57 protein-coding genes (1 of these 57 running past the window's edge) are annotated in these 57671 nt (G+C 53.2%); 33 read left to right on the top strand and 24 right to left on the bottom strand.

Annotation, left to right across the window (positions count from 1 at the left end; all coding sequences use genetic code 11):
* Positions 1-502 carry the 5' portion of an alpha/beta fold hydrolase gene (locus PJE062_RS25105; protein ID WP_008552942.1) on the bottom strand. Its footprint begins 323 nt before the window's first position, so the window shows 502 of its 825 coding nt (coding positions 1-502); it begins with the start codon at positions 500-502; its stop codon lies off the left edge, out of view.
* 48 nt (positions 503-550) lie between these two features.
* Here PJE062_RS25105 and PJE062_RS25100 point away from each other — a divergent pair, with 48 nt between their 5' ends.
* A complete protein-coding gene (locus tag PJE062_RS25100) occupies positions 551-862 on the top strand; it encodes a helix-turn-helix transcriptional regulator (RefSeq protein WP_037038229.1) in 312 nt (103 codons plus the stop codon).
* Positions 863-1067: 205 nt separating this feature from the next.
* Positions 1068-1757, top strand: coding sequence for an HAD family phosphatase (locus tag PJE062_RS25095; RefSeq protein ID WP_008552968.1), 690 nt, complete (start codon positions 1068-1070; stop codon positions 1755-1757).
* 106 nt (positions 1758-1863) lie between these two features.
* Here PJE062_RS25095 and PJE062_RS25090 read toward each other — a convergent pair whose 3' ends face one another.
* From PJE062_RS25090 to PJE062_RS25080, 3 genes are all read right to left on the bottom strand, one after another.
* Complete coding sequence (locus PJE062_RS25090; RefSeq protein ID WP_008552927.1) at positions 1864-3387, bottom strand: multicopper oxidase family protein; 1524 nt, start codon at positions 3385-3387, stop codon at positions 1864-1866.
* A gap of 93 nt (positions 3388-3480) precedes the next feature.
* Entirely contained in the window at positions 3481-4695 is a 1215-nt protein-coding gene (locus PJE062_RS25085; RefSeq protein ID WP_008553016.1) for an NAD(P)/FAD-dependent oxidoreductase, read from the bottom strand.
* A 353-nt stretch (positions 4696-5048) separates the two neighbouring features.
* A complete protein-coding gene (locus tag PJE062_RS25080; protein WP_008552933.1) occupies positions 5049-5726 on the bottom strand; it encodes a cysteine hydrolase family protein in 678 nt (225 codons plus the stop codon).
* A 193-nt stretch (positions 5727-5919) separates the two neighbouring features.
* Here PJE062_RS25080 and PJE062_RS25075 point away from each other — a divergent pair, with 193 nt between their 5' ends.
* Together PJE062_RS25075 and PJE062_RS25070 are read left to right on the top strand one after the other, a co-directional pair.
* A complete protein-coding gene (locus tag PJE062_RS25075) occupies positions 5920-7224 on the top strand; it encodes an SDR family oxidoreductase (protein ID WP_008552930.1) in 1305 nt (434 codons plus the stop codon).
* Complete coding sequence (locus PJE062_RS25070) at positions 7221-7688, top strand: DUF2269 domain-containing protein (RefSeq protein ID WP_008553014.1); 468 nt, start codon at positions 7221-7223, stop codon at positions 7686-7688. The genes PJE062_RS25075 and PJE062_RS25070 overlap by 4 nt, the downstream gene beginning before the upstream one ends.
* Before the next feature lie 709 nt (positions 7689-8397).
* On the opposite strand, the gene gatA is transcribed toward PJE062_RS25070, so the two are convergent.
* From gatA to PJE062_RS25055, 3 genes are all read right to left on the bottom strand, one after another.
* Positions 8398-9879, bottom strand: coding sequence for an Asp-tRNA(Asn)/Glu-tRNA(Gln) amidotransferase subunit GatA (gene gatA / locus PJE062_RS25065; protein ID WP_086003622.1), 1482 nt, complete (start codon positions 9877-9879; stop codon positions 8398-8400).
* A gap of 27 nt (positions 9880-9906) precedes the next feature.
* On the bottom strand, positions 9907-10194 hold the full coding sequence (gene gatC / locus PJE062_RS25060) for an Asp-tRNA(Asn)/Glu-tRNA(Gln) amidotransferase subunit GatC (protein ID WP_008552959.1): 288 nt from the start codon (positions 10192-10194) through the stop codon (positions 9907-9909).
* Between the two features lie 147 nt (positions 10195-10341).
* A complete protein-coding gene (locus tag PJE062_RS25055) occupies positions 10342-11559 on the bottom strand; it encodes an MFS transporter (protein WP_008552929.1) in 1218 nt (405 codons plus the stop codon).
* Positions 11560-11640: 81 nt separating this feature from the next.
* Here PJE062_RS25055 and PJE062_RS25050 point away from each other — a divergent pair, with 81 nt between their 5' ends.
* The 4 genes from PJE062_RS25050 to PJE062_RS25030 all read left to right on the top strand — a co-directional run bounded on the left by PJE062_RS25050 (position 11641) and on the right by PJE062_RS25030 (position 14688).
* Positions 11641-12606, top strand: a complete 966-nt coding sequence (locus tag PJE062_RS25050) for a GlxA family transcriptional regulator (protein WP_037038228.1) — start codon at positions 11641-11643, stop codon at positions 12604-12606.
* Positions 12606-13151, top strand: a complete 546-nt coding sequence (locus PJE062_RS25045) for a TetR/AcrR family transcriptional regulator (RefSeq protein ID WP_008553012.1) — start codon at positions 12606-12608, stop codon at positions 13149-13151. The genes PJE062_RS25050 and PJE062_RS25045 overlap by 1 nt, the downstream gene beginning before the upstream one ends.
* 195 nt (positions 13152-13346) lie before the next feature.
* Positions 13347-13820: a YHS domain-containing (seleno)protein gene (locus PJE062_RS25040; RefSeq protein ID WP_008552995.1), complete on the top strand. Its 474-nt coding sequence runs from the start codon at positions 13347-13349 to the stop codon at positions 13818-13820.
* Positions 13821-14214: 394 nt separating this feature from the next.
* Complete coding sequence (locus PJE062_RS25030) at positions 14215-14688, top strand: YHS domain-containing (seleno)protein (RefSeq protein ID WP_008552977.1); 474 nt, start codon at positions 14215-14217, stop codon at positions 14686-14688.
* A 165-nt stretch (positions 14689-14853) separates the two neighbouring features.
* Here PJE062_RS25030 and PJE062_RS25025 read toward each other — a convergent pair whose 3' ends face one another.
* The gene (locus PJE062_RS25025; RefSeq protein ID WP_008552931.1) at positions 14854-15591 is read right to left on the bottom strand and encodes a metal-dependent hydrolase; all 738 of its coding nucleotides are present in this window, start codon (positions 15589-15591) and stop codon (positions 14854-14856) included.
* 136 nt (positions 15592-15727) lie between these two features.
* Positions 15728-16396 (bottom strand): uracil-DNA glycosylase, encoded by a 669-nt coding sequence (gene ung / locus PJE062_RS25020; protein WP_037038231.1) that lies wholly within the window; start codon positions 16394-16396, stop codon positions 15728-15730.
* A 152-nt stretch (positions 16397-16548) separates the two neighbouring features.
* Here ung and ruvX point away from each other — a divergent pair, with 152 nt between their 5' ends.
* Positions 16549-17046 (top strand): Holliday junction resolvase RuvX, encoded by a 498-nt coding sequence (ruvX, locus tag PJE062_RS25015; RefSeq protein ID WP_008552975.1) that lies wholly within the window; start codon positions 16549-16551, stop codon positions 17044-17046.
* Between the two features lie 163 nt (positions 17047-17209).
* On the top strand, positions 17210-18148 hold the full coding sequence (locus PJE062_RS25010; RefSeq protein WP_008552979.1) for an AEC family transporter: 939 nt from the start codon (positions 17210-17212) through the stop codon (positions 18146-18148).
* Here PJE062_RS25010 and PJE062_RS25005 read toward each other — a convergent pair.
* The gene (locus PJE062_RS25005; RefSeq protein ID WP_008552928.1) at positions 18133-19788 is read right to left on the bottom strand and encodes an acyl-CoA dehydrogenase family protein; all 1656 of its coding nucleotides are present in this window, start codon (positions 19786-19788) and stop codon (positions 18133-18135) included. The two genes, PJE062_RS25010 and PJE062_RS25005, sit on opposite strands and share 16 nt — an antisense overlap.
* Before the next feature lie 134 nt (positions 19789-19922).
* Here PJE062_RS25005 and PJE062_RS25000 point away from each other — a divergent pair, with 134 nt between their 5' ends.
* From PJE062_RS25000 to dprA, 4 genes are all read left to right on the top strand, one after another.
* On the top strand, positions 19923-20882 hold the full coding sequence (locus PJE062_RS25000) for an aspartate carbamoyltransferase catalytic subunit (RefSeq protein WP_037038224.1): 960 nt from the start codon (positions 19923-19925) through the stop codon (positions 20880-20882).
* A gap of 13 nt (positions 20883-20895) precedes the next feature.
* Positions 20896-22200, top strand: a complete 1305-nt coding sequence (locus PJE062_RS24995; RefSeq protein ID WP_008552935.1) for a dihydroorotase — start codon at positions 20896-20898, stop codon at positions 22198-22200.
* Between the two features lie 123 nt (positions 22201-22323).
* Positions 22324-22941 (top strand): glycerol-3-phosphate 1-O-acyltransferase PlsY, encoded by a 618-nt coding sequence (gene plsY, locus PJE062_RS24990; RefSeq protein ID WP_008553005.1) that lies wholly within the window; start codon positions 22324-22326, stop codon positions 22939-22941.
* A gap of 5 nt (positions 22942-22946) precedes the next feature.
* Positions 22947-24140 carry a DNA-processing protein DprA gene (gene dprA, locus PJE062_RS24985; RefSeq protein ID WP_008553003.1) on the top strand — a complete coding sequence of 398 codons (1194 nt, stop codon included), beginning with the start codon at positions 22947-22949 and terminating at the stop codon, positions 24138-24140.
* 12 nt (positions 24141-24152) lie between these two features.
* Here the strand turns inward: dprA and PJE062_RS24980 are convergent, their stop codons facing one another.
* Entirely contained in the window at positions 24153-24383 is a 231-nt protein-coding gene (locus tag PJE062_RS24980; RefSeq protein ID WP_008552926.1) for a hypothetical protein, read from the bottom strand.
* Positions 24384-24675: 292 nt separating this feature from the next.
* On the opposite strand from PJE062_RS24980, the gene topA reads away from it, so the two are divergent.
* The 6 genes from topA (at position 24676) to rpmG (ending at position 32848) form a co-directional block, all read left to right on the top strand.
* Positions 24676-27471, top strand: a complete 2796-nt coding sequence (topA, locus tag PJE062_RS24975; protein WP_008552945.1) for a type I DNA topoisomerase — start codon at positions 24676-24678, stop codon at positions 27469-27471.
* A 143-nt stretch (positions 27472-27614) separates the two neighbouring features.
* Complete coding sequence (gene rnr / locus PJE062_RS24970; RefSeq protein ID WP_050773983.1) at positions 27615-29882, top strand: ribonuclease R; 2268 nt, start codon at positions 27615-27617, stop codon at positions 29880-29882.
* 47 nt (positions 29883-29929) lie between these two features.
* Positions 29930-30346 carry a DUF983 domain-containing protein gene (locus tag PJE062_RS24965; protein WP_008552989.1) on the top strand — a complete coding sequence of 139 codons (417 nt, stop codon included), beginning with the start codon at positions 29930-29932 and terminating at the stop codon, positions 30344-30346.
* Positions 30347-30349: 3 nt separating this feature from the next.
* On the top strand, positions 30350-31111 hold the full coding sequence (locus PJE062_RS24960) for an NUDIX hydrolase (RefSeq protein WP_008552965.1): 762 nt from the start codon (positions 30350-30352) through the stop codon (positions 31109-31111).
* Positions 31112-31336: 225 nt separating this feature from the next.
* Positions 31337-32518, top strand: coding sequence for an MFS transporter (locus PJE062_RS24955; RefSeq protein ID WP_008552980.1), 1182 nt, complete (start codon positions 31337-31339; stop codon positions 32516-32518).
* Positions 32519-32680: 162 nt separating this feature from the next.
* Positions 32681-32848, top strand: a complete 168-nt coding sequence (rpmG, locus tag PJE062_RS24950) for a 50S ribosomal protein L33 (RefSeq protein WP_008552972.1) — start codon at positions 32681-32683, stop codon at positions 32846-32848.
* A 976-nt stretch (positions 32849-33824) separates the two neighbouring features.
* Here the strand turns inward: rpmG and PJE062_RS24945 are convergent.
* The gene (locus tag PJE062_RS24945; RefSeq protein WP_008552987.1) at positions 33825-34196 is read right to left on the bottom strand and encodes a response regulator; all 372 of its coding nucleotides are present in this window, start codon (positions 34194-34196) and stop codon (positions 33825-33827) included.
* 153 nt (positions 34197-34349) lie between these two features.
* On the opposite strand from PJE062_RS24945, the gene PJE062_RS24940 reads away from it, so the two are divergent.
* The 4 genes from PJE062_RS24940 (at position 34350) to PJE062_RS24925 (ending at position 37143) form a co-directional block, all read left to right on the top strand.
* Positions 34350-34655 (top strand): DUF3572 domain-containing protein, encoded by a 306-nt coding sequence (locus tag PJE062_RS24940; RefSeq protein ID WP_014286240.1) that lies wholly within the window; start codon positions 34350-34352, stop codon positions 34653-34655.
* Entirely contained in the window at positions 34642-35322 is a 681-nt protein-coding gene (locus PJE062_RS24935) for a hypothetical protein (protein ID WP_008552953.1), read from the top strand. The genes PJE062_RS24940 and PJE062_RS24935 overlap by 14 nt, the downstream gene beginning before the upstream one ends.
* Positions 35323-35438: 116 nt before the next feature.
* Complete coding sequence (locus PJE062_RS24930) at positions 35439-35789, top strand: hypothetical protein (protein WP_157039342.1); 351 nt, start codon at positions 35439-35441, stop codon at positions 35787-35789.
* 55 nt (positions 35790-35844) lie between these two features.
* On the top strand, positions 35845-37143 hold the full coding sequence (locus PJE062_RS24925; RefSeq protein ID WP_008552963.1) for a DNA polymerase IV: 1299 nt from the start codon (positions 35845-35847) through the stop codon (positions 37141-37143).
* Positions 37144-37145: 2 nt separating this feature from the next.
* On the opposite strand, the gene PJE062_RS24920 is transcribed toward PJE062_RS24925, so the two are convergent.
* Entirely contained in the window at positions 37146-38090 is a 945-nt protein-coding gene (locus PJE062_RS24920; protein ID WP_083793310.1) for an EipB family protein, read from the bottom strand.
* A gap of 308 nt (positions 38091-38398) precedes the next feature.
* Here PJE062_RS24920 and PJE062_RS24915 point away from each other — a divergent pair, with 308 nt between their 5' ends.
* The 4 genes from PJE062_RS24915 (at position 38399) to PJE062_RS24900 (ending at position 41733) form a co-directional block, all read left to right on the top strand.
* On the top strand, positions 38399-38866 hold the full coding sequence (locus tag PJE062_RS24915; RefSeq protein WP_008552961.1) for a RidA family protein: 468 nt from the start codon (positions 38399-38401) through the stop codon (positions 38864-38866).
* A 57-nt stretch (positions 38867-38923) separates the two neighbouring features.
* The gene (locus tag PJE062_RS24910) at positions 38924-39691 is read left to right on the top strand and encodes a glycerophosphodiester phosphodiesterase family protein (RefSeq protein WP_008552974.1); all 768 of its coding nucleotides are present in this window, start codon (positions 38924-38926) and stop codon (positions 39689-39691) included.
* 71 nt (positions 39692-39762) lie between these two features.
* Complete coding sequence (locus PJE062_RS24905) at positions 39763-40965, top strand: GNAT family N-acetyltransferase (protein ID WP_008552970.1); 1203 nt, start codon at positions 39763-39765, stop codon at positions 40963-40965.
* Positions 40966-41295: 330 nt separating this feature from the next.
* Positions 41296-41733, top strand: coding sequence for an HIT family protein (locus PJE062_RS24900; RefSeq protein WP_008552973.1), 438 nt, complete (start codon positions 41296-41298; stop codon positions 41731-41733).
* A 174-nt stretch (positions 41734-41907) separates the two neighbouring features.
* Here PJE062_RS24900 and PJE062_RS24895 read toward each other — a convergent pair whose 3' ends face one another.
* From PJE062_RS24895 to PJE062_RS24870, 6 genes are all read right to left on the bottom strand, one after another.
* A complete protein-coding gene (locus tag PJE062_RS24895) occupies positions 41908-42702 on the bottom strand; it encodes an N-acetyltransferase (RefSeq protein WP_008553011.1) in 795 nt (264 codons plus the stop codon).
* An 81-nt stretch (positions 42703-42783) separates the two neighbouring features.
* The gene (locus PJE062_RS24890; protein ID WP_008552924.1) at positions 42784-43131 is read right to left on the bottom strand and encodes an AzlD domain-containing protein; all 348 of its coding nucleotides are present in this window, start codon (positions 43129-43131) and stop codon (positions 42784-42786) included.
* Positions 43128-43892, bottom strand: a complete 765-nt coding sequence (locus tag PJE062_RS24885) for an AzlC family ABC transporter permease (protein ID WP_008552998.1) — start codon at positions 43890-43892, stop codon at positions 43128-43130. Before PJE062_RS24885 ends, PJE062_RS24890 begins: the two co-directional genes overlap by 4 nt.
* Before the next feature lie 154 nt (positions 43893-44046).
* Complete coding sequence (gene clpA, locus PJE062_RS24880) at positions 44047-46497, bottom strand: ATP-dependent Clp protease ATP-binding subunit ClpA (RefSeq protein ID WP_008553006.1); 2451 nt, start codon at positions 46495-46497, stop codon at positions 44047-44049.
* A 12-nt stretch (positions 46498-46509) separates the two neighbouring features.
* Positions 46510-46839, bottom strand: coding sequence for an ATP-dependent Clp protease adapter ClpS (clpS, locus tag PJE062_RS24875; protein WP_008553008.1), 330 nt, complete (start codon positions 46837-46839; stop codon positions 46510-46512).
* 674 nt (positions 46840-47513) lie between these two features.
* Positions 47514-47846 (bottom strand): phasin family protein, encoded by a 333-nt coding sequence (locus tag PJE062_RS24870; protein WP_008552981.1) that lies wholly within the window; start codon positions 47844-47846, stop codon positions 47514-47516.
* Between the two features lie 393 nt (positions 47847-48239).
* On the opposite strand from PJE062_RS24870, the gene PJE062_RS24865 reads away from it, so the two are divergent.
* Positions 48240-49697 carry a serine hydrolase gene (locus PJE062_RS24865; RefSeq protein ID WP_008552964.1) on the top strand — a complete coding sequence of 486 codons (1458 nt, stop codon included), beginning with the start codon at positions 48240-48242 and terminating at the stop codon, positions 49695-49697.
* 21 nt (positions 49698-49718) lie between these two features.
* Here PJE062_RS24865 and PJE062_RS24860 read toward each other — a convergent pair whose 3' ends face one another.
* Positions 49719-50423, bottom strand: coding sequence for a DnaJ domain-containing protein (locus PJE062_RS24860; protein ID WP_008552932.1), 705 nt, complete (start codon positions 50421-50423; stop codon positions 49719-49721).
* 30 nt (positions 50424-50453) lie between these two features.
* A complete protein-coding gene (locus PJE062_RS24855) occupies positions 50454-51176 on the bottom strand; it encodes a hypothetical protein (RefSeq protein ID WP_008552960.1) in 723 nt (240 codons plus the stop codon).
* A 272-nt stretch (positions 51177-51448) separates the two neighbouring features.
* On the opposite strand from PJE062_RS24855, the gene panC reads away from it, so the two are divergent.
* Positions 51449-52291, top strand: coding sequence for a pantoate--beta-alanine ligase (gene panC, locus PJE062_RS24850; RefSeq protein WP_037038210.1), 843 nt, complete (start codon positions 51449-51451; stop codon positions 52289-52291).
* An 82-nt stretch (positions 52292-52373) separates the two neighbouring features.
* Here panC and PJE062_RS24845 read toward each other — a convergent pair whose 3' ends face one another.
* Positions 52374-52814, bottom strand: coding sequence for a hypothetical protein (locus tag PJE062_RS24845; protein ID WP_008552996.1), 441 nt, complete (start codon positions 52812-52814; stop codon positions 52374-52376).
* Positions 52815-52938: 124 nt separating this feature from the next.
* Positions 52939-53385 (bottom strand): DUF1489 family protein, encoded by a 447-nt coding sequence (locus PJE062_RS24840; RefSeq protein ID WP_008553001.1) that lies wholly within the window; start codon positions 53383-53385, stop codon positions 52939-52941.
* A gap of 138 nt (positions 53386-53523) precedes the next feature.
* On the opposite strand from PJE062_RS24840, the gene PJE062_RS24835 reads away from it, so the two are divergent.
* The 3 genes from PJE062_RS24835 to PJE062_RS24820 all read left to right on the top strand — a co-directional run bounded on the left by PJE062_RS24835 (position 53524) and on the right by PJE062_RS24820 (position 56583).
* Positions 53524-54051 (top strand): TetR/AcrR family transcriptional regulator, encoded by a 528-nt coding sequence (locus PJE062_RS24835; RefSeq protein WP_008553015.1) that lies wholly within the window; start codon positions 53524-53526, stop codon positions 54049-54051.
* Between the two features lie 163 nt (positions 54052-54214).
* A complete protein-coding gene (locus PJE062_RS24830) occupies positions 54215-55096 on the top strand; it encodes a zinc-binding dehydrogenase (RefSeq protein WP_008552949.1) in 882 nt (293 codons plus the stop codon).
* Positions 55097-55866: 770 nt separating this feature from the next.
* On the top strand, positions 55867-56583 hold the full coding sequence (locus PJE062_RS24820; RefSeq protein ID WP_037038204.1) for a DUF599 domain-containing protein: 717 nt from the start codon (positions 55867-55869) through the stop codon (positions 56581-56583).
* Here PJE062_RS24820 and PJE062_RS24815 read toward each other — a convergent pair.
* The coding region (locus tag PJE062_RS24815) for an adenylate/guanylate cyclase domain-containing protein (protein WP_008552936.1) at positions 56508-57671 on the bottom strand (1164 nt) is incomplete at its 5' end. The genes PJE062_RS24820 and PJE062_RS24815 overlap by 76 nt on opposite strands.

Genomic DNA, 57671 nt, shown 5'->3' with positions numbered 1-57671 from the left:
GCTCATTATGTGCGGCAGTTTGCAAGTAAGCGCGCAACATCGCCTTATGCATATACTCCGGCATCTCGGCGAAGGCAGCTGTGTGCTTGCGAACATGCTGAACCAATGGCGAGCCCCAGGGAGCCAGCGCAACAGCATCGAAAATTGTCAAAGACCCATAACGCAAGCCCTCCAGATAATAGGCTCGCAAAACCGTTGCACCGCCAAAATCGTGTGCCAGCACATCAGGACGCGTCAGCCCCCACTCGTCAAACAGGGCTGCCAACACCTTGTTCTGCACACCCAGCGAAACATCCTGCCCTTCGCGCATTTCAGAAAGACCATAACCGACCAGATCAAAATAGTAGACCGTTCTGCGGTCCATGATATGGGGCACAATCCTGCGCCAGACCTGAGAAGAAAATGGTGTTCCGTGAACAGCCACCAACGGCGGCCCGTCGCCCACCTTGCCCCAGCGCACCGCATTCCCATGAATGTTGGAGGTATATGGAAGTTCAAGCATAACACGACTCACATTGACATTTGGCTAAATGACTATATGAATATTCAAATGGAAAGAGCAATACAAATAAAGGCCATCTCCAGCGAGCCGAGACTGAAAGTTCTGCGCCTCCTCACAGAGCCGCAAAAACACTTCAGCCATCAGCAATCCGCTGATCCGGTTGAGTTTGGCGTGTGCATGACATTGATTGCCGAAGCTCTAGGCGTTGCCCAACCCACAGCCAGCAGGCATCTGGATATCCTTAAACAAGCTGGTTTCATCACAGCCCAGAAGCACCTGAAATGGTCCTACTGCAAACGCGATGAAGCAGCGATAAAAGACTTCCTGCAGTGGCTGGGAGATGAAATCTCGCCTGCCTAGAGCAGGTGCGAGAGTTCAAAGACTCGGCATTTCATCCGGGCCGCAGTCCCACCATTACCAGTGATGTAACAAAGAAATCCTCCATGCCTGTGAGTTCTTAAACATTCTGTGGCGGCTTCCCCTGGCAATTGTACCGAGTTAGATTACCGCTCCACTGTGAAATGAAGTTCCAACCTAAAATGCCTAAACGATGAAGGAGCCGTGGATGTTTCCTGTTCCGCTGGACGCTGTAATTTTTGATATGGATGGGCTACTGCTTGACACAGAAAGACTTTATCGGGCGGCAATCTTCGGAGCATGCAAGGACCTTGGTCATACCATGCATGATCTTCTTCATCTCAGCTTGATCGGCACTCCTAAAGAAATAGGAGATGCGAAACTGAAGGCACACTTCGGCGATGGCTTCGCGATTGATAAGTACCATGAAAGATGTCGAGATCGGTTTCGCGCCTTGTGCGCGACGAGTATTCCATTGCGTCCGGGTGCGAGCGAAATACTTGATTGGTTGAAGGAGCTTAACATTCCAAGGGCCGTAGCCACCTCTACCCCTAGAATGCTGGCTCTGGATCATCTGGACAAAGCAGGGGTCATTGATCGAGTTGATGCTGTCGTAACTCGAACAGATGTCGAGTTCGGCAAGCCGCATCCTGAGACATTCTTAAAGGCTGCTGCTGCAGTGGGCGGTCGTCCTTCACAATGTCTTGCTTTGGAAGATTCCCATACCGGTATCCGTGCGGCCACCGCCGCAGGCATGGTCACGGTCATGGTGCCAGATTTATTAGAACCAACTGAGGAAATCCGAGATTTGGGTGTTTCTGTCGTTCCGAGCCTTGATTGCCTGCTTTCAAAATTGCGGTCCAGCATCGACCAGTCAGAGCAGCATTGCCCTCTATGAACCCACCTAGGATTTGTTTTCATCCACCAGCGGCAAGGTACGCCCTTTAAGCTTTATCACCCTGTCAAATCGGGTTTTCGGCAAACCTTTTCACAAGCACCACAGGCTATTGCCTCAGCAACTCACGCTCATCCACCACGTAGCGTACCGGCTGCATCATGCCGACGGCAAGGTGCCAGATGTTGTGGCAGTGGTACGCCCACATGCCGGGATTATTGGCCAGAAACTCAATGGTTACCGTTTCGCCCTTCGGCACCCAGACCGTATCCATAATCGGCGCAAAATCATCATCTGCGCTGCCAAGCACACGGAAGGTATGGCCATGCAAATGCATAGGGTGAGACATTGGCGAGCGGTTGATCATGCGCAACTGCACCACCTCTCCCTGCTGAATGTCCAGATATGTCTTTTCAGGATGAGGACCAGCAAAAGGCTCCGGCCAGTAGTGATTGTTCATCATCCACTCGTATTTCTTCATCTCACCGGAAAGAAGCACATCATAAACCCGGTCCACCTTACGCCCGAAACCGGATGGATTGAGCGATTGCAAACTCCTGAAATCAACCGTCACCCCATCGAATGTAGGGCGTTTGTCATTCACAGTTACCTGCACATCATCAGTGTGAATGACGCCAAGGCACTGCTTATCATCACCTAAGGCTGCAGCGTGGATCGTGTAGCTGCCACTCTCTGGCACATCAACCAGCACATCGTAGCGCGCAGAAGTCGGCACAATCACATTCTGCCCTTCAACCGGCTTTACCCGGTTACCATCCACCTCGATGACAGAAAACTTCAAACCATCAATGGAAATGCGGAAGAACGTGCTGCCGGAAGAGTTGATCAATCGCAGCCGCAACCGCGAGCCTTTTTTGACAGTGAGCGTCCACGGCTTGGAATTTGGCTGCCCATTCAAGGTGTAGCCAACATTTACAACATCAATATCAAAGTCTTTGCTGTTCGGCGGCTCATACGCATCCTTGATCTCAGGTCGATGTCGTCCGCTTCTGAGCTTTTCAATGATCTCCTTCCCTTCTGCCGGAGGGATATCGCTGAACATCAATGCTTCATCATAATCATAGGAATATGGATTGTCCTTGGGATCAATGATAAGCGGACCCAAAAGCCCATACTGCTCCTGCACACCAAGGTGAGAGTGATAGTAGTAGCTGCCTTGCTGAACCAACGGGAACTCATAGTACTGAGAAGTCCCAGCCTCAATCGGCAACTGAGCAATCTCCGGCACACCATCCTGAAGGGATGGCAACAAAATCCCGTGCCAATGAATGCAGGTTGGCTGGGTCAATCTGTTATTGATGAGCACCCGGAACATATCCCCTTCCGTATAACGGATAGGAGTTCCCGGCCATGTACCACCAACCAGCAGGCCCTGCAAATCAACCCCATATTGCGAATAGGGCTTCTCATCCACGACCAGCGTATAATCTGGCTTGGCAACACCCGCGCCGAGCAGGGATTGAGCACAACCGGTTTCTGGAGGAACTGAAGCTGGAGGGAGAACGGGCTGCGTTTGCTGAGCCCCGGCTTTTCCCGCAATGAATGTCGCCGCTCCTGCCGCGAGCCCGCCGCTCGCGCTGGTTTTCACAAAGTCTCGACGGCTCAGCTTCATGGGGCACCTGCTCTTCCACACACCAAAAGAGCAGCTTAAGATAGAGAACGCCTACATTTCCCTAGCATTTTCGAGAGGATTATAAGGAATGGATTACGCGCCGATCAGACGATCAGCGCCCATGGAACCCAGAGCCAGAGAACTGGTCAGGCCCGGACTTTCAATGCCCATATAGGCCAGCAGACCCGGAATACCGTGGGTCTCTTCACCCCAGATCGCAAAGTCAGCCGCTTCCACACCCGCAGGCACCAGCTTCGGGCGAATGCCGGAATAATCTGCCTGCAAACTGCCATCTGCCAGATCCGGATAGTACTTGCGGATTTCAGAGTAGAACCGCTCACTGCGCGCTTCGTTCACTTCGTAGTCGATCTCGTCGATCCACTCCACATCAGGGCCAAACCGTGCCTGATTACCCATATCGAGCGTTAAGTGAACTCCAAGTCCGCCCGGTTCAGGCACTGGGTAGATTAGATGAGAGAACGGCGCATCACCCGGAAGACTGAAGTAATTGCCTTTGGCGTAGTAGAGCTTCGGCACTTCACGGCGCATGTGCCCCGCCAGCTTGGAGAGCATCTTGTTAGAATGCAGGCCCGCCGCAATAACCAGCTCGTGGCAGGTGATCGCATAGCCATCCTTCATGACAACGGTAAAGCCGTCGCCTTTGAAGTTCTTGGCCGCAAACTCCTCGTGCTCTTCATCATCCATATGCTCATCAGCCGCTTCCAGATCTTCTTCCACCAGAATGTCGGCGCCCATCAACTCACTTGGACGCATTCCGGTTTCAATCTGAGTGACTTCTGTCCCAACAACAACAAGCCCGCCATGCGCTTCTAATCCACCCTGAAGGGCCATCATGTACGCATGACTATCCACAATGCCTGTGGAAGGAGAAAACAGGGCGCCCTTACACGCAAGATGCGGCTCAAAGCCCCGCGCCTGCGCTTCATTGAGCATCAAAAGATCTTCAACACCGTTGGCAGCAGCGCGTGCGCGAATGCCATCCAACATGGAAACCTGACTTTCATCAGTCGCCACAATCAGCTTGCCAACACGCTTATAAGGCACACCATATTCCTCACAGAAGGAATAGAGCATCTCCTTACCTTGCACACAAGCCTTTGATTTCAATGAATCTTTTGGATAGTAAATCCCGGCATGGACAACCTCGGAGTTACGGGCACTGATTTCGGAGCCGATGATCTCATGCTGTTCCAGCACAATAACTTCTCGTCCCCTGCGCGCCAGTTCATATGCCGCGCTCAAGCCTACAACTCCTGCACCGATTACGATGCACTCAACGTCTGCCATGCTATTCCTGTTTGCTCTTTTATTGTTGGGAGACAGACCCATAGCACATTACGCAGCAATCTAAACAATATACCCACAGCCTTTCCCGCATTAATCCCCAAGGCAAATGTGTATATTTTGAGGCACTATGTCTTGAAACGGCAAAACACCCAATATCTAGTAGGCAGCATAATATACCAGCATTCTGCCCATCCGCATTCATCCACAACCGGACTTACCGCTTGGACAGGCAAACAAAAAAGCCTGCGCAGGACGCAGACTTTTCCAGAGCACATGTAGTGCGCATGTTAATAATGTGCAACAGGCACACTAAAGATAAATCAGAGACCTACAGCATATCTAGGAAAACTGCATCAGTGGATCTCGGCAAGCTCCGCAGGCTTCACCAGCTGTACCCCCTTCTCAGCCAGCTCTGTCCGGCAACCTTCCCAGGCCTTCGGATCAATGGAGAGCACAGCATCTTCCACCAGCTCCACCTCATAACCTCGTCCCAATGCCCCAAGTGCTGTGCTCTTCACGCAGTAACACCCATCAAGCCCGGCAATCTTCAGTCTCCCCACATTGTGCTGCTTTAGAAACACCACCAGCTCCTCACTGGCAAACGCATCTCCCACACTCTTCACAATATTCGCATCCGGCTGAAAACTAAGTCGCTTATCCAATGCCAATCCATCAGAGCCTTTAGTGCCTAACCCTTCGCCAAGCAAACCAATCAGGAAGTTGGTGTAGCTCCCATCATAAATAAGCCGCGTGGTGATCACAGCCTCACCCCGTGCCTGCGCCTCTGCCGCCAACCTGTTAATCCGCTCAATCCGTTCATCAACAAACGACATCGGCCACTGCCGCGCCTTGGTGTTCTGAGTGAAGTCTTCCTGCATATCCAGCACCAACAAGGCTGCCTGATCCCGCTGCACCTTATCAATCACCTCACCCTGGATCGGCCCCTGCAGACGCATCAAACGCTGCGCAGTGTAGCCAAGCCCCACCACAAGCATCAAAACCACAAGCCCAACCGCACTCCAAACACTCATTCACGCCTCCAAGTTACGTTTGAGCCAGCCCAGAACGCTTCTTCAACTCTCGCTCATCCATATCCTCACCAAACCACCCAACACTGATTCTGTCAACTCAGTTGACAAATTAGATGTAAGCGCGCTGCAAATGCTCGTGCTAGGTTGACCATGTAGTGTGTGAGTCTCTTTTTCGTTTACTTAAAGTTCTTTCATGACCACCCGAAAATCAGCAGTCGTCCTCGGCGCATACGGCTTCATCGGCGCAGCCTGCGTCAAACACCTTCAAGCAGCGGGATTTCACGTCACTGGCGTTGGCCGTTCACAATCTGCAGCACACCAAACTTTCCCGGAGATCCCTTGGCATATCCTCGACATCGCCAAAGCCACCACCGAACAGTGGCAAGGGATTTTCCGGAGCGCAGATGTCATCATAAACGCCTCCGGCGCTCTTCAGGATTCTGCGAAAGACAATCTGGAGGCAATCCATGTGCAGGCGATCGAACGGATCTGCGAGGCGTTAAAAGACACGGATAAACGCTTCATCCAAATCTCCGCTGCGGGTGTAAGTCTTGAGGCCTCTACCCATTTCTTTCGCACCAAAGCAAAAGGAGATACTCTGATCCAGAAGCATCTCCCCCACGCATTCATTCTGCGCCCTGCCCTCGTCATCGGCCCACAAGCTTATGGCGGCACGGCTCTCCTGCGAGCAGCAAGTGCAATGCCACTGATTGGCTTTAAAGTGTTTCCCGATAGCCAGATCCAATGCATGTCATTGGATGACCTGGCCAATGCCGTCACCCAGTGTGCCCTTGGCAACATACCCGAAGGCACAACCGCAGATCTCGCAGAAGAAATACCGCAAAGCTTCTGGCACCTCACAAAAGCAATAAGAAGCTGGCAAGGTTTGCCAGAATGGCGCTACGCCATAACAACGCCAAACTGGCTTTTGACAGCGACAAGCAAACTGGCAGACATGCTCGGCCATCTCGGCTGGCGCTCTCCACTGCGCAGTACCTCCATTGAAACACTACGAGAAGGCATTCTCGCCGACACGTCAAACTGGAAAAATGCTGGCGGCTTCACCTGTAAAACACTTCAGGAAACACTTGCCAATCTACCCGGCTCTACACAGGAGCGTTGGTTCGCAAGACTCTATCTCCTGCTCCCTCTGACCATCACTTGCCTCTCTTTGTTCTGGCTAGCCTCCGGCATCATCGGAGCCATCCAACTCAATGAGGCACAAAGCGTCCTGCTTGAAAGAAGTTTCCCACCAGCGCTCAGCCTACTCTTTGTCTTAGGCGGCAGTCTGGCTGATATCACCCTCGGCACCTTGATCCTGTTTCGCAAGCACACCCGCCTCGCCTGCCTGGGTATGATCGCTGTAACGCTCAGCTATCTGGGGGCCGGAACAATATGGGCAACTGACCTCTGGGCTGATCCGCTTGGCCCCTATGTCAAAACGATCCCCGCCATGATCCTTGCCCTCTTTCCCATTCTGCTGCTGGAGGAAAGATGACCTACGAGTTCCTCAAATTCCTGCACATCATCGGCGCGTGTGTCCTCATTGGAACTGGGGCAGGCATTGCGTTCTTCATGGTAATCGCCGCCAGAACGCTAGACGCCACCGCAATCGCCCACACGGCAGGAACTGTCGTTATTGCCGACACGCTCTTCACGGCCACAGCTGTGATCGTTCAACCCATCACCGGATATCTGCTGGCAAAAGACGTTGGCTGGCCACTAACCGAGGGCTGGATCCTGCTCTCACTGGCACTTTACGTGCTTATTGGCGCATTCTGGCTGCCAGTGGTCTGGATACAAATCCAACTCCGAAACCTCGCCGCAACAGCAGTCGAGACCAACACACCCTTACCACCCCGCTATCACACCCTCTACCGCATCTGGTTCGCCTGTGGTTTTCCCGCTTTCATAGCAATTCTTGGGATTGTCTGGCTCATGATTGTGAGGCCAACATTCTAAATATGAGGCTACAGATGCAGTACAACGCATTGATGAGCAATTAAGAGCTCGCCAGTCAGAAATAAGCATCTCCAATTATCTATTTATCTAGCAAAAATCATATCGCTAATAAATTAGTTACCAGAGAAAGAAACATCAATGAAACGTTATGTTTATGCCCTATCTCTCCTATGCTCATGCATTTTGCTGGCGAGCTGTAACTCAACAACAGGCACATCTAAATCCGCACTGGCAGATATTGTGAATGGACCGAAGATAATTGACGGAAAAGAGAGAATAAATGGATTCACAGTTGTGTACTCGCGACCGACAAAGAACGGAAACTTTCTAATATCTGCACGTCCAATAAAGTCAGAAGACGATAGGAAAAAAGCCCGCTCAGCAGTTGAAATAGCACTCAAAAGGATTGAGACCCAAAGACGAGCAAAAACCAGTCAACAGAACTCTTGTTCCATAAATAACATCGGTCTCACAGTTGAGCGCAATCCTAATGTCCTCGCTTTAATTGCCAACTGCTCAGCAACGCAAAAAACGAACTAGACTAAATTCAACAACGTTCAAACACCGTTTGCCCAAAGCAGCTGAGCACCCGTCATAAATTCAGCAGAGCTACAAAACCGGGCAACCTTTAACTAGTCATATCATCAACAAAAAGGCCCCGGATCTCGCTCCGAGGCCTTCGTCATTTCTTAGCAGCGTGCGCTGAGGCTTATTTGCTCCACCAGTTGGCGGAAGGCTCGAAGCGGCCGGCGGCCTGTTCGATGACTTCACCAACCTGGAACAGGGTGCCTTCGTCGAATGGTTTACCAATCAGCTGCAGGCCCAGTGGCAGGCCATCTTTGTTGAGGCCAGCTGGGATGGACATGCCTGGAACACCAGCCATGTTCGCAGTCACGGTGAACACGTCATTCATGTACATGGTCACTGGATCAGTGATCTCACCCGGCGCAAACGCTGCATCTGGGGTGGTTGGTGTCAGGATTGCATCCACACCGTCTGCCCATGCATTGTCAAAGTCCTGCTTGATCAGAGTACGAACCTTCTGCGCTTTCAGGTAGTACGCATCGTAGTAACCTGCGGACAGAACGTAGGTGCCGATCATCACGCGGCGCTTCACTTCATCACCGAAGCCAGCTGCACGAGTGTTCTCATACATCTCTACAATGTCGTTGCCCGGCACACGCAGACCGTAGCGAACACCATCGTAACGCGCCAGGTTGGAAGAAGCTTCCGCTGGAGCCACGATGTAGTAAGCAGGCAGAGCGTACTTGGTGTGCGGCAGAGAAATCTCAACGATCTCAGCGCCAGCTTCCTTCAGCCATGCAATGCCCTGCTGCCAGAGCGCCTCAATCTCCGCTGGAATACCATCCATGTGGTACTCTTTAGGGATACCGATCTTCATGCCCTTAATGGACTTGCCAACGAACTCTTCGTAGTTCGGCACAGGTGCATCAACAGAGGTGGTGTCTTTTGCATCAACAGAAGCCATGGACTTCAGCAGGATCGCGTTGTCGCGCACAGTACGGCCAATCGGACCAGCCTGATCCAGAGAAGACGCAAACGCAACCATACCCCAGCGAGAACAACGGCCATAGGTTGGCTTGATGCCAACAGTACCGGTCAGCGCTGCAGGCTGACGAATGGAACCACCAGTGTCAGAAGCTGTTGCCGCTGCACAAAGGTGCGCAGCAACCGCAGAAGCGGAACCACCAGAAGAACCACCAGGAACCAGAGCAGTCTCAGTGCCATTGCGACGCCAAGGGTTCACAACATTGCCGTAAAAGGAAGTCTCGTTGGAAGAGCCCATCGCGAACTCATCCATGTTCAGCTTACCCAGCATCACAGCACCGTCGTCAAACAGGTTCTGCGTAACAGTGGACTCATACTCAGGCTTGAAGCCATCAAGGATATGAGAACACGCCTGAGTGTGAACACCTTTGGTCGCGTAAAGGTCTTTAATGCCGAGAGGAATACCTTCCAGCGGACGCGCTTCGCCAGCAGCGATTTTCGCGTCAGACGCTTTGGCCTGCTCACGGGCAATATCGCCAGTCACAGCAACATACGCATTGAGCGCCTCATTGCCGGATTCGATAGCGCCGAGATAGCTCTCAGTCAGTTCAGTTGCGGTAAAATCGCGGGCAGCAAGCTTGTCGCGCGCCTCTGCGATGGTCAGTTTGGTAAGATCAGTCACAGTCATTATCCTTGTGAAATCGGGCGCTTATTCAACAACTTTAGGCACGGTGAAGAAGTTGTCTTCATGTACCGGAGCGTTGGAAACAACCTTGTCCGCATAACCGCCATCGGTCTGGCCATCTGCGCGCTTTTTCATGGACTGCTCAACAACAGAGGTCATTGGCTCAACGCCCTCAATGTTCACTTCGTCCAGCTGCTCAACAAAACCAAGGATCGCGTTCAGCTCACCAGTCATTTTCTCTGCCTGCTCGTCATCAACCTTGATGCGAGCCAGCCCGGCAACACGTTTTACGGTGTTCAGATCAACCGACATGTTTCACTCCGAAATTATGGGGGCAAAAGACTGCCCTCCTCGAACTCTTGAGGAAGAGCTATAAACACAAAAAAACAGCAGAACAATCACTGCCCTGCTGTTCATCCCTCATATTCTCATTATTACGGAACCATATGGTACCGATTATCAGGAGGCATACTCCGGTTGCCTACCACGAACACCAGCCACCACCAGCCACAACGCCAGTGCCAACAACAGCGGAAGGGCTGAGAGTGAAAGCCCTGCCCAGCCAACCGTGCTGTACAAGATACCCGTTGAAAGAGCAGAGATCGCGGAAACCAAAGCCACCACAGAGTCATTGGCGCCTTGCGCAAGAGGCGCATCTTCCGGGGCCACAACTTCAACCAAGCGGGACGTTGCCCCAATAAACCCGAAGTTCCAGCCAATACCGAGCAAGATCAAGGCCACATAGAACGCCCACAGTTCAACACTCAGCGCCCCAATCACGCCAGCTGCCGCCAACATCAGCAGACCCAGCACCATCACGGAGGTCGTTCCGATCCGGCGGATGATATAGCCAGTCACAAAGCTCGGCCCGAACATGGCCACCAGATGCCAGCGGATCACATCACTGGATTGCCCAACGGAGAAACCGCAGTACTCCATGGCAAGCGGTGTAGGAGACATCTGCATGGTCATAAAGCCAAAGGATAGCCCAGCGCAGGCCGTAGCACTCCAAACTGCAGGCCTCCGCAACACTTTCAGGGACTCCACAAACCCTTTGCTTTGCCCGGGGTTCTTCAAGACCGGCGGCAAACGCAAACCCAAAACGGGCAGAGCACCAATCACGGCAACACCTGCCAAGGCCAGATAGCTGCCAACAAACGGAATAACACCGCCGACATCCTTCACAACACCAACAAGGCTTGGCCCCAGCAAAGCAGAAAGCAGCCCCATGGACATGCTCAGGGAAATCGCCATGGGCTTCCACTTTTCGCTCGCGCTGTCAGACGCAGCAAAACGCATGAAGGTATAAGCCGCGGTAGCAATACCCAGCAGAACATGCCCAGCCAGCAAAACAACGAACTGATTGGTATAGAGCGCATAAACACACAGCAACGATCCAACAATGCTTAAGCCTACGCCCAGTAAGATGCCTTTCTGCCGACCATAGCGCCCCATAAACAGCGAGATCGGTGTGGCAAACAGGAAGTTGCCAAACATCTGCAGCGCCAGTGGCACAGTCGCCATGGTAGGATGCGGAGCAAGATACGACCCAGCAAGCGCGCTGATCGCAATCAGAATTGGCATCTGCATGGAAAGGATTGCCGTTGCAATCAAAATGAGCGGAAAGTTGCGGGCTCTATACGTTGCCCCCTGCTCCGCCACCTCTGAAAGTCCCATAGTAATTCCTCGAAGAAACTTTGACGGCCTTGAAAATACCGCCTACAACAATTGGCAGTTAGGACATTCAAGCTTCAAATCATGCCAAACACGCAACTTGAGCAACATCGTCACATTGATGCACTCGTGTATCACGGTATCAACCTTCTGGATCTGGCGGGCCCTATGCAGGCTTTCTGGACGGCGGACAGTTATCGACCCAATTATAAACTCAGGATTCTTTCCGCTGACGGACAGCCTATAGAAACACAGCCCGGGATCAAGATTGCAGTTGATGGAACGTTTGCCGATTGGAACCCAGACGCAGACCTCCTCATCCCCGGTGGCCGCATTGATAAAGAGCTGGGCAGCGGCACCCTCCGCCCACTGCTTAAAGAAGCTGCAGCAAGAACAAATGGAGAGCGCATCATCTCTATCTGTTCGGGCGCACTTATACTGGCAGACTCCGGCATTCTGGAAGGCAAGCAAGCCAGCACCCATTGGAGCCGCGCATCCACGGCACAATCTGAGTTTCCTGATGTGGACTGGCAGCTCAATCAGCTCTTCGTCAACTCCGGCAACATCTATACCTCAGCAGGTGTCACAGCAGGCATCGACCTGACTCTGCACCTTATAGAGAAAGACCTAGGCTCAGCCATCTCACTGAAAACGGCGCAAGAACTGGTGGTCTATCTGCGCCGCAATGGTGGACAAGCTCAGTTCTCCTCCGCTCTCTCCCTGCAAGCCGCCGGACAGTCCAACATCGCCAAACTCTCAGAAATCATCCTGTCCGAGCCGGAAGCAGATTGGACCATCGAGAAAATGGCACAATCCGCCGGTGTTTCAACCCGCACACTGCATCGCCGTCTGAAAGAAGATATTGGCGCCACACCAGCCCAGTTCGTGGAACGCTTGCGACTGGACCTTGCCAGAACCGCCTTACTCAAACGCAGCTCTATCAAACAGGCAGCTCATCTTTCTGGTTTCGGTCACATTCAAAACCTTCGCCGCGCCTTCCAACGCAACTTCGGCATCACGCCCTCTGAGTACGTGGAAAGGTTCTCCTGATGCCAGAGCAAACCACCAAGCGAGGTCGGCCGCAAAACACAGAGCTCACACGCCAGATCCTCAGCACAACCCTCAACACTCTGGCAAAAAACGGCTATCACGGCACCTCTACCCAGCAGATTGCAGAGCTGACTGGCACATCCAAGCAGGCCCTCTACCGCCGCTGGCCCAACAAGGCAGCACTGGCGCTTGAAGCCTTGCGCTACGGGTTTCGGCAGGTGCCACCAGTCTATCCGGGCATGTCTTCGTTTCAGAACGATCTACTGGAAGCAGTCACTAGCAATCTGACAGCCCTTCACGACACACCTTTGGGTACCGCATGGCTCACCTTGCTGGCAGAACCTTCGTTATCGGAGGAACTTACCCTGATTGAAGGCGAACAACGTACCCACTTCAGACAGATATTTGTCTACTGGAACACCACTGCAACCATGGAGACAAGCATCGACCAACTTCTCGGTTTTGTGTTTTTCACCAGCCTCGTCCGTGGAAGAAAACCGTCACTAGGTGAAATTACAGAGTTAATTCAGAGCGTTACAAGCTGATCATAAAAAGTAAAAGCCGCTCTCCTCTTGGTGAAGACACTTGATTGGCACTTGTACACCCTCCTGAGGCAATAAGATTGCACCTCGCAAGAACGGGCAATTTCCGCGGGCCGAGGTTGTCGAGCAAACACAGCATTCTTCCTGACCTAGCTTTGTTTGTGCGGCGAAATTCATTGTTTCATTGAGGGTAATATAATGAAAATCAAATCCATCGCTGTTGCAGCAGCCATTGCAGGTGCAGCCCTGTCCGCAAGTACATTCGGCGCATTCGCTGATGAAATCTCCACTTACACCTCTGGTGGCTACGCAATTGGCGGCACCGATCCAGTTGCATATTTCACTGAAAACAAGCCTGTTCAGGGTAAAGCAGAATTCACCGCGCAGTACGACGGCGTAACCTGGAAATTCTCCAGTGCTGAAAACCGCGACAAGTTCGTTGCAGACCCAGTCAAATTCGCTCCTCAGTACGGTGGCTGGTGTGCAGTTGGCGCGTCCTTCGGCAGCAAGCTCGAAACCAAGCCAGAGCTCTGGGACATCGTTGACGGCAAGCTCTACCTCAACGCTCACGATGGTGCAGTAAAGCGCATGCAGTCCCGCACAATCGAAACCATCACCAATGCAGATGCGAACTGGGTTGATATCCGCGACGTTCCTGCAGACAAACTCTAAGTTTCCATCAGCGCATATGCTGCAGGTAGGCGATGCCTAGCGCCTATTCCGATATCTCCCCAATTCTCATGGCAGCATATGCGTTGAGCCCTAGAGAAAGCCGCAGATCTTCTGTGGCTTTCTTTTGTTTGGGGAGCTGTTCCTCGAAGAAACCAGCCTCACAAAATTGCTCAGCACCTTCAGCAAGTTACCCCGTTCCGCACATGCCTTACAGCGAGTAATCCACGGTCTCACAACCAGTTCGCAAAACGGTGATGAAGCGTTATTGGCCTTCCTCCCGCCATTCCCGCATATTGAATTCAAGACATAGATAAAAACAGGTGCCTCCCCATAAGCACCTGGTAAACCAAACAGGCCAGACTTGGCTTTACATATCAGCCCGAAGGAGTTGCCCATGCCGATCAAATCTTCAGTTCTTGCAGTTGGACTTGCCCTGTCAGCAATTGTAACTGTTCCGATGACGGCAATGGCCGATGAAATTACCAACTTCGTCGAAGAAGGTTATGCAATCAAGGGAACAGACCCTGTTGCTTACTTCACTGAAGGCAAGCCAGTTGCAGGCAAAAAAGAGTACTCCACACAGTACCAGGATGTGACCTGGCTGTTCTCATCTGCAGAAAACCTCGACAAGTTTAAAAAGGATCCGGCTAAGTACGCGCCTCAGTACGGTGGCTGGTGTGCAACTGGTGTGAGCTTCGGCGTGAAAATTCCGATCCAGCCAGAGCAGTGGAAGATCGTTGACGGCAAACTTTACCTGAATGCCCATGCAGGTGCCCAGCGTCACTTCCTCAAAGACCCGAACGCTTCCATCGCCCGGGCAAATGAAAACTGGCCAACGATCATTCACACGCCAGAAGCTGACCTTTAAGCGAACCCAACCCAAGCTCCCTTGAAGGCCCATTCCAGTCACGCGTGCCCCCAACAAAGCGTGACCCCGCGGTGAAAGCAAAAAAACGCGGAATGTGTCCCTTTCAAACTCAAAAGGCCTCAGTTCATGCTGAGGCCTTTTCTTGTTTAAGCAGTGCGTATCCGGTCAGGACGCTGCCACATTGTTGTTCACCGTTACTGTTTCACCCGGCTTCAGCTCAGCCACACGAAACGCATCATCTCCCATGCATTCGGTAAACTGATCCGCACTCTGATCTAGGATTGGGAAAGTACCATAGTGGCAAGGAATAATAGTCTGGAACTCAAAGTAACGCTGACAGGCCATAGAAGCTGTCCGCCCTCCCATCGTGAAGCGATCGCCAATCGGCACGATACCGATTTGAGGCCGGTAAATCTCGTTGATCAGCTCCATATCGGAGAAGATATCCGTATCCCCCATATGTAACAGTGTTGGCTCATCCTCAGCCATCACCACCACACCTGCCGGATTGCCCAGATACACATCCGCAACGCTGCCTTCAGTGTCGAAAGAACAAGCCGAACTGTGCACCGCATTGGTCAGCGCAACACCAAAAGGCCCCATATTCACGCAGCCGCCGTGGTTCATGGGATTGATCTTCTCAATCCCCTTATCCTGCGCCCACATGCAAATTTCCCAGTTTGCAGTCAGCGTCGCACCGGTGGCTTTCAGAATATCGATGGTATCGCCCACATGGTCATCATGGCCGTGGGTCAAAAGAACGTGGTCTACACCTTCACTTGCCTGCTCAACGCTCATCCCTTCAGGAAAGCTCGGATTACCAGACAAGAACGGGTCAATCAGCAATGTTGCCCCGGGAATGTGAACCTTGAAAGCAGAATGGCCCAGAAACTGTAAATCCATACTACCAATCCCCCCAATGCGGCACGCCAAAAACCGGCGTCCTCCATCATACCTAAAATATTATCTAGACTAGTAGGGATTTGGTTACACAACCCTTAAATGTAACTGATCAAAGGCAAAACACCGACCAATGCCTCTAAGAGATCTGCCAGTCGATCTCTTTAAGACCATGCTCTCGCAAATATGCGTTGGTTTTAGAGAAAGGTGCTGAACCAAAGAAGCCGCGCCGGGCAGAAAGTGGAGACGGATGCGCACTCATCAAAACCAGATGCTTGCTCTCGTCAATCAGCTCCAGCTTCTTCTGCGCATGTGCGCCCCACAGGATAAACACCAGATGCTCCCGTATATCTGAAAGGCCCTTGATCGCAGCATCTGTGAACGGCGCCCATCCTTTCTTGGCATGAGATCCAGCCTTCGCCTCCTCCACGCTCAAAGACGTGTTCAACAACAACACACCTTGCTCTGCCCAATGGGTCAGACAGCCATGAGAGGCCGGAGCAAATCCAAGATCACTCTCCAGCTCTTTGTAGATGTTGCGAAGAGATGGAGGCAGCTTGACACCTTTGCGAACCGAAAAGGAAAGCCCATGCGCCTGCCCTTCTCCGTGATAAGGATCTTGCCCAAGGATAACGACGCGCACATCACGCAGCGCAGCCGCCTCAAAGGCTGCATAACAGTCCGCAGCAGGAGGATAGATCGTTTTGCCTGCGGCAGCTTCCGCATCCAGAAAGGCCTGAAGCTTCTGAAAGTATGGCTTCTCCATCTCAGGAGCCAAAATACCCTGCCATCCCGCTTCAAACTGCATCTGTGTCACACCTGTCTCCACCTGCTCTATGTTCTTATGTCCATACCTTTACCAGAACAGCTGCCCATCAGTTCTTCTGGAAACAGCATGTCCCCGAGAAAAATATGGATTACCCGCTTGGCGTTGCTCGCAAGCCGTGCTAACCCGCCGCCATGGCAAATGATCCTTCACTATCTCTCGAAGATTTCTGCGACGCGCTTTACGACGATGATCGCCTGATCGGTATTGACCTTGGCACCAAAACCATTGGTCTTGCTCTCACCGATTCCGGCCGTCAGATCGCATCACCGCTGGAAACCATCAAGCGCAAGAAGTTCACGCAAGACGTGGAGCGTCTGCTCGATCTTTGTCATGAGCACGGTGTATTCGGCCTTGTCATCGGCCTCCCCCTCAACATGGATGGCACCGAAGGCCCACGCTGTCAGGCAACCCGTGCCTTCGTTCGCAACCTCGCCCAGAAGACGGAAATCCCAATCACATACTGGGACGAACGCCTCTCAACAGCAGCCGTGACTCGCACACTCATCGAAGCCGACCGCTCCCGTGCCCGTCGCGCCGAGCTCGTCGACAAGATGGCTGCCACATATATCCTGCAAGGCTTCCTCGACCGCGTAAACTACGGCGGCACCTCGCTCTTCGACGAAGAGTAAACACCCGTGCCAACAACACTTGAGAAAATTTAAGGCACCCTGCGCTTTACCACTCTGCTTTTTTCAGGCTACGTGAATAGACGGATACGCGCGTCAACGCGCTCTTCCTCCATCCACTTGCAAGGACTGTTTTCGTCCGAGCAACAGCCTGAAAAGCACACGCATGTTTTCTGCCCTGTCAGCCATCATCTCTGTCCTGCTCCTCACAGCCACGGGATGGTTCCTCCGCCACCGCAATCTCATTCCGAGAGAACGCTGGAGCGGTATGGAAGATCTGGCTTACTGGGTTCTGTTCCCCGCCATCATCCTGATCAACGTGGGAACCTCTGACTTTTCAGCGATGCCGGTCATCGAGATCACCATCTCGGTACTGGGAACCTTCTCAATACTGGCAGTGCTCTGCCTCGTGCTTCAACCAGTCCTCAAACAGAAGTTCGAGATCTCTGGCCCTCGCTTCACCTCAATCTTTCAGGGTGTCGTGCGCTGGAACGGGTTCGTCGCTATGGCGATTGCGGCCAACAGCTTTGGGGATGAAGGTGTGGCACTGGTCGCTGTGATCATGGCGATTATGATCCCGGCTGCAAACCTACTTTGCGTGCTGATCCTATCCATCTATGCAGGTGGCTCTGCACCCTCCCCCAAATTGCTGGCAAGAGAGCTGATCAAGAATCCCTTCATCATCAGCGTGGCAGCGGGTGGATTGATCAACGCCTCGGGCGGCCAGATCCCTGAAGTGATCGCCAACTACCTGACATTTCTGGGAAGTGCTGCTCTACCGATTGCAGTGCTATGTGTCGGCGCTGCGTTGGATCTAGGCGCTCTGCGTCGTCCCGGCCCAGCGCTCACATCTGCGCTCTTGCTGCGCAACGTACTTGCCCCCGGCATTGCCTTAAGCTTTGCGCTCACACTTGGACTGGACGAAATCTCAGCAACCATCGTTACACTGGTCTTCTCGGTTCCAGCGGCTGGTGCGAGTTATGTTCTGGCAAAAAAAATGGGCGGCGACGCTAAACTGATGGCCGAAATTCTGACCCTTCAGACAGTCGCCGCCGCAATCACTATTCCAGCGTGGTTATTGGTCGTGGCTTACTTGATTGGGTAAAGCCACTCCAGAATGCCCATCGCATCATAACGCGCATCCAGCATGCCATAGCTTGAACGCCACTGGCCAGCCATACGGGTTTCGATAAACGCATTGGCAATCGCCGCAGGAGCAACTTCCTTCAGCGCTGCAGCAGCAGCCGTAATCGCCAGCTGTTCAGTCAGCAAACGTGCACCGCCCTCGTCTTCCAGACAAGTACGCGCAGCAGCCTGCAGCACTTCAACCGAAACCTTACCAGCAGGTCCGAGATCCGCTTCCAGCATACCAAGAACGTTCATGAAGCTGTCGGGTGTACGGTGCATGGCCCGCAGCAGATCCAGCGCCATGATGTTGCCGGAGCCTTCCCAGATGCTGTTCACAGGAGCTTCACGGTAGATACGGGCCATATCGTGGTCTTCCACGTAGCCATTACCACCCAGACATTCCATCGCTTCAGCCGCTACGTTCTCTGCACTCTTACAGATCCAGTACTTGGCCGCTGGTGTGATGATCCGCAGGAAGTCAGCTGCCTGACTGTCCTCACCTTCCTGATCCATGCAATGCGCCAGCTTAAGCGCAAGTGCTTCACTGGCCGCCATATCCAGAGACATGTCTGCCAGAACACGCTGCATCAAAGGCTTCTCGATCAGACGAGCACCAAATGCACTGCGATTGGAGGTGTGATGAACCGCTCTGGAAATCGCCGCACGCATAAGCGCAGCTGAACCAATGCAGCAGTCAACACGAGTCGGCGTAACCATCTTCAAAATGGTCTTGATGCCCTTACCCGCTTCACCAACAAGGAAGCCAACAGCATTATTGAACTCAACCTCAGAAGACGCATTGGACTTGTTACCCAGCTTGTTCTTCAGACGCTGGAAGTCCAGCCCATTCACTTCACCGCTTTCAAGAATACGCGGTACGAGGAAACAGGTCGGCCCTTCTTCCAGCTTCGCCAGCACGAGGAACGCATCACACATCGGTGCAGAGAAGAACCATTTGTGGCCGTTGATCACGTAAGTATCGTCGGAAACTTTTTCCGCACGGGTGATGATCTGGCGCAGGTCAGAACCACCCTGCTTCTCGGTCATACCCATACCAAGGCTGACGCCCATCTTTTGGCTCGCAGGACGGAAGCGCTGGTCATACTTGCGGCTTAAAATGCGTTCGTTCCAGACTTTGGCAAGCTCAGGAGCCTGTGTCAGAGCCATGGCAGACGCATTGGTCATGGTCACCGGACAAAGATGCCCGCCTTCCACCTGGCTCATCACGAAATACTTGCGGGCGCGGTTATAAAACGCACGGTCTCCACCCGGCTCCATGGACTCGACGGACGCACTGTGCAGGCCAGCTTCAAACGAGCGGCGCATCAGCGCATGGTAGGATGGGTGGAACTCGACAACATCTAGGCGGCGACCATATGGATCGTGGGTTTTAAGCACCGGTTCATTAACATTTGCCAATCTGCCCAGATCCAGTGCATCTGCGGCTCCACACTGCTCACCAAACTTGATAAGCTCTTCGCGTGCAGAATCGTTGGACCCTGTACCACCCAAATCAGCAAGGAGAATTGGATCACTCTCGGCAAGGTTGTACCCACAATATGGCGGGGCCTGATTGATCACCCCTGTCGTCATAGTGGCTTGTGAAACTTTATCCATTTTTCCTCCCGCGAGTTGCCCCAGCGATTTTGATAGGTTACCGCGCACGTTGCAACTGCGATTTGCACAATAAAAACTATACATCCGTTGAGCTCTTTACGAACTCGGTGTTTCTGCCTATAGAAGGGTCTTCGATGAGCAAGAATATCACACATCGATCCTCAGCGTTCCCGCATCGCCATCTCCTCGGTATCGAGGGATTGCAGCCTCCCCACATTAATTACCTGTTGGACCTTGCCGACGAAGCCGTCGAAGTCTCCAGACAGGTAGAAAAGCAGAAAGCTGTTCTGCGTGGGCGAACGCAAATCAACCTCTTCTTTGAGGCTTCCACCCGCACCCAATCTTCTTTTGAGCTTGCAGGCAAGCGTCTGGGCGCGGATGTGATGAACATGTCGGTCTCCACCTCATCGGTGAAGAAAGGGGAAACCCTGATCGACACAGCTGCAACCCTGAACGCAATGCGTCCTGACTTGCTGGTTGTTCGCCACCACGCCGCAGGTGCAGTTCACCTGCTGGCTCGCAAAGTCGGTTGCGCGGTCGTCAACGCCGGTGACGGCCCTCACGAACACCCAACTCAGGCTCTGCTGGATGCCTTGACCATCCGCCGCCACAAAGGAACCCTCGGTGGTCTGACAGTAGCCATTTGCGGCGACATCCGCCATTCCCGCGTCGCGCGCTCCAACATCATCCTTCTCTCCAATATGGGAGCCCGCGTGCGTGTCATAGCTCCCTCTACACTACTGCCCTCTGGTATTCATAGTATGGGCGTAGAAGTATTCACAGACATGCGCGAAGGACTTAAGGGCTGCGACATCGTCATGATGCTGCGTTTGCAACGCGAACGTATGAGCGGCGCCTTTGTACCATCCGTTCGTGAGTATTTCCGCTACCACGGTCTGGACGCAGAAAAACTCTCCTATGCAAAACCTGATGCTCTGGTCATGCACCCCGGTCCAATGAACCGCGGGGTGGAGATCGCCGCAGAAATCGCAGATGGCCCACAAAGCCTGATCCGCGAGCAGGTGGAGATGGGTGTTGCAATTCGCATGGCAGTGCTTGAAGCGCTCGCTCAAAACCTCCCTGACAACGTGTAAGAAGGACAAGCGCATGATCAAGAATGTGAACCCGCTGGTCCTGACAAACGCCCGCATCATTGACCCCGCCAACGGTGTTGACGAAGCCGGTGCAGTGTTCGTTCAGGACGGAAACATCGTCGCCGCCGGCGCAGATGCCCTCAATCAGGGCGCTCCAGAAGGCACAAAAACCATTGACTGCAACGGCGCCGTCGTCGCTCCAGGCCTCATCGACATGGGCGTTAGTGTTGGCGAACCCGGCGCAGAACACCGCGAAACGCTGGAAAGCGCCAGCCGTGCAGCAGCCATCGGCGGCGTAACCACCATCCTCACCAGCCCAAACACGGACCCGGTGATCGATGACCCGGCTCTGGTGGACTTCATGCTCCGCCGCGCCCGCGACACAGCCATCGTCAACGTCCACCCAATGGCCGCCCTCACAAAGGGACTGGCTGGCAAGGACATGAGTGAGATCGGCCTGCTCAAGGAAGCTGGGGCTATCGCCTTTTCCAACGACAGACTGCCAATCACCAACTCCTCTGTTCTGGTCCGCCTGTTGACCTACGCCCGCGACTTCGACGCGCTGGTGGTGCATCAGGCGCAGGACAAGGATCTGGCAGGCTCTGGTGTCATGAACGCAGGCTTGCGCGCTTCATGGCTGGGTCTCGGAGGTATCCCACGCGAGGCCGAGTTCGTCGCAATCGAGCGCGACATGCGCCTCGTTGCCATGGCAAAGGGCAAGTATCACGCCCGCCTGATCTCCTGTCCACAAAGTGCAGAAGCTATACAGAAAGCCAAGAACGAAGGCCTGAACGTGACGTCAGGCATCTCCATCAACCACCTGACGCTTAATGAAAACGACATCGGGCCATACCGGACTTTCCATAAAATGTCGCCGCCGCTGCGCACGGAAGATGATCGTCAGGCTATGGTCAAGGCACTGGCAGATGGCACAATCGACATCATTATGTCCGATCACAACCCACAAGATGTGGAAACTAAGCGTCACCCCTTTGCAGAAGCCGAAGATGGTGCTTTAGGGCTGGAAACAATGCTTGGAGCTGGAATGCGCCTCGTTCTGAATGAGGACATCTCACTTTCCAAACTGCTTGCAACAATGACCTGCAATCCAGCGGACCGTCTTGGTCTTCCTGCCGGTCGCCTTTCCAAAGGCGCACCAGCGGACCTGATCATCTTCGATCCGCAAAAGCCATGGATTGTAGAAAAAGAGAAAATTCGGTCCCGTTCAAAGAACACGCCTTTCGAGGATGAAACTTTAACAGGCCGGGTTTTGACAACCATTGTTGCAGGCGGCATCCTAGATCATGACGCAATTTAACGCACTCTTCTGAACAGCCTCAAAAGCTCAGAACAGATCCCGCGTTACGCAAGAAAGTTTAAAGCAGTGTGCTCAGCCCAACGGCAAGGCACACTGCTTTAATGCAACAACTGGAGAACACCCGTGCCTGATCCAATCAGCTGGTCCCTTGATTTACCCTACTATCTGGCTGCATTGGCCTTTGGCTATTTACTTGGCTCCATTCCGTTTGGCCTGCTCTTCACAAAAATGGCAGGTCACGGCGATATCCGGAACATCGGTTCTGGCAACATCGGCACCACCAACGTACTGCGCACTGGCAGCAAAAAACTTGCTGCCCTCACCCTGCTTTGCGACGCCCTCAAAGGCACGGTCGCCGTTATTCTCATCAGCCTCTACATGGGCAATGACGCAGCCCTGATCGCAGGTCTCGGTGCTTTTCTCGGCCATCTCTTCCCGGTCTGGCTGAAGTTCAAAGGCGGCAAAGGCGTTGCAACGTATATCGGCATTCTGCTTGGCATTTTCTGGCCGGTGGGCGTCATCTTCATCGCCATTTGGATCGCCACCGCCTACATCACCAAGTTCTCATCCCTGTCAGCACTGGTGGCAAGCCTTGTCACTCCCTTTATTCTGCTGGCTTTCGATCAATGGCAAATTGCGCAAATGATGGGAATACTCAGCATATTGCTATGGGCAAAACATCACGAGAACATTGCCCGCCTGCTGAAAGGCAAGGAAAGCAAGATCGGTTCCAAGGGATGAGTTGAATGGAGACAGCCACCAAAAGCCGGGCACCACACCTAAGTGACACCCAACGGCTCGCGTGGCTTCGTCTCATACGCTCCGAAAATGTAGGTCCAAGAACCTTTCGTGAGCTCCTCAATCATTTCGGCTCAGCACAGGCAGCACTCGATGCCCTGCCAGAACTCTCAAGAAGAGGCGGTAAGAAATCTTATCGCCTTTTTTCACAGGACAAAGCCGAAGCAGAACTGGCTGCTCTTTATAAGATAGGCGCTCGCCTCATTGCTTTAGGCGAGCCAGCCTACCCACCTCTCCTCAGACATATAGACGCGCCGCCGCCTTTGTTGGCTGTTCGGGCCAGAGACCCGCTCCAGCAGGAGCTCACCGGTACGCAGAAAACTCTGGCCATCATCGGCGCCCGCAACTGCTCCGCGGCTGGAGCCAAGTTTGCTACCCAGCTGGCAGGTGAACTATCAACTCAAGGCTTCACGATCATCTCCGGCCTCGCCCGAGGCATAGACAGCGCCGCACACCATGCCGCATTGTCATCCGGCACCATCGCAGCCTTCGCTGGCGGCATCGACACAGTCTATCCCAAAGAAAATCTGGAACTTTTTTCATCCATGATTGCCACCAATGGTGCCGCAATTTCCGAAATGCCCATCAGCTGGCAGCCGCGAGCACGGGATTTCCCCCGCCGCAATCGCCTTATCTCGGGAATGTCATTGGGTGTCATCTTAATTGAAGCCGCAGAAAAATCCGGCTCTCTCTACACCGCCCGCTACGCCTTGGAGCAAAACCGCGAAATCCTGGCAGTCCCCGGTTCACCTTTGGATCCGCGCTCTGTAGGCGCAAATAAACTGATCCAGCAAGGCGCCGCCCTAGTTCAGTCTGTTGATGATGTACTGGATATCATGGAGCCAAAGATCTCCATGTCTCTGCCCTTACATCAGGGCATTGAAGAGCCCACAAGCAACTGGCCCAAGCTGGACAGCCCTGACACCAACAGCCCGTCTCCCCCGCTCAACGCCAACGAACAGGACAGGCTAGCAGTCATCGATGCCTTAAGCGAAACACCCATAGATCAGGACGAACTGCTGCGTTTCACAGGCGTTTCCTTGCAAACGCTTCAGCTCATCCTGTTGGAAATAGAACTAGCTGGGCGACTAGAACGGCACAAGCCCAACAAGCTTTCCATGATCCACACAGGCACCACATAATAATGTGGGTGATCACTCCGCTTCTAAAGCTGCATCGGCCAGCTCGGGGGGCTCTTCTTCCTCTGAAGCTTTGCCAGACCGCGCTTCCGCTTCCTTCTGCGCAAGCAGCAATAAGTACCCAAGCAGATCCAACCTGTGTGTTCGCGCCATGTCACTCAATTCACGACACATTTTGGCGCAGTACTCGGCCACATCGTGAGTTTCGATTGTTCTGTCATTTTTCGGCAACGGGTATTTACGCAAGCTTTTTAACCTTCTTATGCAACCATGACACAAGCCTCACATGGCAAAAAGCGCTTTGCAATCTGAGGGTTATAGCAACTAATGCAATTACCTTAGGTTGTATATTTTATCAAGCACAACCAAAATATGACCCAAGGAAAATTAAGGGAGTGGCTTTTCCGCTCTTGACCAATTGATCTGAAAAGGCCATTTGACAGCCGCGAAGTCATCCGAGATTGTGTCGGTTCGACTCATAAAACGGTTTTTGATTTATCAATTCCAAGACGAGATTTACGCGAAAGCCAGGAAATCAATGAACGTAGTCATTGTGGAATCACCGGCGAAAGCCAAGACCATCAACAAATATCTGGGCAAGGACTATACAGTTCTGGCGTCCTACGGCCATGTGCGCGACCTGCCTCCGAAGGACGGCTCCGTATTGCCGGACGACGACTTTGCCATGTCCTGGTCTGTGGATTCCAAATCTCAAAAGCGCCTGTCGGAAATCGCCAGCGCGGTGAAGGAGGCTGACCGCCTTATTCTCGCAACTGACCCCGATCGCGAAGGGGAAGCCATTTCCTGGCACGTCTTGGAAGTTCTGAAAAAGAAACGCGTCCTGAAGGACAAGAAGATTGAGCGCGTGGTCTTCAATGCGATCACCAAAAGTTCCATTCTGGAAGCGATGAAAAATCCGCGCGAACTGGATGAGCCGCTTGTCGATGCTTATTTGGCCCGCCGCGCACTGGATTATCTGGTAGGTTTCACCCTCTCTCCTGTTCTGTGGCGCAAGCTACCGGGCGCTCGCTCCGCAGGTCGCGTGCAATCTGTTGCACTGCGCCTTGTGTGCCAGCGCGAGAACGAGATTGAAACATTCCAGTCACAGGAATACTGGTCCATTCTGGCAAACCTGAACACACCGGAAAACGCTCCGGTACAGGCACGCCTGACAGGCTTTGACGGCCAGAAGATCACACGTCTCGACATTAAGAACGAGCAGGAAGCCACTACAATCAAGCAGATGCTTGATGGAGCAAGCTTCCAGGTTTCTAACGTTGAGAGCAAGCCACAGCGCCGCAATCCATACGCGCCGTTCACCACCTCCACCCTTCAGCAGGAAGCTTCCCGTAAGCTCGGCTTTGCAGCAGCGCGCACCATGCAGGTTGCGCAGAAGCTTTATGAAGGTGCCAACATTGGCGGTGAAACAACCGGCTTGATCACCTATATGCGTACAGATGGTGTGCAGATCGCTCAGGAAGCTATTACAAGCGCCCGTGGTGTTATCGCATCCCGTTATGGCGATGAGTACGTGCCTGAAAAGCCGCGTATGTACTCTTCCAAAGCGAAAAACGCTCAGGAAGCGCACGAAGCGATCCGCCCGACTGATCTGACCCGTCACCCACGTGACATGGCAAAGTTCCTCGACGAAGACGGCGCACGCCTTTACGAGCTGATCTGGAAGCGTACCATCGCCTCCCAGATGGAATCTGCCGTTCTGGAACGCACCACAGTAGACATTGATGCTGTAAACGGCGCTAAGAAAGCTGCCCTGCGCGCATCTGGCTCTGTTGTTCGCTTCGACGGCTTCCTCACCCTTTATCAGGAAGGTAAAGATGATGAGGAAGACGAGGAAAGCAAGCGCCTACCACCAATGACACGAGGCGACAGCCTTGGTCGCAAAGGCATTGAAGCCAACCAGCACTTCACTGAACCTCCACCACGCTTCACCGAAGCAACATTGGTGAAGAAGATGGAAGAGCTCGGCATTGGCCGTCCGTCCACATATGCTGCAACACTGCAGACCCTGCGTGATCGCGGTTATGTAGAACTAGACAAAAAGCGCCTGATCCCACAGGACAAAGGCCGTCTGGTAACGGCATTCCTTGAGGACTTCTTCAACCGCTATGTGGAGTACGACTTCACAGCGAGCCTTGAAGACCAGCTCGACAAGATTTCAGCCGGTGATCTGGAGTGGAAAGCCGTTTTGCGTGACTTCTGGAACCCGTTCCACGAAATTTGTGATGAGGTGATCAAGCGCTCTAACACAGAAGTGCTGGATGCTCTGAACGAAACCCTCAAAGCACACGTCTTCCCGGATAAGGAAGATGGTTCGGATCCACGCAAGTGTCCGAAGTGTGATACCGGTCGCCTGTCTTTGAAAGTCTCCCGCTTCGGCGCGTTTGTTGGCTGCTCCAACTACAACAAAGACAAAAAAGACGGCAAAGAGCCAAACGAGAACCCACCACACTGCGATTACACCCGTCAGCTCACCTCTGGTGGAGATTCTGATGCAGGTGCAGCAGCGGATGGACCACAGGTTCTGGGTATCGATCCGGAAACTGGTTTGGAAGTCTCCTTGCGTACTGGCCGTTTTGGTCCATATGTACAGTTGGGCGAAGAAGCAAAACCAAAGCGCTCTTCCCTGCCACGCGGCTGGAGCGTTGCCGATCTGGATCTGGAAAAAGCTCTTCAGCTTCTTTCCCTGCCACGCGAAGTCGGCACACACCCGGAAGATGGCAAGACCATTTCCGCAGGTCTGGGCCGTTTCGGTCCGTTCGTCCTGCACGATGGCACCTACGCCAACCTGGATAGCCCGGACGAAGTCTTCTCTGTCGGCATCAACCGCGCCGTAACCCTGCTTGCTGAAAAGCGCGCGAAGGGTGGAGGCCGCGGAGCTGCTGCAAAACCACTCAAAGAGCTGGGCGACCACCCGGATGGCGGCGCCATCAACGTATACAGCGGTCGTTACGGCCCATACGTGAAGTGGGAGAAGATCAACGCAACCCTGCCAAAGGACGTTGCACCGGAAGCTGTCACGCTGGAACAGGCCATTGAGCTTGTGAACACAAAAGCAGCAACCAAAGGAAAGAAAAAAGCACCTGCTAAGAAGGCAGCTGCAAAGAAAACAACTGCCAAGAAAGCAGCGCCTAAAGGGGCACTGAAAGAATTTGGCGACCATCCGGATGGTGGAGCGATGGAGCTGCGTGACAGTGGCCGCCTCGGTGTCCGGATCAAATGGGGCAAGGAGTTCGTCTCCCTGCCAAAAGGAACAGACCCGGAGACGGTAACCCGCGAACAGGCAATTGAGCTGATCAACGCGAAGAAGGGTTAAGATCCCCCCGTTACTCTCCGGATAACGAAACACGAGGGCTTCCGATCATCGGGAGCCCCTTTTCGCAGCCAATAAGCTGCACTGGATGAGATACATTGAGCCGAAAAAAGGCCGCTGAAAAAAGACACAAGGGACCGGCAGAGATGCCATCCCGCGAAGACATTCTGAAGTTTATTGCCGACAACCCCGGCAAAGCTGGCAAACGCGAAATCGCCCGCCATTTTGGCATCGTCGGCGCAGCGCGCATCCCCCTCAAGCGAATGCTGAAAGATCTGGCCGAAAGCGGCCACATCGAGAAACGCCGGAAGCGCATGCTGCGTCCGGGCGACCTTCCTCCTGTCTTCGTAGTAAAAGTAACTGGCAGAACTGGCGACGGTGAGCTCCTCGGCATTCCGATGAACTGGGATGAAGAGCATGGTGAGCCGCCGAACGTCCTCGTCTTGCCGCAAAAGAACAAAAATAAATTCAACCCGGTTCCGGGTATTGGTGACCGCGCCCTCGTAAAGCTGATGGATGATCTGGATGGATCACCAGAAGCCGAGCACGTCGTGCGCGTGATGAAGCGCCTTGAAAACCACGACACCGACATCCTCGGCATCCTGCGCATCAACAAGGCAACCAAAGCCGCAACGCTGGAACCAGTCGACCGTAAGCAGCGCGAGATCGACGTGGATCCGCGTGAATTGCTGGATTCTGAAGACGGTGACCTCGTCAAAGTGGAGGTCCACAAAGTTGGCAGATACGGCACACCGCGTGGCCGCATCGTCAAACGCTTTGGCTCCACCACCTCAGAAATGGCTGTCTCCGAAATCGCGCTCCACACCCACGGCATTCGCAATGAGTTCCCGGGTGCGGTGATCGCAGAATCTGAGAACATCAAGCCTGTCGGCAGCAAAGGTCGTGAAGACTGGCGCGCGATCCCTCTGATCACCATCGACCCGGCAACAGCAAAAGACCACGACGATGCGGTCTACGCGCAGCTGGACGACAATCCAGAGAACGAAGGCGGCTGTATCGTCTACGTCGCCATTGCAGACGTGGCAGCTTACGTGACGCCCGGTTCCCCGATGGACAAGGAAGCACTGCTGCGTGGCAACTCAGTCTATTTCCCGGACCGCGTTATCCCGATGCTGCCAGAGCGCATCTCCAACAACCTGTGCTCCCTGCGCGAAAAAGAAGACCGCCCATCCATGGCGACACGGATGGTCTTCGACAAGAACGGTAAGAAGATCTCTCACTCGTTCCACCGCGTCATCATGCGCAGCGCAGCCAAGCTGTCCTATCAGCAGGCTCAAAAAGCCATTGATGGCGTCACAGACGATGTCACCGGACCGCTTCTGGAACCGGTTCTCCAACCGCTCTGGGCAGCTTATGAGATCCTGAAGCGTGGTCGTGACAAGCGCCAGCCGCTGGAACTGGACATCCCGGAACGCCGCATTCTGCTCAAAGAGGACGGCACCGTGGACCAGATCGTCGTCCCGGATCGTCTGGATGCGCACAAACTCATCGAAGAGTGCATGATTCAAGCCAACGTGGCGGCCGCTGAAGAACTGGAGAAGCGCAAATCTGCCCTGCTCTACCGTGTGCATGACGCGTCAACGCCGGAAAAACTGGAGAACCTGCGGGACTTCCTCTCCACCTTGGACGTCAAGCTACCCCACATTGGCGGCCTGCGCGCATCCGTGTTCAACAACATCCTCGACAAGTTCAAGGACACGGCCAGCGCGACCATGGTGTCCGAGGTCGTGCTACGTTCACAGGCACAGGCAGAGTACAACGCCGACAACATCGGCCACTTCGGCCTGAACCTTCGACGTTATGCACACTTCACATCTCCAATTCGTCGTTATGCAGATTTGATAGTGCACCGCGCTCTCATCCGCGCCCTCGGCCTTGGAGATGACGGCCTGCCCTACGGTATCGAAGAGAAGCTCCCAGCCATCGCAGCTGAGATTTCTGCCGCAGAACGCCGGGCAATGCTGGCCGAACGCGAGACTATAGATCGCCTGATTGCTCTCTATCTGTGCGAACGGATTGGTGCGGAATTCTCCGGGCGAATTGCCGGAGTGACCAAATCAGGCATGTTCGTCAAGCTGCTACAAAATGGCGCAGACGGGTTCATTCCTGCATCTACCATTGGTATGGATTACTACGAATATGTAGAATCAGCTCATGCCCTTGTGGGCAGAGCAACTGGTGAAACCTACCAACTTGGTGATGCTGTGCAGGTCAAACTGGTAGAAGCCGCCCCATTTGCGGGGGCTTTGCGGTTTGAAATGTTGTCGAAAGGCAAATCCAAGGGCGAGGCAGCGGGACGGGTTGCTAAGCACAAGGGTTGGCAAGCAAGAAACAAAAGCAAGCCAAAAGGTTTACGCCGGTCAAAAGACGGAAATAAGCGGAAGCGTAGGTAACTTACGTGCGCTCCCCTGCATTTACGGGACGGGAAAGGCAGGTATAAATGAATACCCATCAAGATCGGAATACCGGAGAAGCGGTGCTGCGCGGTATGCGCTGCAAATGCCCTTCTTGCGGCGTTGGCTCCATCTTCAACGGCTACCTGAGCGTGAAGCAATCCTGCGACAACTGTGGTGAAGAGCTTCACCACCACCGCGCGGATGATGCCCCGCCCTATTTCACAATCTTTATCGTTGGCCACGTCGTTGTTGCGCTGGCCATGTGGGTAGAGATGGCCTACGTGCCGCCAATGTGGCTTCACATGGCTGTCTGGCTGCCTTTGACCCTCATCATGTCTCTCGCCTTCTTACGCCCCATCAAGGGCGCTCTGGTTGGTTTGCAATGGGCGCTACGTATGGATGGCTTTGCAACTGCAGGCAAAGCACCTAGTTTTGGCCCGACACGCGCCAATCAGAGGTAAGGAATGTCCACGGAAGACCTGACGAAAGAAGTCAAAGTTGAGCGAGCGGAAGAAAACAACGATCCGAGCGCTCAACCATTGAGGCCGAAAGACGCCTCCACACTGCTTATTCTGGATCGCAAGGAAGATGGTTCCCTGCACCTGCTCATGGGCAAACGCCATATGGCGCACAAGTTCATGCCGGGTAAGTTCGTGTTCCCAGGCGGCCGCGTTGATTCCGAAGACAGCCGCGTAAAATATGTTCGCGACTATCATCCGGACGTACTGGCCAAACTGAACTACGACAAAAAGCAGATCAAAACGGAAAGCCGCCTGCGCGCACTGGCAATTGCCGCCATCCGCGAAACCTATGAGGAAGCAGGCCTTTTCGTTGGCACCAAAACTGAGAGCAACAGCGAACCTGTTGGTCCGGGTTTTGAAGCATTTGACGAACTGGGCATCCAGCCAGATCTTGAGCCACTGCGCTTCGTAGCACGTGCAATCACTCCTCCAGGCAGAACACGTCGCTTTGACGCGCGCTTCTTTGCTGTCTGGGCTGACCAGATCGCGCACAAGCTGGAAACCGGCATCGGTCCGACAGAAGAGCTGGAAGAACTCCAGTGGCTGCCAATCGAGCAATGCAAAGAGCTGGACTTGCCACGCATCACTCTGGCTGTTCTGACAGACTTGGAGAACCGACTGGCGAAAGACCCTGAGCTTTCCCCGAATGGTCCGGTTCCATACTACTACTGGAAGAACGACGGCTTCGCGCGCGAAGAAATCTAATTCAGAATACCCAAGGCGCAACAAACATATATCACTGCGATACTATGTGTTGCGCCTTGCACTTTTCCTGATAGAAGCATTTACAGCATATTCCCGAAAAGAGATTTAGGTTTTCGGATAAGAATATGCGCATGAAAATGATTTGATGCATGATGTGCGAGTGCATATGAGCTCATTATGCTGCAAATCACTTGCTCGTATCGAGCTCAGAATGCAGTTGTGTAAATGGTTCAGTTATCGGGCACGCTAGCCAGCTCCCTCTCCCCCAGACAAGTCCGTGGCATCATTGCCGCCATCGCAGCGATTACCGCTGTTGGTCTTTCCCTGTCCGCAAGCCTTCCTCTTCTGGCACTCACGCTTGAGTATCGCGGCATCAGTGACACCTGGATCGGCATCAACACCGCCTTCTCCGGCGTCGCCTCTATTGTCGCCACACCAGTCGGTCCGTATCTTGCCCGTAAGCTGGGCACACCTCAGGCTCTCCTGATCAGCTTGTTGGTTGCCGGCTTCTCACTGCCCTTCTTCTTTGTGCTTGAAAACTTCTGGGCATGGTTTCCGCTGCGCCTGCTGTTCCATGGCGCAACCACCTCCGCCTTCATTCTCTCAGAATTCTGGATCAACGCACTAGCACCGTCCAAACACAGAGGCTTCCTGATGGGCGTCTATGCGACAGTGCTTGCGCTCGGATTTGCATCAGGCCCACTGGTACTTGCCTATGCTGGCACAACAGGCGCGCTTCCATTCCTTCTGGCTGGCGCTGGCATCATCATTGCTGCCCTGCCTGTCCTCGTCGGCTTCAACGCAGCGCCGAGAATCGAAAGCAAAGCAACTTCAAAGCTCTACGCCTTTTTGTGGATAGCTCCGGCTGCCACCTTAGCGGGATTTGTCTTTGGAGCTGTGGAACAATCCGGCATCTCCCTGCTGCCTCTGTTCGGCCTCAAAATCGGCCTGACAGCAGAAACAGCCACCCTGCTCGTCTCCGCAATGGCCGCTGGCAACATGGTGCTGCAGATCCCTTTAGGCATGCTGTCGGACCGTATGAACCGCCGCCACCTGCTCATCTATTGCGGTGCATTTGGCGTTATCGGCGCGCTGCTCATGATCCCGATATCCGGCAGTTTCTATGGCATTTGCGCCCTTCTCTTCGTCTGGGGCGGCGTGGTTGCAGGCCTCTACACCGTTGGCCTCACACATCTGGGTGCACGCTTTGACGGCGCTAATCTGGCATCCGCAAATGCGGCCTTTGTCCTCATGTACTCCATTGGACAATTAGTCGGACCTGCCTCTACGGGTCTTGCTCTTTCCACGTGGGGAGCCAATGGACTACCACTGGTATTTGCAGGATTCTTGGGCGCATACGTAATTATATGCCTGATAAGGGGGACAAGACTGGGCGCAGCCCGCTAATGCATCTTGACTTTAGCCCTGTGATTAGTAATGTGCGCGCTGAATTCCCAAAGTTTCACCGGAAGCGCACCCTACCCCGAAGCGAAGGTGTGAGGGTGCCACCGGGACAAACAAAACAACCGGCCACTTTCAAAAGGCCGAAAACAGACAGGATCCTTAGCGATGGCCAAGGCGACCACCATTAAGATCAAGCTGCAGTCCACTGCGGACACCGGCTACTTCTACGTGACCAAAAAGAACTCCCGCACCATGACCGAAAAAATGGTGAAGCGTAAGTACGACCCAGTCGTAAAGAAACACGTTGAGTTCAAAGAAACCAAGATCAAGTAAGTCTTGGCTTCAGCTGAATTTTCAAAAAAGGCGTTTGCATTTTGCAAGCGCCTTTTTTGTATGCGCAGCACCAATAATCAGGCGAAACACCCTTCTTAAAGCAATGGTTTTCAGGAGTAAAAGCACCCCACCCGCTCGTGCTCTCCTGCGCCTCCTCACTCAATTGTCAGGGGTAGACAACATTTCCTTACACAAGAGGATTTTGACTGAGTATAGTCCCGTCAACACGGTCATTTCCGCTTCAATTTCAAAGGGAATTGGCCTTACCAAAAACTTTGACACATAACGAACTGCCCCAGACTGAATGACGGATCACACCACCTTAAAACCCATCTTGCTCTCACCACACACCATCTCATCCGCGCAGGCGAACACTGCCCAGCGCACAGCATGCGCTTGTACAGCAATGTCTCATTTTGTTGATAGGGAAGAGAATTGGTGGCCGGCGAGAACCGGATGACACGAGGAGGCCACTCAGAACCCGTTTACTCGCCGGCCAACCCCACGGACCCAGGAGATGCGGCGGACCTGAGCGCTCCGTAGGGAGTCTATCTGGCAGTATTGCTGGGATTTATTCAATCAACCAAGAGCCAATACTGCGATCTTGCAGTCATTAATTTCATGATGCAGATGATATCGTATATCACCATCGCAACATTTACGACTTTAGTAAAGCTTTAAGGTAATTGCGCTCCTGAAAATGGAGGGGATTCTTGACCTATACACAACAAAAGGAAAGAAACCGCCGTTTTTCAAGAGGCAACCACACAGAAACCCTGCAGTTCCCGCAAGACTCACTCGGTGATTTCATCTAGTTTCAAAGACCTACGACTTTTGATGTGAGTCTTTCATCCAGTGAAAACTGACAATCTCAAGCAGAATACTAAAGCGTTGCTTCCTGATGATTTGCGAACCTGCAACTTCTAGCTGAACACAATTTACCAATTAACCACAATCAAAAATAATCACGGTTGTTTTATGTGTCCTGCAAGAAGCCTGAAACGGTCTCAAGGAAATTACCCACGGAGATTGGCTTGGAGATATAAGCCTCACACCCACCCTGACGGATGCGCTCCTCATCGCCCTTCATGGCAAAAGCCGTTACCGCGATCACAGGAATGATCTTCAGTTCGTCATCCTCTTTGATCCATTTGGTCACTTCAAGCCCCGAAACTTCAGGCAACTGAATATCCATCAGGATCAGATCCGGTTTATGTGCACGAGCAAGCTCAAGCGCCTCCATCCCATTGCGAGATTGCAAGGTCGCGTAGCCATGAGCCTCAAGCAGATCGTTAAACAGCTTCATGTTGAGTTCGTTGTCTTCAACAATCAGCACGGTCTTTTGCATCAGTTCAGTCCTGCACAGAATGCTGCCCCAAAAATGGTTTAGCCATAAATAAAGGTGTGGTGCAGCCGCCCTGCGACTGGCATTGGAACAAGTCCCACACTAAATTTCCTGCTACATAGTTAATTCGGATTCGTTTCAGAAAGGCAAACACCAATGAATTTAGGCAAAACCGGCAGTTTGACCGAAGATACTGCACAGGAAATTGCAATTGGTGCCCTATCATTTCTCAGCAGCGACCCGGAACAGCTCGGCCGCTTCCTGTCTTTGGCCGGGATTGGACCTCAGGAGATTCGCGATGCGGCAGCCGAGCCGGGCTTCCTCGCAGGGGTTCTGGAATTTTTAATGCAGGACGAGCAGCTTTTGCTGGCTTACACCGAAAGCGCAGGCATTCGCCCAACGATGATTGCAGCTGCTCACCTGAAACTTGCCGGAGGCGTTGATTACTTTGCCCACCATTAGCACAGCAAGCGCGAGCACATTGCAGCAGATCAGCCTGATCGAGAAACGAGCCCACCCTCTCCTCATTTGCGACGTGGATGAGGTGCTCCTGCAATTCATCCCACACCTTGAACGCTTCATGGCTGATCATGGTATCTCCTTCAAGGAAACTGCCTATCGCCTGAAAGCCAACATGGTCTACACCCAGTCCGGCGAAAACCTTTCTGATGACGCCTGCATGGCCATCATTCACGACTTCTTTGAGAGCGAAGTCGGCAGACAGGAAGCAGTGCCTCATGCGGCTGAACAGCTGGAGCGCCTGTCGAAACTCTGCGACATCATCATCCTGACCAACCTGCCCGGCACCCACAACAAGCCTGCCCGTGAGAACCTCTTAAAAAGCCTTGGCATGGGTTACCCACTTGTGACCAATGATGGCCCAAAAGGCGGTGCTGTTGCAGCTCTGTGCGCAGAGCGCGCTCATCATCCGGTTATCTTTATAGATGACAGCCCAACCAACATCCTCTCGGTCGGCAAAAGCACGCCGCACGTCCAACTAGTGCATTTCATTGCCGATCCACGCTTCTACGCAACATCCAGCGACCTGCCCAACGTGGCACTCAAAAGCAATTGCTGGAAAGAAACCGGCGACTTTATTGAAAATTTGTTGGTCGCTGCTGTAAAGTAAGGTCTCAGGCTGCAAGTGTACCTTTCACCAACCCAGAGAACCCAAGCGTGGAACACCTTTCAAACACGTCGCTCCAGTATTTTCTGGAGCGTTTTGGACATTTAAACGGGGCCGTATTGCGCAGCGCCCTGTTCACTTCAGGAAAAGCAGATGGCCCCGGCGCTGTGACGCTGGAGTTTGCCGCCCACGACTGCCAGCGCCCGGCTGCAGCTCCTCAAGACTCCCTGAGCACATTGCGGATCAAGGTGGAAGAGAGCGTCGAGTTTAATCTGAAGGAACCAAGCGATAGCTCCAACACCGTCATCAAGCACCCCATTGTCGGCATGTTTATGCAGGACAAGTTCTTCCTCAATTTCGATCCGGTGAACTCAAAGGACTGGACCATTGAGGAATGGGACAGAGACCAGATGCGCAGCTCTGTGTTTTATGTGGCCGGTGCACGGATTTCATGGGAGACTGAGGAGTAGTTCATGCTAAAGCCCTGTCCACGAGAAAGCTGCAATTGATCGGAGCTCTGACTTCATGGCGACTGAGGCCACCACACCTCTCAAAGCACTCTGCCGGGACTGCTCACACAGATTCCGCGCAGACCTGACGCGATGCCCCAAATGCGGCAGCCCGCGCATCCTCGCCCATGCAGAACTGGACACCCTCGAAATCGCCCACATCGATTGTGATGCATTCTACGCCTCCGTCGAAAAGCGCGAGAACCCTGAACTGGCAGATCGGCCCGTCATCGTAGGCGGCGGCCAGCGCGGCGTTGTCTCCGCAGCCTGCTACATCGCCCGCATCTACGGCGTCCGCTCCGCTATGCCCATGTTCAAGGCACGAGAACTCTGTCCGGACGCAGTGGTCATCAAACCGCGCATGGATCTCTACTCACAGGTCGGCAGGCAAATCCGCGAAGAGATGGAAAAGCTCACCCCCTTGGTAGAGCCGCTTTCCATCGACGAAGCTTTCCTTGACCTGTCCGGCACACAAAAACTCCACGGCGCAACACCGGCAGAATTGCTCGTACAGTTCGCGATCAAGATCCAGAAAGAGCTGAGACTATCCGTCTCTGTGGGCCTTGCGCCCAACAAGTTCCTCGCCAAGATCGCTTCAGACCTCGACAAGCCCCGCGGCTTCTCAGTGATTGGAGACGAGGAGAAGAAAGACTTCCTCGCCAAACAACCAACCAGCGTCATTTGGGGCGTTGGCAAGGTGTTTCAGGCCAAACTGGAACGTGATGGCATCAGAACCATCGGCCAGCTTCAGCAAAAAGACCCGACCGACCTAGCCCGCAAGTACGGTGCTATGGGTTTGCGTCTGGCTAAGCTGTGCCAGGGAGAGGACGATCGCAACGTCTCCTCCAACCGCGGCGCCAAAAGCATCAGCGGTGAGACCACGTTCAACACAGACATCTCAGACGTCACCCAGCTCTCCAAGAGTCTGTGGGCCCTGACTGAGAAAGTCTCTTACCGCACCAAAAAAGCAGAAAAGTCCGGCAGATCAGTCACACTCAAACTCAAGACAGCGGACTTCAAAACCATCACCCGCTCCCGCATGCTGCATGACCCAACACAGCTGGCCGACAAGATCTTCCGCACAGCAGACGACCTGCTCCACAACGTTGCCGATGGTAAGTTGCGTTTCCGTCTCATTGGTGTCGGGATTGGAGATCTGGGCCCTGCCGATCAGGCCGACCCGGAAGATCTGCTGGATGAACAGGCAGGAAAACGCGCCAAAGCTGAACGCGCCATGGATGCTTTACGCGGAAAGTTCAAAGACAGCTCAGTCGTCTCTCTCGGCAGGTCTATCAAAACACCGGACAAAAGGTAGCCTCAGCGCAGCTGCTCTTTTTTGAGCCTGCCATCAAACGGCACACTCACCTCTTCTTCCAAAGCAACAGAACTACCGCAAGTGCTTGCAGGTATCATCGGCTTCAGCTCAAGTTCAACCAGAGCCCCTTCCAACTCAAACACCCCGTAGTTCAGGTTCATGCTTCTGGAGACGCCGTTCTCGTGCAAAACCGTATGCATTTGATAGTCAGGCGCCCGCTCACCACGCACACCATCACTCAGGTTGAAATAAGCAATGGAAACCGGCCACGCATCAGCGGTGCCTAACGCTTTGGGCAGTGAAATCTGATCAGACCGCTGATCCAGTGGATCAGCCAGCTTACGCCCCACGACAGTGGTCGCCTCAAACAACTGCTCCCCGGTCACGCTGCCGTCATACAGCTTGGAAACCATGAAGTGCTTTCCGAGAGTAGCACCATCAATCACACTGTGGAGGTGTTGCAGAGGGAACATGATAGACCCATCAAAGCTCAGCGACTTACCGTCCGGGCCACCCAGATCCACATCCACCTTAGAGCTTTGATGCTCTGCTTTACCCTGTGCCTGCTCCGCCAGAAAATCACCAATGAACGTCTGATAAGCAAAGGAGAGCTGAGAGTTATCCGGCGCTTCAAAGTAGGAACTGCGAAGGTCGGTGACCGTTTCCTCTCCCTCCTCATCAATACTCATCACCACAAACCGCAGATCCACATTAAAGCCATCACAGACCGAGCCGGAAAGCTCATAGACCATACGCCCGTTCACATCAGCAATATCCGCACCACTCTGAGCGCTAGAGAGCCTCATGTCATAAACGGCGCGGTGAGGTTGGAGGTCGGCAGCATTGCCAATGGAGGGAGTAAGAAGGAAACAGAGGGAGAGAGAAGACCCAGCAATTGCGGGAAGAGCAAGCCTCCCCAATCCGTGTCCGAAGCGTAGTTTCAGCATAAAACCTCCGATCATGTCGGAACAAAAGACACGTGGGCATGCCTCTCTTCCATTCCCAAAGAGTGCATAAACGCCGGTACCAACGCAAACATTCCGCCAAGGAAATCAGAGCTAGGGTAAATCATTCAAATTGGATACACGTTTCCCACGTAGACAACGCTCCATGCACCCTTGCAACTCTGGTGATTCTAATGTGAGTCTGCGCATCACTTTGCAAACCACGGCTTCGTGAAGAGATAAACTCTTGAGTTTTCGTGGAATTGCATCACTTATTGCAAAAGAACATTCCGAACCGGAGGGAAAGCCGAATGTCTGACACAATCCAGCAAAACCTAGAAAAGCTTGGCGTCGCACTGCCGGAAGCTGCTGCACCTGCTGCCAATTACGTGCCTTTCGTAAAAACCGGAAACCAGCTTTTCATCTCTGGCCAGCTGCCAATGCAGGACGGCAAGATCGCAAAAGTTGGCAAGGTTGGCGCGGATCTGAGCATCGAAGATGGTGTGGAAGCTGCACGCCTTTGCGCAATCAATCTGCTGGCACAGGCAAAAGCGGCAACTGGCGACCTGTCCAAAATCGTCCGCCTCGTCAAAATTGTTGGCTTCGTCAACTCCAACGGCGACTTCGGTGACCAGCCTAAAGTCATCAACGGCGCATCTGACTTCATGGTTGCAGCCATGGGTGATGCTGGCCGTCATGCACGCTCCGCTGTCAGCGCAGGCTCCTTGCCATTCAACGCTGCTGTTGAGATCGAAGCAATTTTCGAAATTGCCGACTAATCCCGCTCTGTCCGCAGAACACATCTCCTTTTATTGAAGAAGCAGTTTCGAAAATCCATGCAAGATCTTTCCTGGCTCACCGCCCGTCCGATCGCTCACCGCGGCTTCCATAACAAAGAAGCAGGCATTCTTGAAAACACCCCGTCCGCGGTCAAAGCTGCTGTAGAGAACAACTTCGCCATTGAGGTTGACCTGCAGGAGACCAAGGACGGTCAGGTCATCGTGTTCCACGATCCAAACCTTGAGCGCCTCACCCACGGTGAAGGCAACGTGATCGACTTCGATCTGGCTGACCTGCGCAAGCTGTCCATGCGCGGCTCTGACGACCCAATCTGGACCCTGCAGGAACTGCTGGAGCTGGTTGACGGCAAAGTGCCACTGGTTATTGAAATCAAAACCCTGAACCTTCCAGAAGGTCAGGATGAGTTCATTAAAACCATCGCCAAAATCCTCAGCGATTATAAAGGCCCGGCAGCAATAAAATCCTTCGACCCGAAAATGCTTCGGACCATGAAGGACGTTGCACCGCAAATCCCACGCGGCTGCATCTCTATGACCACGCTGAGCGAAAACGATCATCTGAACCTGACAGAGCACGAAATCGAGAAGATTTCCTGGATGGTACACATGGCTGGCACTGACCCGCATTTCGTTTCGTTCTTCGTAAAGGATTTGCCAGCAGACGGCCCAAGCTTCCTGCGTGAGTTTTATGGCCTGCCGGTGATGACATGGACTGTCAGAACCAAAGAAGACCGTCTCAATGCGGCCAAGCATGCGGACCAGATTGTTTTCGAAGGCTTCAATCCGGACAAAGAGCCCCTCTAGGATCTATCGATTTGCCAGTACCACCATCACCCGTTCTGAAAGTCCTCTCCTCTCTGGATGAGATCCCCAGTATGGACTGGGACGCACTGGCAAATCCCGGCACACCGCCGATCCTTTATGATCAGCAGGATTGGATCGATTCACCTGAAACGATCCAATCCAACCCAAACTCAGAAACTGAATCAAACTCTCAAGATTCTGAGTTTAACCCCATGCTTTCACATGCTTTTTTACAGGCACTGGAAGAAAGCAAATGCGTTGGGTGGGAAGCAGGCTGGATCCCCCAGCACATCTGGTGGGAACAAGATGGCAAACCCATCGCCGCGATCCCGACCTATGCCAAAAGCCACAGTCAGGGCGAGTACGTCTTCGATTATGCATGGGCTGACGCCTTCCATCGTGCAGGCGGAAACTACTACCCCAAACTCCAGTGCTCTATCCCGTTCACGCCCGTTCCGGGTCGCCGCCTCCTGATATCACCGGAGGCCAATCGCCAGGAAACCATCAAGATCCTCACACAAGGCCTGAAAGAACTGACCGTCCGCATTGAAGGCTCCTCAGCCCATCTCACGTTCCTCACAGAGCAGGAATGGACCGAGCTCGGCAAAGAAGGCTTCCTGCTGCGCACAGACCAACAGTTCCATTGGGAGAACAACGGCTACAGCGACTTTGCGCAGTTTCTGGAGGCACTCTCCTCCCGCAAACGCAAAAGCATCCGTAAGGAGCGTAAAACCGCGCTGGAGAACGACATAGAGGTCGAATGGATCACCGGCCCGGATCTGACTGAAAGCCACTGGGACGCGCTCTATGAGTTCTATCTGGACACCGGTAGCCGCAAATGGGGATCTCCCTACCTCAACCGCGAGTTCTTCTCGCTACTTGGGGAAAGGCTCTCCGACCATACCCTGTTGATCATGGCCAAGCGCGAAGGCCGTTATATTGCCGGCGCGCTCAACATGATCGGCGGCAACACGCTCTATGGTCGCAACTGGGGCTGTATCGAAAACCACCCCTGCCTGCACTTTGAGATCTGCTATTATCAGGCCATCGAGTTCGCCTTGTCTCGCGGTTTACAGCGGGTTGAGGCTGGCGCGCAAGGCAGCCACAAACTGGCGCGCGGCTACATGCCGAGCCTCACCTATTCCGCACACTGGATTGCACACCCTTCTTTAAGGAATGCAGTCGCAGACTATTTGGAACAGGAACGCCAAGCCGTTCTGCACGAGCAAAAAATCCTGTCGGAACACGGCCCGTTCCGCCAACAGGACACCTAGAACCCACATTAAGACATCGATTCAAGACTCTGAAGAGACTCACAAATCCCTCCAAACTTGAATCAGCTTCTTAAGTACGATCGGGTTCTCAACAACTCCACCCAAACCACACATTGATTCTCCAGTGATCTTGGTCAATGAATCGGATTAACTACCGGCAAAGACCGGTGAGCCATTTCGCTCACAACGGATACACCGGTAAAAATGATAGAGCGTATTCCCGAAAAGTGGCTCCGGTTTGCGGATAAGAATACGCGCTAAAGCAAAATTAGGAACATGGCGCGTGAATGCAAATGAACGCAAGCATGTTCCAGTTCAGAGGATATCAAGATGACCAGCCCGTCCTACGATGACCAGAACATCTTCGCCAAGATCTTGCGCGGCGAACTGCCTTCCGAGAAGGTCTACGAAAACGAAAACACCATTGTTATCATGGATATCATGCCGCGCGCAGATGGCCACGTGCTAGTACTTCCTAAGAAGGGTTCCCGCAACATCCTCGATATCGAAGAAGCCGAACTGACTGCCGTTGCTAAAACAGCGCAGAAGATGGCGCGCGTGCTCAAGCAGGCATTCGATGCAGATGGCATCACCATTCACCAGTTCAATGAAGGCGCTGGCGGACAGATGGTGTTCCACACCCACTTCCATGTCATCCCGCGCACCGAAGGCATCTCCCTGCGCCCACACACCGGCGAGATGGAAGACAGCGAAAAGCTCAAAGCAAACGCAGAAAAAATCCGCGCAGCTGTTGCAGCTCATTCCTAATCATTTCACCTGAAACGACCTCGCGCATTCTCACCAGATTGCGCGAGGAAAATTCGATTCATCTGAAATGACCACCTTCCCCGACCAGCAAATTCGAATCTGATTTCAACGCACTAGCCCGCGCACTTGAATCAGATCCTCATGCCTCACCAAAATTCGATTCACCTGAAACAATCAAACCACTTCGATAGCTACTTTCTCATTCAATGCCTTTTGCATGATCTTGTCGAAGCGTGAATCCATACACACACTCAGGTCCGTGGTGACAAATCTTCCACTCCAATAAAGCGAGAAAATCGTGGCGGGCGTTGGTGCAGACTGCGCCTTCTCAAGCGTATCCAGATGAACGATCTTGAGCGGCAATCCACGTCGCTGAGCCGCCTCTTTCAGGTTCTGTGTCACATGATGATCTGTAAACGGACAGCGGTTGGAGTAGTAAGCAACAAGCCCCTCGTCGCTCAGTCCAGCGCCCTTCTGGACACTCTCCGAGAACGAAGCGGAACCACCTGCGCTACCAACGCCAAGTCGCAGCAGCTCAATCCCATCAGGAGAGCTGTCACAAATCTCAAAACCTTGCTGCTTGAACCATTTACCGTCTGAGAGGAAAGGCATCTTCTTGGCACCGGCGATCGTCACCAATCCGTCAGCACCGGCTTGCTCAGCAGCCTCCACTGCCCTAGCAAGCAACGCTTTGCCATGCCCCTGCCCTTTGTACCTGCCGGAAACCCAGAAGCAGTTCACCAGCAAGTGGCGCGGAGCCACCACAGGCGCCCAGCCAGCCTCTGCAGGACCAAACTCGATAAACACCTTTGCCCGTTCATCGAGCTTGATGAACTGATAGCCCGAGGCGAACTGCTGGCCCAGCCAATCCTTCTTCAACTGATAGCCTTGCGCGCACTTCTTATCCGAAATCGCACAGCAGATATGTTCGTCACAAAGATTGTGTTCACCCAGCGCAATATAGGTCATAGCAAGCCCCCAACTCTCCTCTGTAGATTAGAGAGGGAAACGAGACCCAGCAATGCGTGCGATCAAGCTTAGCAAGAATGGCTAAATCAAAAACGCCCAGCCACCGATCAGAACAAATTCAGCCGAGACAATCCCTGCCATCAGCCGGTCATTGAGCAGCTTGTAGCCAACCACCCCGCCAGCAACAGCTGCAAGACGAAGCCAGATCGGCACATCACCCAGCACACCTTCGGGAAACAAAACCAACCGCGCAATGATTCCCGCAATCAGCGCCGTCGCCACGGCCCGCACCCACGCAAACAGCAGGCTATCTTCTCGCAGCTTGCCGGAGGCGAAAACACCAATCCAACGCCAGCATTCTGTTGCCAGAAAGCCCGCAACGAGGATCATCACATAGGGCCACCACCAGCTGCCGTAAATCTCACTCACAGCTCAGCCCTCCGCGTTGCAAACAACCACCCCACAAAGGCAACCGTCCCACCTACAAAGCCCGTCAGCAGCAAATCTGCACCGGGAAAGAAGTGATAGAAGATCGGCCCGAGAATAAGCCCAAGGATCAACGCCGCCTTATCACCACTGGTGCGCGACGCTTGATACATGGAAAACATGAAGTAGATCGGTGTCAGCAAAACCAGCCCAGCCGCAATCGGCCCTTCAAGAGCGGGAAGCACCATGTAAGACAGCGCAGTTGAGCACAGCACCACAAAATGCACCGTCGACCCAAAGCCTGCAAAGAACGGCAGACGCGCCGCACGCGGCAAGCTTGGCAGATTGCGCATAGCAAACACCCAGGCCGTCACCGCCACAAAGTGAGAGACAACCAGCATCTGCCACGTCTTGGTACGCTTCTCATCCCGCAACACAGGCATCAGAGCCACCGTCATCGGCATCAAACGCACAGCAGACAGAGCCACAGCAATCGCAGCGGGGATCAAACCCGCCCCGGCACTCATGGCGCCGGTCAAAACAACAATACTCGGCAAAGCCCACATCAGCAGGCTCATCAGCAACACTTCAACAAGCGTTAGTCCAACTTCGCGGGCCAGCGATGTGAAGCCGACAAAGGCCATCATCAAAATAAGTGTCGGGAGGCAAAACGCACCTTTAGCCCCTTGGCGGAACCAGTAGGCACCTCCCTCAAATTCAGAAGGATCCTCTCCTTCATCAACATTCATCTCTGAACTGGTCATTTAAGAACTCGAAGACTCTCAAAAACAGGAGAGCTTGGGGGAAGCAGAACCGCAGCCTTATCAGCAGCAGGTAAGAGCCTACACAAGACTACGTAGACCCACCATACAAAAAAGCCGGAGCAAGTGCTCCGGCTTTTTCTCAAGTATCTTTGTCTCAATCCGCAATCGGAATACCCGGTACATCACCACGCTTGGTGGCATCAGCACCCCGGCCCGTTTTCGGAACAACGGACTTGCCTTTACCCTTGGCAGCAGGCTTCCTCTTGGCAGCCTTCGCCTTAGGTGTTGGACGATCCTCAACGCTTTCCAGAAGCAGACCTTCAAGATCCTCAGAAACGGAAACCTTCACAGTACCGCCCTTCTGAAGTTTGCCAAACAGAACCTCATCAGCCAATGGCTTCTTGATGTGTTCCTGAATGACACGGCCCAGCGGACGCGCACCCATCAACCTGTCATAGCCCTTCTCAGAGAGCCAGGCCACAGCTTCAGGTGTCAGTTCAAAGGTCACGTTACGTTCTGCAAGCTGAGCTTCCAGCTGCATAACAAACTTCTCAACCACACGATGGATAACGTCGTTGTCTAGGTTCGCGAATGGAATGATCGCATCAAGACGGTTCCGGAACTCCGGAGTAAACATCTTGTTGATCGCTTCCATGTCATCGCCATCGCGGTCAATGCGGTTGAAGCCCATAGGAGCTTTCGCCAGATCAGCCGCACCAGCATTGGTGGTCATAATCAGGATCACATTACGGAAGTCGACAGACTTACCATTGTGGTCAGTCAGCTTACCGTGGTCCATCACCTGCAACAGAATGTTGAACAGATCCGGATGGGCTTTCTCGATCTCATCCAGCAGCAGCACGCAATGAGGATGCTGATCAACAGCGTCCGTCAGCAAGCCACCCTGATCGAAGCCCACGTAACCCGGAGGCGCACCAATCAGGCGGGAAACCGTATGCCGCTCCATGTACTCAGACATATCGAAGCGAACCAGTTCAACACCCAGTGTAGACGCCAGCTGACGGGCGACTTCAGTCTTACCAACACCGGTCGGACCGGAGAACAGGTAAGAGCCGATTGGCTTATCAGGCTCACGCAAACCAGCACGGGCCAGCTTGATGGACGCAGACAACGCTTCAATCGCAGGGTCCTGACCATAAACAACGCGCTTCAGACTATCCTTCAGGTTGGACAGCACTTCCGCATCATCCTTGGAAACGGACTTCGGCGGGATGCGGGCCATGGTCGCGATGGTTGCTTCAATTTCCTTCAGACCAATTGTCTTGCGACGCTTACCTTCTGGCAGCAACATCTGCGATGCACCGGACTCATCAATCACATCAATTGCCTTATCCGGAAGCTTCCGGTCAGCAAGATAGCGGGAGGACAGCTCAACAGCCGCCTTAATCGCATCATTGGTGTACTTGATGTTATGGAAGTCCTCAAAGTAAGGCTTCAGCCCCTTAAGGATTTCAATAGCATCCGGAATGGTAGGCTCGTTCACATCCACTTTCTGGAAGCGACGCACCAGCGCACGGTCCTTCTCGAAGAACTGGCGGTATTCTTTATATGTGGTGGAACCGATACAACGGATCGTTCCGGAAGCCAGTGCAGGCTTCAGCAGGTTCGATGCATCCATCGCACCACCAGAGGTCGCACCCGCACCAATCACGGTGTGGATCTCGTCGATAAACATGATCGCGCCCGGATAATCTTCGATTTCCTTCACGACCTGCTTCAGACGTTCCTCAAAATCACCGCGGTAACGGGTACCTGCAAGCAATGAGCCCATATCCAGTGCGAAGATTGTTGCACTCTTCAACACTTCAGGCACATCACCGACAACAATGCGGCGTGCGAGACCTTCAGCAATCGCTGTCTTACCAACGCCCGGATCACCCACATAAAGCGGATTGTTCTTGGCGCGGCGGCACAGGATCTGAATGGTCCGCGAAATTTCTTTTTCACGACCGATCAGCGGATCGATCTTACCGGAAAACGCCTTGTCATTGAGGTTTTGACAATAAGCTTCAAGAGCTTCTGTTTTCCGTTTGGTTTGTTCAGAAGAACCTCCGGATGGAGGTTGTGGCATGCTCACATTCGGATCAGCACCACTATCGGATTCTTCTTCAACACCACGCACCCGACGTGGTTCAGATAAGCCAGCCCGCTTGGCAATACCGTGGGAGATATAATTGACAGCGTCGTACCGTGTCATTTCCTGCTCTTGCAGGAAGTAAGCAGCATGGCTTTCGCGCTCGGCAAAAATGGCAACAAGAACGTTGGCACCAGTCACTTCTTCACGTCCAGAAGACTGGACATGAATGACAGCGCGTTGAATGACACGCTGGAAACCGGCCGTTGGTTTTGAATCATCATCCCCGTCAACAACGAGGTTCTCTAGTTCAGTATCAATATATTCGACAATGCTTTTTCGCAGTTGATCGAGGTCCACATTGCATGCACGCATCACCGCAGCAGCATCCTGATCATCAATCAATGAGAGCAGCAGATGCTCCAGGGTCGCATATTCCTGATGGCGCTCATTAGCAAACGCCAAAGCTTGATGGAGAGCTTTCTCCAGACTGCGAGAAAATGACGGCACAGGCGCCCCCTATTACTTTTTCTCCATTACACATTGCAACGGATGTTGGTGTTTTCGGGCGAAATCCATTACTTGTGTGACCTTTGTTTCGGCCACTTCATAGGTGAAGACTCCACACTCCCCTACGCCATGATGATGGACATGGAGCATGATCTGCGTTGCGCTCTCACGGTCCAAATGAAAGAACCGTTCCACCACGTGGATCACAAACTCCATCGGCGTATAATCATCGTTCAGCAGCAAAACTCGATACAAACTCGGCCTTTTTGTTTTTGGCTTCGGCTTGGTAACGGTTATCGTCCCGCCATCATCATCATTATCCAGGTCGAAATCGCTGCTCATTCGTTCTCTTTGTCCCTCCATGTATAACGCAGAGGACTTTATAGTATTTAAACGTACCCCCTGCGAATTCAAGGGATATGCATTTTCATAGGGCACACCAACAACTCCAGAAAAATCAAACAGTGTTTCATTTTCTGTTTCATTATATACTGGAAGCATAAGTTTATCTCCCCTGAGAACACTCATTGCCTGTCGCTGGTCTTTCATTCACACACTCACCGCAGCATCATCGCTGTCTGTTGTCTCTAGAGTATGAGGCGACCCACGCAAAGGCCAGCCTCATACCTGTCTGCGCCCTCTCCTATTTCTACCGCTAATCCAAGGGATTGCGGGTATTTAGAAGCAGCGCGTGTCTCTCATTGATTTTAGTACTGATTATTCCCTGAGCAAACTGCAAAAAGCAAACCATTAAGCTGAGAAAATGACCAGACTATCCGAAGGGTTAAACCCTGCTCCCAACGTAAGATGAACATCTCCGGCCCCTTGAGGGTACCGGCATTCATTCCGCAGCACTGAGCAAAGCTGAATCACAATGTTTTGAGAGGGCCTTGAAGAAGAGAGATAGGTTTTCTGAAAATGAAAACAACCGGAGCAATAAATTAAAGGCGCCCCAAAAACCAAAAAGCCCGAAGCGATGATCCGCCCCGGGCTTCATATTCGGTTATGCCAGAAGATTACTTGGCAGCTTTAGAGAGCATGTTCTCATATGGCTTATAAGCGTCTTTAGCGACTTCAGCGTACATTTCGCCGATCTTGGTCGCCTGACCAACCATGCTTTCGTAGCTCACCTTGGCAAAATCCGCCTGAGCTTCCATAGCCTTATCGAGAGATTTCGCGCTGACCATTTTTTCAATCGCAGCACTGCTATCTTCCATAGACTTCTTGGAGTAGTCCGCAACCTCAGCAGAGATCGCCTGCATTCCCTTGGAAAAGGCACCGAAGCTCTGCATAGCTACGTCCATGTTATCTTTTCCAAGCTTCTGAATATTCTCAAATCCTGTGACCATGAAAATTCCCTCATCAATTGGGCGGCGCCGGTAATTCGATGATTAGGTTTTTGTCTCTTGGGGAGCAAACGCCACATTCCAAAACTTACGCAACGGATATTATGCGCTGCACAAAATTTGTCAACTCTTATTTTGCACTGCAATATTATGAAAAGACAGGGGCGTAGCCACAAACAAAAAACGGATAAAAACAAGATTTTTGCAATCTGCCTTTGCGCATTTACAGAATTGTAACCGTAATCGCATCATTCTGGGCATGACGCGAACGGGGGGAGCCACCTCTGCTGCATTTTTAGCGGCTGAGGCTTTCAGAACACACCTCCGCTAGCACTCAGCGAATTTTTTTAGTACAGAGCGCGTAACCGCCATTATTGCTCACGGGGCGAAAAGAACATGGGTCTGCGTAAATTTGGGCCATTTGGGCGCCTAAAAAAGGCATTTGGACAAGCTGTCGGCATCATCGCCGTTTCAGTAGCAATCGCTACAGCTCCATCCGTTGCCGAGGCTAATTCCAAATATGCTGGTATTGTCGTTGATGCGAAAACCGGAAAGGTTTTGTACGCCAACAACGCCAATGCACGGCGCTATCCAGCATCCACCACAAAGATCATGACACTTTACGTGCTCTTTGAAGAGTTGGAAGCAGGCCGCGTTTCGCTCAACACCAAAATGAAAGTGTCCCGCTACGCTGCAGGCCGCCCACCAACCAAGCTTGGCTTGAGAGTTGGCGGTTCTTTGCGCGTGAAGGATGCGATCTACGCCCTCATCACCAAGTCCGCAAACGATGCGTCGACTGTGATTGCAGAGCACATCTCTGGTTCCGAGAAAGCCTTTGGCCGCCGCATGACGCAGACTGCGCGCGCCATTGGCATGCGGAACACCACCTTCAGAAACCCGCATGGCCTGCCAAATTCCAAACAGGTCACCACAGCAGCTGACCTTGCTCTGCTGGGCCGCGCCATTCAGGATCGCTTCCCGAAGTATTATAAGTACTTCAACACCCGCTCCTACACCTACGCTGGCCGCCGCATGGGCAACCACAACAAGCTGCTGGGTCGTGTGCGCGGCGTGGACGGCATCAAAACCGGCTACACCAATGCCTCCGGCTTCAACCTTGTCACCAACGTAAAGCGCGACAATCGTCAGATCGTTGCTGTGGTTCTGGGTGGCCGCACCGGCAAAAGCCGTGATGCGCAGATGGTAAAGCTGATCAACCAGTACCTGCCAAAAGCATCCCGTGGTCGTCGCACCGCGCCAATGCTCTACGCAGGCACAACAACACGCTATCAGTTCCCGAAGGTGGCACCGGCAATTCCTGTTGCAAAAGCGACTGGTCGCCCTGCACAGCAGCCAACTTTGCTGGCGTATGCCAATGCAAATGGCGCAACACCAAATTCAAAACCAACCGATCCGATCGCAAGAATGCTGGAAAGCCAGGCCTCAAGCCCAGCTCCGGCACCGCGTAAGGAACTGGTTGCCAACTCTCTGGCCGCCCCTGCAGTTTCCGCTTCTGCAAAGCTGCAGCAGCCAGCCACAGCGCCTGCGCCATCTTCCGCTCCAATCGCGAGCAAGATCGCAAGCCTGAAGCCAGAGGACATCGACACATCAGGCTGGCACATTCAGATTTCTGCGACCGACAGCCAGGATAAGGCAATCCGCATCCTGGAAAGTGCGCGCGCTGCTGCAGGCTCTACCCTGAGCAACAAGCGCATTTACACTGAACCGGTCAAATCCAAGAAACAGACCCTGTACCGTGCGCGGTTCATCGGGTTTGAAACCAAAACAGCAGCCTGGGACGCTTGCGCCAAACTCAAGAAGGCCAAGTACTCCTGCTATGCCGTCTATCAGTAACTAGTATCAGTCACGGTGAGTCTAATGTCTGTTGAGAAGCCTATCCTTCGCCTCGTTGAGTTTGGAAGCCAGGAAAGCAGAACCTCCACTATCGGGGTGCAATCGTTTAATCAGTCGGCGGTGAGCGGCGCGGATGTCGTCCACGGAGGCTCCCGGCGCAAGTCCAAGAACCTCGTAGGCCTCCTTCTCAGTCAGAGCGCTCGAGCCCGACGCGTCTCTCTGCCCCGCTGTGGAATCCGCCTGGAAGTCTACACGCCAGTTGGAGAGCCTGCTGTCGAGGTAAGCTTCGAGTAGGGCAACGCTGTCCCCATCCGGCTGCACTTCACGCCAAAGCTGCCTGAGATCCGCAACCTGCAGAGAACTCAAGGCATGGCCAGCAAATGTACCGGCGAGCACTTTGCCCTCCAGCTTCTTGCTGTCATGATCCAGCTCCATTTGGAGAAACTTGGAAGAGATGGTGGAAGTCTGACCGGCGCTCTTTGAGGCACCTCCCAGCCCACCAAGGGAAAAGCCCCCGGGAAACCGGAGGTTCTGCGCAGATCCCCATCCCAGAAGGGAGAGCGCAAAAACGGCAAGTGGCGCGGCCACCACGTATTTGCCGGTCACCGCGAGAAACGCACAGACCAGCAGCAAAAGACCGCCAATCAGTTTTTTCAAAGTATCTGCAAGCTTCGCAGGGTTGGACTGTGTCAGCCACTTTGCGAAGAAATAGAGGATGGCGAGCACCAATCCTCCTAAGACCAAATAGCCCATGTACTACCTGAGGTGTTCTATCAAGAATTGAGCACCTTTATGCCCCGATTGCTCAAGCCGCTCAAGGGCCTCCCTGCCCCCTGCGGAAAACGTGGCAATCGCAGCCAGCAATCCGCGCAGGCTCGCAGCCGATCCTTCGTCAAAATTCAGATAGACACCATTGCTCAACCGAGCGATCTCCCGATAGGTCCGTTCCGCCACAATGTCCTGCCCTTCCTGAAAGACGAACACCGGCACCCCAAGCATTCCAAGCTCTCCGGCCTTGTCGCAAATCAGATCCGGATTTTCCTCCATGCAGTCGCCGATATAAACCACCGCCTGAACCCGCTTCCTACGCGTTTCACTCAAAGCATGATCCAGCACTTTGCGAATCTGCGTCCGACCAGCCTGCACCCGGATCTTGCGCATCATTCGGCCAAGCTCTTTGGAGTTACTCACCCAGCGCGAAGACTTGCACTCTCCATAGCCCCGGAAAAACACCAGCTGCACATCCAGCGAGCCAACACGCCCCGCTTCAATGAACATCTCCTCCTGCAGATGACAGGCCTGATCCCAGGTCGGCTGACGACTCATCGTGGCATCCAAAGCAAAGATCAAACGCCCTCTTTCACTCCCTTCAGGCGCCGCAACGGCACCTTTGGCAGCCGCAAGAAAACTGGAAAGTTCGCTTTTGTCTTCCGCATGCTTATTCAGAAATCCGGTCTTTTTGGAAAGCTTGTCTGGCATAGGCACACCTGTGTTCGCTTCACATAAGGTTATGAAGGCATATTATTCCAACAACTTAACAAATCTTGGGACAGATTATTTAATTCGCTCGCTAAAGACCAATACCCACTATTGGTGCAGTGAGAATAATCACAAAATCTGCTAAAACTGGTTATATCAGTTTCTGCTTGCAATTGGGTTCAACAGTTTCTGGGCAAACCCATTACCAACAACAGATAAGAACAGCTGCAAAGCCAAGAAATAACGGGATGTGTTCCCACATGGAGACGCCTATGAGAAATCTCCCAGACGTATACCGCGGTGTAGACGACCTGCGGGCTGCACTATTACCTCTGAGACGAGAAGGCAAAACAATCGCTCTAGTTCCAACCATGGGGGCTCTGCACGCAGGTCACCTGTCACTGGTCGAAAAGGCCCGGGAACTTGCAGACATCGTGATTGTTTCAATCTTTGTGAATCCTAAACAGTTCGCGCCGGGCGAAGATTTCGAAAGCTATCCAAGAACGGAAGCCTCCGATCTTCAGAAACTGGCGGAACATGATGTGTTTGGCGTCTTCGCTCCAAACGCAAAGGAAATGTATCCAAACGGCTTTGCCACATCCATTCAGATTGAAGGTCCGGCTCTGGGACTGGAAACAGATCACCGTCCGCACTTTTTCAACGGCGTAGCAACCGTGGTCGCCAAGCTTCTGCTGGCTGTCCTGCCGGATGTGGCTGTCTTCGGTGAAAAGGATTACCAGCAGCTGCGGGTCATCAAGCAGCTGGCAAGGGATCTGCACCTGCCGACTCAGATCGTTGGCGCTCCTACCGTACGTGAAGACGACGGCCTCGCCATGTCCTCGCGCAACGAGTATCTGGATGACAAGGAACGCGAAACCGCGATCACCATCTCCCAGACGCTGAACACTGCACGCAACGCGCTTCACAACGGTGAAAACTGGATTGAAGTGCGCAAGAAGGCTCTGGCTGTTTTGAAGCTCTCAGGCTTTGCCACAGACTACTTCGAACTGCGCCACGCAAAACATCTGGGTACCCCGGTCGACGCCAAAGGCTCCCGCATCCTAGTCGCCGCCAAAGTCGGCGAAACCCGCCTGATCGATAATATCGAAGTTTAAAATCACAAGGCCTGCGTGTTTTTCGCAGGCCTTGTATTTCAATCAGTGCACCTTTGCATGGTGCGAACCAATCATCTCAGCATTATTTGACGATAACTACGGCACGGTCATCTAAGAACAGATGGCCCATGACAGCTGGCTCAACCTTCTTAGGATACAAGCGCGTTGAGCCTTTGTACTTTCCAATCGAGCAAGTAATCGTCAGAGGCTCCGAAGAATCCTTAGGCTGCGGAATTCTAAGCATCGCTGGTGGTTTGAATGTACCCCGCGTAGCCGCACCAACTGCCTCACATTTCAAGCCATCTAGGTTCTTCACGCCCAGATTCTTTCCAAAGGCAACCATCACCCCAACCTTAGAGACCAAGCACTTCCCATTGTACTTATAGTTGGCATTCGTTGTATTGAGGCGATAACAATCGCCTTTCGACGTTTTGAAAAATGGCAGTTCAACAACGTTATCAGCCCCAACAGTCTGACAAGCGCTTAAAAGAGGCAGAACAGCCAACAGTTTTATATATTTCATTCCCGACGCTACCCAAAGCTTATAAATTGCAGTTTCGCAATCCAGAGTTATGGGCACGCACGCTTAACATCGAATAGATGCTAGGCTCATATTTTGAATTGAATTCTAATAAAAGATCAACACCTTAGATCAAGCAGAGTTCCTGCAGCTCGCGGCGCATGGCCTCTGGCATTTCGGCAAGTTGATCACTGTCGAGTAGAGGTCCGGTCACATCCGGCGGAGCATCTGACGCTTTCAGATAGCGCCAGCCCTGAAACGCGCGGCGTGGCTGGAGCTGTGTCTGATGAAGATACGGCTCCATCACAAGATCACAACGCTTCTTGCCGGAATCATCCTTATGAACACGGATGTCGATCAGTTTCTGGCGAACCTGAACATTGCCTTTGATCACCCAGTACAGCGAACCACCATCCAGCAGTTCATCAATACGAGTCGGCACCATACGGGTCGTATGGATCTGCTCATCACTCAAACCGTGGGACAGCGCCAGAATCTGTCGCTGTTCAATGTAATTCCGCAGCTGGTCAACGCTTTCCACGCCAACACAGAGTTTCACCAGATGTAACGTCATAGCGCTCAAATAGCAGGTCGCTCTGTCGATTGCCAGAGATAGCACAGCGCATACCTAACGCATTGCACAAACATATCGGTGATCACCACCTGCACATTCGCGATTGACTCAGTAGAACGATCGCTCTACCAATTTAACATGACTGATCTGGAACACACAATCTGCACGAAGCTGGAAGGCGTTTTCGCGGCTCGAGGCTTCACCGCACCCGGCGTAGCCGAGCTGCGCAAAGGCGCTGATGTGAGCCTACGCACGCTCTACAAATACTTCCCCTCCAAAGAAGACATGATCATCGGCGCGCTGGAAGTCCGCCATCGCCGATACCTGTCTCTGCTGAAGGAAGCTGCAGAGGCTGAACCACAGGACCGCCTCACGGCCATCCTCGACACCATTGAACACTGGATGCAAACCAACGCCCCACACGGCTGCATGGACCGAGCTGCGCTCTCAGCCTACCCGGAGAGCGAGCAAGTCTCTCAATGCGTCACCAGACACAAGCAAGAGACACAGGATCAACTGGCAACCTTACTGGGGCTTCAGAACAAAGCAGGAGAGCTTTTCCTCATCCACGAAGGCGCCATCTCCATCTATCCCCTCAACGGCTCTGAGGCCTTCAATTGGGCCAAGTCCGCAATTCTATCACTCACACAGGAGACCGCATCATGAGCCAGCTCCCCACCACCATGACCGCAGTCACACTCAACGGCCACGGCGGACCAGAGATGCTCGAGCTGCGGACAGGCCGCCCTCTCCCTAAGATCGGACCTGAAGACGTGCTCGTGCAGTTCTGGCAGCAGCGTGAACAACACCGACATCAACACCCGCAGGCATGGTACTCAAAGCAGAGAGCAATGCAGAAGATGCCAGCTGGGCCGGACAGCCTCTCCAATTTCCCCGCATACAAGGCATTGATGTGTGCGGACAGGTCGTCGCAACAGGCAAAAACGTCAAACAGGATCTGATCGGCAAACGAGTGCTGATTGAGCCCTGCCTGCACTACGCAAACGGCGGACAACTGGAAACACCATGGTTCCTGGGCTCCGAATGCGATGGCGGCTTTGCTGAATATGTTTCAGTCGATCACCACCACGTCTACCCAATCCAAAGCACTCTGAGCGATCAGGAGCTCGCCTCGTTCCCCTGCTCCTACTCAACAGCAGAAAACATGCTCACCCGCGCCAATGTGCAATCCGGTGAGCAACTGCTCATCACAGGCGCCTCAGGCGGTGTCGGCTCAGCAGCAGTCCAACTGGCCAAAGCACGCGGTGCCAACGTCATTGCCGTCTCCTCCGCCTCCAAAGCCCCATTGCTGCTGGAGCTGGGCGCAGACCGCGTTCTGGATCGAAAGGACGACCTCACAGACAGCCTCGGCACCAACAGCGTTGATGTGGTGATTGATCTGGTGGCCGGAGAGCAATGGCCGTCTTTCATGGAGGTTCTCAAGCACAAAGGCCGCTATGCCGTTGCAGGCGCTATCGGAGGCCCGCTGGTGGAGCTCGACGTTCGCACGCTCTATCTGAAGGATCTGAGCTTCTTCGGCTGCACAGTGCTGGAGCCGCAAGTGTTCGGCAATCTCGTCAGCCATATTGAAGCAGGCCGCATCAAACCGCTTGTCTCACAAACCTTCCCTCTCTCTCACATCAAAGAGGCGCAGGAGGTGTTTGAGCAAAAGAAGCATCTTGGGAAGATCGTACTGCAAGTTGCCAGTTAAGCCGCAAAAGCGAGCCAAGCAAAACTGCCCCAACGTACAGAGCGTGATCAGCAGCACAGTATCGATTTTGGATATCAGTTAGAAGCACTCAAAGAAAAAGGGATGCAGACGTCACATCTGCATCCCCGTCAAAATCCGCGTTTCAGGCAGTTGTCTTGGGATTAACTGCCGGCACCTGCAAATACGTAAAGCAGCGCCATAACGCCGCCGAGGGTTGCTACAGTCCACATAGTGAACCCCCAGCAGGACTTCTGAATTTCGTGATCCATAAAACACCGTTTAATGGTTGATAGATGCGCGCCGAGGAAACCTCGTCAGCACAGGGCGCACGGAATATTCCTTTTCCAATGAAAGCGCAACAGTAAAACGGCAAAATTTGGCTGGCCGCACTGTCACACCTTGCTACGTAAAATTATCTACCTATTACCCAGTCAGATATACCTACCCAATAAAAACCCATAGCCCCAACAAGTTAGAGCTCTTTAGAACTGCTAAAATTATCGATAACCATAAAAAAATTCAGCCAAATTTTTTCGAGAAAAATTCGTTCAAAACTCGACTTTATTGAGAACCGGGTGCCGTATAGGACAACTCCAATTGTGTTTTTTGCGTACCTTGAGTCTGTTTTCGCTCGAAAATAGCTGGGCTCACACAGCTGCATGTGGCGCTCCGCCTCTAGCCCCTTCCCCCAAATCATGCCAAACATATAAAAAACCCGCGCTCAAAACGCAGGCTGTTTTCCGGACACAGGCTTAAAAACAGAAAGATCAATGCTTCAGATCCAGCTTTCCAACCTCATAGCCATCCTCTTTTTCGTCTTCTCATGGGGCTTGTACAGTTGGCTGGCCTATCGCAGCCCGTGGTCCAAACACACCCTCTCCCATGCCATGGACGCGCACCGTTACCGCTGGATGCGCGCCATGCTGAGACGGGAAGTCCGCATCGCAGACACCAACATCGCCTCCGGCCTGCAGCAGGGCACGGCATTCTTCGCCTCTGCCTCCCTGCTCGCCATCGGTGGAACGGTCACGCTTCTAAGCGCCATGGATGAGGTCACCGCCCTCGCCCAAACGCTCAACCTGCCATTTTTGGAAGACCCACTTCAGAACGAAGCCAAGACGTTTGGCCTGATGGTGATCCTCGCCTACGCCTTCTTCAAGTTCGGCTGGGCCTATCGCCTGTTCAACTACACCACCATCGTCATGGGCTCTATTCCAGACGATTGCCATGAAGACAATGAGGAAGCCGTGGACGCCTCCCTGCGCGCAGCACGACTGGCAACGCTGGCTGGACGCCACTTCAGCAGCGGCCAGCAGGCTCTCTTCTTCGCTGTCGGATACCTGGGATGGTATGCAGGGCCGCTCATCTTCATCGGAACGACCCTGATGGTCACGCTGGTGCTGCTGCGCCGTCAGTTCTTCTCAAAGGCAAGGAAAGCCGTATTGCCAGGTCCAAATGCACAGGATCTGGTCAACTCCGGCGCCTGATAAACCTTCACCGGTGTGGGGAAGCCCTTGAGCGGGTATGTCCCCACATAGGTATCCTCACAGCAGTTCAGAATTTCCGCCACGGACTGCGACACCAGCATTTCCTGATTAAGGCGCTTGGACAGGTCTGCAATACGCGCAGCCTCATTCACCACCGGACCAACAACCGTAAAGTCCAGCCGTCGCTGACCACCCACATTACCAAAGAACACACGCCCTGAATGCACGCCCATGCCCACATGGATAGCCGGCAGATCAGGAAACCCACGCGCATTGGCGGCTGCCAGATCAGACATACTCTCACGCAGTGCTGTCATGGCTTCAAACGCAGCAATTCTGGCGCTTTGTGCATCTGTATAAGGAAACACCGCCAGAACCTCATCACCAATAAACTTCAGAATCTCACCGCCATGCTGCTCCACCCGTGAGGTGACAATGCCAAAGTACTCATTCAGCAATTGCAGCAGTGCTGTGTCTGGCAGGTAATTGGAAAAGCCGGTGAAGTTGCGGATATCGCTGAATGCCACCACCGCATTGATATGCTCACCATCCCCCCGACGGATCTCGCCATTCATCACACGCCGTCCGGCACGTGTACCAAGATAGGTATTCAGAATGCTCTCGGAAGCCTGCCGCGAGTTGAACAGCTCACAAATCAGCGACAGCGGAGCGGAGATCTGATCAAACAGCGCCACATCTTCATCTTTAAAGCCATCCGGTGCACGCGAAGCAAACGCCAACCCATGCACTTCTCCATCTGAGAACGTCATGGGCACGGCCACATAGTCCGTGTACCCCTGATCCTTCAGCTCCTGAATGATCATCAGCTGATCAAATTCATCATGATGACCAAACTTATGTCGGATCGTTTGCCCGGTCTCAATGGATCGCTTCCAAAGGCTTTGATTATAAGACTCGCTTGTATCAGGCGTGCGCTCAAAGTAACGCACCCGCGGGCCAACCCCACGTTCCCAGATCAAGCCCTCACCGTGATAATTCGGATCCAGAATGGAGATACCAGTGGAGATCCGGTCCACCTCAATGCCCAGCGCCTGCAAATGCTCTCCCAACACCGCAAAGATACGGCA

The sequence above is a fragment of the Pseudovibrio sp. JE062 genome (assembly GCF_000156235.1).
Taxonomy (GTDB): Bacteria; Pseudomonadota; Alphaproteobacteria; order Rhizobiales; family Stappiaceae; genus Pseudovibrio.
This window is presented reverse-complemented; position numbering and strand designations above follow the sequence as displayed.

Coding starts and splice junctions, on each gene's coding strand:
- PJE062_RS25100 (WP_037038229.1), top strand. CDS start 551: ATGGAAAGAGCAATACAAATAAAGGCCATCTCCAGCGAGCCGAGACTG.
- PJE062_RS25095 (WP_008552968.1), top strand. CDS start 1,068: ATGTTTCCTGTTCCGCTGGACGCTGTAATTTTTGATATGGATGGGCTA.
- PJE062_RS25090 (WP_008552927.1), bottom strand. CDS start 3,387: ATGAAGCTGAGCCGTCGAGACTTTGTGAAAACCAGCGCGAGCGGCGGG.
- PJE062_RS25085 (WP_008553016.1), bottom strand. CDS start 4,695: ATGGCAGACGTTGAGTGCATCGTAATCGGTGCAGGAGTTGTAGGCTTG.
- PJE062_RS25080 (WP_008552933.1), bottom strand. CDS start 5,726: ATGAGTGTTTGGAGTGCGGTTGGGCTTGTGGTTTTGATGCTTGTGGTG.
- PJE062_RS25075 (WP_008552930.1), top strand. CDS start 5,920: ATGACCACCCGAAAATCAGCAGTCGTCCTCGGCGCATACGGCTTCATC.
- PJE062_RS25070 (WP_008553014.1), top strand. CDS start 7,221: ATGACCTACGAGTTCCTCAAATTCCTGCACATCATCGGCGCGTGTGTC.
- gatC (WP_008552959.1), bottom strand. CDS start 10,194: ATGTCGGTTGATCTGAACACCGTAAAACGTGTTGCCGGGCTGGCTCGC.
- PJE062_RS25055 (WP_008552929.1), bottom strand. CDS start 11,559: ATGGGACTTTCAGAGGTGGCGGAGCAGGGGGCAACGTATAGAGCCCGC.
- PJE062_RS25050 (WP_037038228.1), top strand. CDS start 11,641: ATGCCAAACACGCAACTTGAGCAACATCGTCACATTGATGCACTCGTG.
- PJE062_RS25045 (WP_008553012.1), top strand. CDS start 12,606: ATGCCAGAGCAAACCACCAAGCGAGGTCGGCCGCAAAACACAGAGCTC.
- PJE062_RS25040 (WP_008552995.1), top strand. CDS start 13,347: ATGAAAATCAAATCCATCGCTGTTGCAGCAGCCATTGCAGGTGCAGCC.
- PJE062_RS25030 (WP_008552977.1), top strand. CDS start 14,215: ATGCCGATCAAATCTTCAGTTCTTGCAGTTGGACTTGCCCTGTCAGCA.
- PJE062_RS25025 (WP_008552931.1), bottom strand. CDS start 15,591: ATGGATTTACAGTTTCTGGGCCATTCTGCTTTCAAGGTTCACATTCCC.
- ung (WP_037038231.1), bottom strand. CDS start 16,396: ATGCAGTTTGAAGCGGGATGGCAGGGTATTTTGGCTCCTGAGATGGAG.
- ruvX (WP_008552975.1), top strand. CDS start 16,549: ATGGCAAATGATCCTTCACTATCTCTCGAAGATTTCTGCGACGCGCTT.
- PJE062_RS25010 (WP_008552979.1), top strand. CDS start 17,210: ATGTTTTCTGCCCTGTCAGCCATCATCTCTGTCCTGCTCCTCACAGCC.
- PJE062_RS25005 (WP_008552928.1), bottom strand. CDS start 19,788: ATGGATAAAGTTTCACAAGCCACTATGACGACAGGGGTGATCAATCAG.
- PJE062_RS25000 (WP_037038224.1), top strand. CDS start 19,923: ATGAGCAAGAATATCACACATCGATCCTCAGCGTTCCCGCATCGCCAT.
- PJE062_RS24995 (WP_008552935.1), top strand. CDS start 20,896: ATGATCAAGAATGTGAACCCGCTGGTCCTGACAAACGCCCGCATCATT.
- dprA (WP_008553003.1), top strand. CDS start 22,947: ATGGAGACAGCCACCAAAAGCCGGGCACCACACCTAAGTGACACCCAA.
- topA (WP_008552945.1), top strand. CDS start 24,676: ATGAACGTAGTCATTGTGGAATCACCGGCGAAAGCCAAGACCATCAAC.
- rnr (WP_050773983.1), top strand. CDS start 27,615: ATGCCATCCCGCGAAGACATTCTGAAGTTTATTGCCGACAACCCCGGC.
- PJE062_RS24965 (WP_008552989.1), top strand. CDS start 29,930: ATGAATACCCATCAAGATCGGAATACCGGAGAAGCGGTGCTGCGCGGT.
- PJE062_RS24960 (WP_008552965.1), top strand. CDS start 30,350: ATGTCCACGGAAGACCTGACGAAAGAAGTCAAAGTTGAGCGAGCGGAA.
- PJE062_RS24955 (WP_008552980.1), top strand. CDS start 31,337: ATGGTTCAGTTATCGGGCACGCTAGCCAGCTCCCTCTCCCCCAGACAA.
- rpmG (WP_008552972.1), top strand. CDS start 32,681: ATGGCCAAGGCGACCACCATTAAGATCAAGCTGCAGTCCACTGCGGAC.
- PJE062_RS24945 (WP_008552987.1), bottom strand. CDS start 34,196: ATGCAAAAGACCGTGCTGATTGTTGAAGACAACGAACTCAACATGAAG.
- PJE062_RS24940 (WP_014286240.1), top strand. CDS start 34,350: ATGAATTTAGGCAAAACCGGCAGTTTGACCGAAGATACTGCACAGGAA.
- PJE062_RS24925 (WP_008552963.1), top strand. CDS start 35,845: ATGGCGACTGAGGCCACCACACCTCTCAAAGCACTCTGCCGGGACTGC.
- PJE062_RS24920 (WP_083793310.1), bottom strand. CDS start 38,090: ATGCTGAAACTACGCTTCGGACACGGATTGGGGAGGCTTGCTCTTCCC.
- PJE062_RS24915 (WP_008552961.1), top strand. CDS start 38,399: ATGTCTGACACAATCCAGCAAAACCTAGAAAAGCTTGGCGTCGCACTG.
- PJE062_RS24910 (WP_008552974.1), top strand. CDS start 38,924: ATGCAAGATCTTTCCTGGCTCACCGCCCGTCCGATCGCTCACCGCGGC.
- PJE062_RS24905 (WP_008552970.1), top strand. CDS start 39,763: ATGGACTGGGACGCACTGGCAAATCCCGGCACACCGCCGATCCTTTAT.
- PJE062_RS24900 (WP_008552973.1), top strand. CDS start 41,296: ATGACCAGCCCGTCCTACGATGACCAGAACATCTTCGCCAAGATCTTG.
- PJE062_RS24895 (WP_008553011.1), bottom strand. CDS start 42,702: ATGACCTATATTGCGCTGGGTGAACACAATCTTTGTGACGAACATATC.
- PJE062_RS24885 (WP_008552998.1), bottom strand. CDS start 43,892: ATGACCAGTTCAGAGATGAATGTTGATGAAGGAGAGGATCCTTCTGAA.
- clpS (WP_008553008.1), bottom strand. CDS start 46,839: ATGAGCAGCGATTTCGACCTGGATAATGATGATGATGGCGGGACGATA.
- PJE062_RS24870 (WP_008552981.1), bottom strand. CDS start 47,846: ATGGTCACAGGATTTGAGAATATTCAGAAGCTTGGAAAAGATAACATG.
- PJE062_RS24865 (WP_008552964.1), top strand. CDS start 48,240: ATGGGTCTGCGTAAATTTGGGCCATTTGGGCGCCTAAAAAAGGCATTT.
- PJE062_RS24855 (WP_008552960.1), bottom strand. CDS start 51,176: ATGCCAGACAAGCTTTCCAAAAAGACCGGATTTCTGAATAAGCATGCG.
- panC (WP_037038210.1), top strand. CDS start 51,449: ATGAGAAATCTCCCAGACGTATACCGCGGTGTAGACGACCTGCGGGCT.
- PJE062_RS24845 (WP_008552996.1), bottom strand. CDS start 52,814: ATGAAATATATAAAACTGTTGGCTGTTCTGCCTCTTTTAAGCGCTTGT.
- PJE062_RS24840 (WP_008553001.1), bottom strand. CDS start 53,385: ATGACGTTACATCTGGTGAAACTCTGTGTTGGCGTGGAAAGCGTTGAC.
- PJE062_RS24835 (WP_008553015.1), top strand. CDS start 53,524: ATGACTGATCTGGAACACACAATCTGCACGAAGCTGGAAGGCGTTTTC.
- PJE062_RS24830 (WP_008552949.1), top strand. CDS start 54,215: ATGGTACTCAAAGCAGAGAGCAATGCAGAAGATGCCAGCTGGGCCGGA.
- PJE062_RS24820 (WP_037038204.1), top strand. CDS start 55,867: ATGCTTCAGATCCAGCTTTCCAACCTCATAGCCATCCTCTTTTTCGTC.